Consider the following 57,671-nt stretch of genomic DNA (forward strand, 5'->3'; position numbering starts at 1 on the left):
GTATCGGCGCTGGGGCCGAGTTCCTCGGGCCAGTCCTGATCGGGCAGGATCGGGCCGATCGGGTATTTGCTCTTGGCCTGGCTGTCGATGATCATCCAGCACGGGAAATTGGGATGGGTCTGGTCCTTGCCGTCGATCACATCGATGGTGAGGTAGAACTGGCGATAGAAGGCCTCGTCGCCGAAGCGCTTGCCCGCGCGGTTGACGACGATGATGTGCGGCTGGCCGATGGCCTGCAGCGCACTGCCCCACAAGGGCGCGCCTTCCGCATCCTCGGCATTGGGCACGGGGAAGCCGAGCGAGGCAATGTCGGGGACGGCGGCGACCTGTGCGCCGAACGGTCCGGCCAAGCGGAAGTGCGCGCCGTCGACGGTGGAGAACACGATTGAGCCCAGATCGAGCTGCTGGCTCAGCGTCTTGTTGAAATGCTGGTTGCGCTCGTAGCTGCTGACCGCGAGCACGACGCCGCGCCTGCCCTTCACGTAGACGTCCTTGCCGTCCATCTGCGCCCGCACGCCCACGACCCGTGAGCCGTCCCCGATCAGTTCCACGACATTGGCGCCGGTATGCATGGGAATGCCGCGGTCGAGCGCGCCCTTGACGAAATAGGCCGCCAGCCCCGCGCCGAGGCAGCGCACGTCGTTGGTGAGACGTTCGCCCATGAGGGCGAAATCCCACTTCATCATATTGGCGACGCCGCCGTTCACGAAGATGTCGTGATGAGTGAGCGCATAGGGCATCGTCGGCGAAACGCGCGTGCGCTGCTGCCAGTCGCCCAGCGAGGAGGCCTCGAAGGGCTTGCACTCCAGCATCCGCCCCTCGGCCACGCAATCGTTGTTGAGGCCATAATAGTAATCCGGGCAATCGCGGATCACCTGCATCTCAAGCCCGATGGTATCCTCGAACCAGCGCAGCGCCTCGCGCGCATGCACCACCTTGTTCAGGATCGCCGCATCGGTGCCGTAGTCCATCGACAGGCGCTTGAGATAGCGAAAGCCGCTATCGACCGAATCGTCGATGCCCAGCTCTGTCGCGTGGTGGTTTCCGGCCACCCAGACCTCGCCCATCGACAGCGCCGTCACGCCGCCGACCTGATCGGCCCGTTCGAGCACAATGGCGCTCAGCCCCTGCTCATGCCCGGTAATCGCCGCCGACAGGCCGCCGATCCCCGACCCGATCGAGACCAGATCGACTTCAATATCCCACTTTTCGGGAAGATTCCGAAGCACCGCCTGTCCTCTCCAATCTTATGTTTTCTTCGCCGGACAACAGGCGTGACGCCGTTGTCCGGAAACCTTGACGAACAACCAAAGAAACCCGACTCGTTTCATACGAACCTACTGAACATCGCAAATCGGAGCCGGGTTCCGCAGCACGCCAACATTTGTTACCCAGACCGTTCTAAAGTCAAGAAGCGGTTCGGAACCGGGCTGGCGAAGGCCGTGATTGTGGCTCGGACCGGAGCCAGTCAGAGAACGAAAACAAGCAACAGGAGAGATGCATGCCGAAGCCTTCCGTGTTGATCGTCGGAGCCGGCGCGCTCGGCATCGTGACGGGGTATCACCTCAGCCTGGCCGGCGCCGGCGTGCATTTTCTTGTTCGCCCCAACCGTCTGCCTGCCTTGCAGGAACCGCAAGTGCTCTACTGCTACGACGATCACGAACTGAAACGGTTCTCCGAATTCAAGGCCCACGGGTCCATCGACGACGCTATGAGCCGCGGTTACGATTTCGTGCTGATCACGCTCGACGGCGCCACCTGCCGCGGCACGGAGGGGACCGCACTGCTGAAGGCCCTTGGCCGAGCCCTGCATGACACCCGCGCCATTGCGGTGATCAACGGCGTGGGCGTGCGCGAATATTGCCGAGACACCATGGGACTGCCCGACGAACGCGTGATCGAAGGCACGATGGGCCTGCTCAGCTACCAGACCGACCGCGTGACCCTGCCGCTCAATCCGCCGACCGATCCGGCTAGGCTTGCCCAGGCATCGATCGGCTACCGGCACATGGGCAAGAACCCCGGCTTCCTCGTGATCAAGCGCCTCGCCGCCCCGGCCCGGGCCTTCGCGAAGCTCTACAACCGCTCGGGCATTTCCAAGTGCCAGGAAATCAACGAGAAGCTCTTCGCCACGTTCTCCTCGTCAATCTTCGTGGTCATGGCGATGTTCGACATCGCCGGCTGGCCGCATGCCGACGGTCTGGCCCGGGACACGGAACTGATGAAGCTGGGCAGCGCGGCGATGAAGGAAGTCATGCGCCTTCCCGAACACGGCCTGCCGGGCAAGATCGGCAGCCTGTTCATGTCACCGCGCCAGATCGCCAAAACGAACGCCAAGATGGAGCGCGAATGCCTTCCGGTCGACTATACCGCGTTCAACAAGTTCCACCACGGCGGCAAGGTTCGCGAGCAGGACATGCAGGTCCTGCAGCGGTGCCTGCATTCGGGTCAGGCGCAGGACAAGGCCATGCCCGCGCTCACCGAACTGCTGCGCCGCTACGAGGCGGCCGCATAAGGTTCAGACGATCCCGTCGATGAACTGCGCCATCTCCACATCGCGCATGCTCAGCCCCCCGGCATCGTGCGTGGTGAGACGCAGGCGCACCTTGTTGTAGACATTGAACCATTCGGGATGATGGTCCGCCTTGTCGGCATGGATCGCGACGCGGGTCATGAAACCGAAAGCCTCGTTGAAATCACCGAATTCCAGATCGATTTCGATGGCCAGGCCATCGTCGCTCAGCGTCCAGCCGGGAAGGTCGTGGAGCGCTTGATCGCGTTCGGCGTCAGTCAGGCGGGGGATGGTCATCTCACTCTCCTTGGCAGTGCCCGCGCTTTCCCTTATCGCACGCCGTCATGCAAGGGGCCTCCATCGCCGTGACCGATCTCGCGTGCCGCCGCGGCGACAGGGTGCTGTTCCGGGGCCTGTCGCTGCGCCTGCAGGCCGGAGACGCGCTGCAAGTGACGGGCAGCAACGGCATCGGCAAATCGAGCCTGCTGCGCATCGTCGCAGGCCTTGCTCCCGCCTTTGCGGGAACAGCCGAAACCAGCGGCACCATCGGCCTCGTCGACGAGCGCCATGCCCTAGACCCGGCGCTGCCGCTGGGCCGCGCCCTGGGCTTCTGGCAGCGCATGGATGGGGCCGCCGACAACGAACTGGCGCGCCTCGGCCTGTCCGAGCTGCTCGACGTGCCGGTGCGCTACCTTTCGACCGGGCAAAAGAAACGCGCCGCGCTCGCCCGCCTCATCGGCCAGAAGGCCGCTGTCTGGCTGCTCGACGAGCCACTCAACGGGCTGGACGTCCATGCCGTGGAACTGACCGAGACGCTGGTGGCCGAACATTGCAGCGCGGGCGGCATTACCCTGATCGCCTCGCACCAGCCTTTCCGGCTGGGCCACATGCGCACGATCGCGCTGGCGGAGTACGCGGCATGAGCGGGCGGATCATCACGCTGCTGAAGCGCGATTTCACCCGCCTCACGCTGGGCGGGAGCGGCGGCGGGGCGGTGCTGCCGGTGCTGTTTTTCCTCTCGGTCGCCATGCTCTATCCCTTCGCGGTCGGCCCCGATGCGCCGCTGCTCGCCCGGACCGGCGGCGGGGTGATCTGGGTGGCCGCCCTGCTCGCCGCCATCCTCCCGCTCGACCGGCTGGTGGAGCCCGACATCGAAATGGGCATGTTCGACCAGTGGGCCCTGCGCGGCATTTCGGAGGAACTGGTGATCGCGGTGCGCGTGCTGGCCCATTGGCTGAGCTTCGGCCCGCCGCTGATGCTCGCCGCCCTGCCCGCCGCCGCGCTTCTCGGCCTCGACGGCGCGACATTGCAGATCGTCGAGATCGGGCTCCTCGCGGGCACGCCGGGTCTCGCGGCGCTGGGCGTAACGGTCGCGGCGCTGACGGCGGGACTGCGCGGGGGCGCCGCGCTTTCCGGGCTGCTGGTGATCCCGATGGCTGTTCCCATACTGATCTTCGGCGCCGGAAGCCTCGGCACCGGTGGCGAGAGCGGACTTGCCCTGACCGGCGCCGCCAGCCTCGTCCTGCTGGCCATCGCGCCTTTCGCCGGCGGGGCGGCCGTGCGCGCCGCGCGCAGCTGAGACGCGATCATCGCCGCAGCGGTTGGCGCACTGCCGCTTCCACAAGCATAGTGCACGCACAGATCCGGAGAACACCGGACGTCAGACCTGACCGGGAGAGTGCGAGCCCATGGAGGACTACAAGGACCTGATCGACATCGCCCGGCGCGATACGGGCCTGAACGATTTCGGCAGCGACAGTTTCCGCGAAGGGCTGGAACAGCTGGTCACCGCGCTCAACACCGAGGCAAAGCTGAACGCCACCGGCGAATATGCCCTGCGCGACCGCATCCTGCTCTATCTGCGCCAGCGCCTGATGGTCGAGGACTGGTATCGCCGCCATCCCGAGATCGAGAACGAGGAAATCCGCGATCCGCTGTTCGGCGTCAGCCTGCCGCGCACAGGGTCCACCGCGCTTTCGTTCCTGCTCTCCAGCGATCCGGACATCCGCTACCTGCGCGTCTGGGAAAGCTCGCAGCCCTGCCCTCCTCCCTCGACGGTCGAAGGCCCGGACCCGCGCCGCGGCGTGTCCGCCAGTGCCACCGAAGAGAGCCTCAAGGGCAGCAAGCGCACCCCTTCGGGGATCGACGGCGCGATGGAATGCCAGGACCTGATGGCGCTCGATTTCAAGAGCCAGATTTTCCAGGCCTTCGCGCAAGTGCCCAGCTATGCCGACTGGGAGATGGAAGCCGACCACACAGAGACCTATCTCTACGAAAAGCGCGTGCTCAAAATGCTGCAGTGGGGCGAACCGTCCAAGCCCTGGCGGCTCAAGGCGCCCTCGCATCTGCTGCACCTCGATGCGCTCGACGCCGCCTTCCCCAACGCGCGCTTCGTAATGACGCACCGCGATCCCACCGACGTGATGCTCTCGGTCGCGACGGTCTATGCCGACATCATCGAGAAGTTCACCGATCACGTCGATTACCACTACATTGGCGAACTCAACGTGCGGTGCTGGTCGGAAGGAATGCGCCGTGCCATCGCCTTCCGCGAGCGCGGCAACGACGACCGCTTCTACGACATCCACTTCCGCGCCATGCAGCAGGACCCGCTGGGGCAGGTCCGCGGGCTCTATGCCTGGCTGGGGCAGGACGTCTCGCCCGCCTTTGCCGAGGCCATGTCCGCATGGTGGGAAAGCAACCAGAGCGCCGAACGCATGACCAAGCCCGACCCTTCCAAGTTCGGGCTCGACTTCGACGCGGTGCGTGCGCAATTCGCCGACTATCTTAGGCACATGGAAACCTGGGCACCGTTCAGCGAAACGGCCGCCTGAACCTCACGACATCAAGCATCTTAGGAACAGGCACATGGGTGAACCCACAACCGGAAAATATGATTTCGACGCGGATGCCCGCATGGCCCAGGCAGTAGAGAACGGCCCGCGCTATGCCCCGCTGCGGCTGGACGAAGTCACGCCCGAGGGGCAGGAACAGGTCGATGCGATCCGCACCGCCTTCAACATCCCCGACGACCGCCCGTTCCCCGAAGTCAGCCTGATCACCCTGCGCCACCCCGGCATGTTCAGGGCGCAGATGGTGCTCGGCATCGAACTGGCCGCCAAGGGCACGATCCCCGCGCGCGAGCGCGAACTGGCGATCCTGCGCCTCGCCCTGCTCGCCCGCGCGCCGTTCGAATGGTGCGAGCATGTCGACATCGGCAAGGCCTTCGGCATCACGCCCGAGGAAATCGAGCGCGTAATCGAGGGCTCCTCCGCCCCCGGCTGGACCGAGCACGAGGCCGCGCTGCTGCGTGCGGTGGAAGAACTCATCGCCGATCACTGCATGTCCGATGCCACGTGGGACACGCTGGCCCAGACCTATGACGAAAAGCAGATGCTGGAAATGCCGATGCTGGTCGGCTCCTACCTGATGACGGCGCTGCAGCAGAACACCTTGAAAATTCAGCCCAAGGCCGGCTTCGACTACCGCTGATCGCGCGCAAATATGCGCGAGGTCAATTGCGAGGTCTCGCAGCCCGGCTATCATGTGCGAATGATTCGCAAGGAAAGGTTTGTATGATGAAGAAGGGGTTCGTCGACGATATTGAGAAGCTGACTGAGGAGAACGTCGACTTTCGGCGGGTTCTCTATACCGGCCAGAACCTTCAACTGGTGCTGATGTCGATCGAACCGGGCGACGAGATCGGCGAGGAAGTCCACGACGACATCGACCAGTTCTTCCGCATCGAAGGCGGCGAGGGCGAAATCCTGATTGATGGCGTGGTGCACAAGGTGAAGGCCGATGACGGCGTGATCGTGCCTGCCGGTGCGCGTCACAATGTCGTCAGCGTCGGCAAGGAGCCGCTCAAGCTCTACACCATCTACGGCCCGCCCGAGCACCTCGACGGCACCGTTCACAAGACCTGCGCCGATGCCAGTGCGGCGCACGAACACTTCGACGGCAAGACCACCGAATAGCATTCCGGACCTGCCGGCCTGGCCGGCAGCACCTCTGGAAAAGGCCCTGTGGAAAAGACTGGGGATAGCGCCGGGGCAAGCGGGGAAAAGCCGTTTCCGGCGCTATTCCTTTGTGCGGCTCCGTCAGCCGCTGGAACGTGATCGTCTTACCTTGAATCGTCATTGCGAGGCCCACAGGGCCGCGGCAATCCAGGGCAACGCTATGCCACTCTGGATTGCCCTTCGGCTGGCTGCTTGCAGCAGCCGTTCAGGACAGGCTTCGCTTCGCTCGCAACGACGAGTGCTTCTTTCAGAGGTAATCAAGCTCTAAGACGCGGCGTTAAATCGAAAACTCCGATCACTAATCAAAGATCAATCGAATTGTCCGAAATGTAGCGGCGCTGTAGCCTGCAACCTCCAGCCCCGATCAGAGTTTCTACCTCTCGGGACACAGTGGAGGATGCAGTCATGAATGAAATGTCGAAACAACCGGGCAAGTGCCCTGTAATGCACGGCGGCAACACGTCTTCGGGCATGTCCAACATGGACTGGTGGCCGAACGCGCTCAACCTCAACATTCTCCACCAGCACGACGCGAAGACCGACCCGATGGGCAAGGGCTTCAAGTATCGCGATGAAGTGAGGAAACTCGACTTCGAAGCGCTCAAGCAGGACATGCGCGACCTCATGACCGACAGCCAGGAATGGTGGCCGGCCGACTGGGGTCACTACGGCGGCCTGATGATCCGCATGTCCTGGCACGCCGCGGGCTCCTATCGCATTGCCGATGGTCGCGGCGGCGGCGGTACCGGCAACCAGCGCTTCGCCCCGCTCAATTCCTGGCCCGACAACGTCAGCCTGGACAAGGCGCGCCGCCTGTTGTGGCCGATCAAGAAGAAGTACGGCAACAAGGTGAGCTGGGCCGACCTCATCATCATGGCCGGCACCATGGCCTATGAAACGATGGGCCTGAAGACCTTCGGCTTCGGCTTCGGCCGCGAGGACATCTGGGCGCCGGAAGAGGACACCTACTGGGGCTCCGAAAAGGAATGGCTGGCCAAGGACCGCTACGACAGCGCGGACGAAAGCTCGCTGGAGAACCCGCTGGCAGCCGTCCAGATGGGCCTGATCTACGTCAACCCCGAAGGCGTGGACGGCAAGCCCGATCCGCTCAAGACGGCGGAAGCCGTGCGCGTGACCTTCGAGCGCATGGCGATGAACGACGAGGAGACCGTCGCCCTAACCGCCGGCGGCCACACCGTCGGCAAGTGCCATGGCAACGGCGATGCGAGCCTGCTGGGGCCCGATCCCGAAGGTGCGCCCGTCGAACAGCAAGGCTTTGGCTGGGCCAACCCGAACGGCAAGGGCATGGGCCGCGATACCATCACCAGTGGCATCGAAGGCGCATGGACGACCCACCCCACCCAGTTCGACAACGGATATTTCTATCTGCTGTTCCACTATGACTGGGAAGTCCGGAAGAGCCCCGCCGGTGCCAACCAGTGGGAACCGATCGGCATCGCCGAGGAAGACAAGCCCGTCGACGTCGAGGATCCCTCGATCCGGTACAATCCGATCATGACCGATGCCGACATGGCCATGAAGATGGACCCGATCTATCGGGAGATCTCGGAGCGCTTCTACAAGGACCCCGAATACTTCCGCGAAGTGTTCGCCCGGGCCTGGTTCAAGCTCACCCACCGCGACATGGGGCCCCGGGCGCGCTACATCGGTCCCGACGTGCCCGCCGAAGACCTGATCTGGCAGGACCCCGTCCCCGCCGGTAGCACCGGCTACGACGTCGATGCCGTCAAGGCGAAGATCGCCGCCAGCGGCCTCGCGGTCGCCGAAATGGTCGCGACCGCCTGGGACAGCGCCCGCACGTTCCGTGGCTCCGACATGCGCGGCGGCGCCAACGGCGCGCGCATCCGTCTGGCCCCGATGAAGGACTGGGAAGGCAACGAACCAGCCCGGCTCGCCAAGGTCCTGGCGGTCCTCGAACCGATTGCCGCGGAGACGGGTGCAAGCATCGCCGACGTGATCGTGCTCGCGGGCAATGTAGGCGTCGAACAGGCGGCAAAGGCAGCCGGTTTCGAGATCACCGTCCCCTTCGCAGCGGGTCGCGGCGATGCCACCGACGAGACGACGGACGGCGATTCCTTCGCGCCCCTGGAGCCCCTCCACGACGGGTACCGCAACTGGCTGAAAAAGGACTACGTCGTCACGCCAGCCGAACTGATGCTCGATCGCACGCAGCTCATGGGCCTGACAGCGCCTGAAATGACCGTTCTGGTCGGCGGGATGCGCGTACTCGGCACCAATCACGGCGGCACTGGACATGGCGTCTTCACCGATCGTCCGGGCGCCCTGACGACCGACTTCTTCACGAACCTGACTGACATGGGGAACGTCTGGAAGCCCGCCGGCAAGGGCCTCTACGAGATCCGCGACCGCAAGACGGGCGCGGTCAAGTGGACCGCGACGGAACTGGACCTCACCTTCGGGTCGAACTCGATCCTGCGTTCCTACGTCGAGGTCTATGCGCAGGACGATAATGCCGCGAAGTTCGTGAACGATTTCGTGGCCGCATGGACCAAGGTGATGAACGCCGACCGGTTCGACCTGGTCGACTGATACCGGCGTCGAACGCCTTGTAACCAGAGAATCGATCATTCCCTCTCCCGCCTCCGGTTCGCGCCGGGGGCGGGATTTCTGCATTCAGGAGGGCCCCTATTTGCGGCAGGCGGCCACTGCCATTCGAGCACACGCATGAAAAATGGGCCGGAACGGGCAAGGCAAGAAGCCGCTCCGGCCCAAGGTGCAGGAGTGAACCAGGCACCCCATGACAAGCGCCGGGTCCGGGAGGGCTTGACCGGAGAGCCAAGCCGCGTATCAATAGCTATTGATAATCATTCGCATTTGCAACCCTGGAGTCCCGGCATGTATCAATACGTCGACCGCCCCCTCGATACCCTCGACGAGGGCTGCCGCTTCCTCGTCTGGTCCATGCGCGCATGGGTCACCGCGATCGGGCACAAGCGCTGCCCGGCCCAGTTGCTTGCACCGGCCTTCGCGAAATGGCGGATGATCGGGGGCTTGCAGCCTTTCCACCACGCCATGTTGCTACTCAACCGCGATGCGCTGGAAACCTTCGCGTTCTGCCCGCTTGCCTGCCCCCACGTCTCCGAACACGAGGCCGTGGTTCTCGAACTCGTCACGAGCCTGCGCGATCGCGGGCCGCAGGCCACGCGCGAAACGCTGGAACTGCTCTTGGCCGGCGAAAGCGTGGGAGACATGCTCGAAGCCCTCTCCCGGCTGGGAGCGGTAATGTCGATCGCGGGCATATTTCCCGGCGAGGTGGCGACGGCGAAGAACGCACGGAACTGATTCTTCCGGCGCGATCAGTCGAGCGGTGCGACGTCCACCGAATAGTACATCTTCTGCTCGGACGATCCGCGGAACGTGCCGTCGAGCGGCGCGACATCGGAATAGTCACGGCCCATGCCGATCAGGATGTGATCGGTATCGGCCAGCGCGGCGTTGGTCGGGTCGAAGCCGACCCAGCCCAGTTCCTCGCCGCACCACAAGTTGACCCAGGCGTGCATGGCATCGGCGCCGACCAGCCGCTCCTTGCCCGCCGGCGGCAGCGTACGCAGATAGCCGCTGACATACGCTGCGGGGATGCCATAGGCGCGCGCGGCGATGATCATGATATGGCTGAAGTCCTGGCAGACGCCGTGGCGGTTGCGGAACGCCTCGATCGGCGGCGTATCGGTCCGCGTCGCCTTGGCATCGTAGGCGAACTCCTCGTGGATTGCGTGCATGAGCGCCCTGCCCGCTTCCATTACCGGCATGGTTTCCTCGATGAACGAGCCGGCCCACATCGCGATGTCGTGCTCCGGCATGGCGATCGGCGAACCGAATATGTACGAAGCGGGCGCCAGGGCCGAAAGATCCGGCGTCGTCATGGCGCGTTCGCGAAGCTCGGTCAGGCTGGGCCCCGACGCTTCGGACAGGAAGAAAGGCAGCGCCTCGCACTCGGCGGTGAAACGGCTTTCGATCTGTAACTTCGTTATCGGCTCGCGCAGCTCGAAGCGGGTTTCGTTGACGTAGTACCCGCCCTCGCCCTCCGTCACCTGCACGGGCTGCGGCTCGATGGTCAGGACATAGTCGCTGACGATCTGCCCCGGCCAGTTCGCCGGCCGCAAGCGGACGTTGAACTGCGCGAGCCGGACCGGTGCGGCATATTCCAGCGTGGTGATATGGCTGACCGAATAGAGCATCAGAGCAACCGCGTCCTCTTCTCCGCCTCGTCGCGATCGAAATGCAGGAAGTAGCGTGCCGAGATTTCATCCGACAGGTCGTGGAGCTGGCCCTCGATGGCCTTCAGGCGTTCGACCGTCATGTCCGGCGCCAGCGCAGCCTGCAGTTCGCCCAGCAGGGCGCGGGCCGCGCGCAGCGGCGGCTCGGGGATGTTGTCGTCGCGCAGGCTGGGCAAGGCGCAAAGGTGGTCGACGATTTCCGCCACCTGGAACTTGAGTGCGCGCGGATTGTCCGGATCGAGCAGGACGAGGTCGTGCACCGGATTCTTCATCGGACCGGTCAGGTAGCGGCTGCGATAGATGATCTGGCTATCGCACAGGTCCAGCAGCACGCCGAGCGCTTCGCCCGAGCGCCCGCCCTCGCCATTGCTCTCTGCCAGTCTTGCCGCGATCCGGCAGATTGCCTGCGCCCGCTCGATGCGTTGCCCGATCTCGATGAACCGCCAAGCTGCCGAACGCACCATGTTTTCCGAGATGAGCCCGGCCAGCGCGCTGAAATGCTCGGTAAGCCAGCGCGCGCTGCTGAGCATGCTCTGCGGCCGGCCGACGGCGATCGAGGGCATCGGACGGCTGACGATCCGCCAGAAATCGCGGGCAAGGCGTTCGCGCAGCGACAGGCCCACCTGCAACCGGCGCCGCATCAGCGCGGCCACCCCGCCGGGCAAGCGCGTCTCGGTAAGCGCCTTGGCGCTGATCGTTGCCGCTGGCTGGGATGCCGTCGCCTTGTCGATGGCGCCGAATTCCATCAGCAGATCGACAAGGCTGGACAGCCCCCCGTCCTCGGAATCGATCCCGCTGTCGCCCTCCATCGAGCTGCCGAGCAGGGCGCGCACGATCCGCACCACCGTTTCCGCACGCTCGTTGTACCGGCCGAACCAGTAGAGGTTGTCCGCCGCCTGGCTGGCGAGGATACCGCCCCCGCGCGAGATGGGCGGCTCCTCCACCGTGCGCAGGGGCGCGGGCAGTCCGGCCGGCTGCTCGTCCACGATCCAGACGTCGGCGGACAAGTCGCCCGCCCCCATCAGCGACGTGGGCAGCGCACTGCTCGACGAAAGACGGGCAAAGCCGCCGGGCATGACCGTCCAGCTGCCGTCGGCGGCGCGGGCGACGAAGGCACGCACGGTGAAGGGACGCGGCGCGATCTTTCCATCGATGATCGCGGGCGTCGTCGAAAGGTGCACGATCTCCTGCCCGCAAAAGTCCATGGGCCTGCGCCGCAAGGCATCGAGCAGCGCCTCGCGCTCGGCCTCGTCGAGATCGGCGCCCGCGACCGGCTCGCGGCTGGGCAGCCCCTCCACCGGGAGACCGAAGGCGGGGCGAAGCGCCAGTTCGTCGAGCCGTGCCGCCACTATCGAACTTTCCGCCGCCTGCCCGCACCACCAGGTCGCGATGTTGGGCAGGATCGGCGCTTCGTCCAGCAGCACCCGGCACAGGCGCGGCAGGAACGCCGCGAAAGCGGATGATTCCAGCACTTCGGCACCCGGCCAGTTGACCATCTCGACACCGCCCGCCGACCAGGCGTCGAACAGGTTGGAAACACCCAGCTGGGACTTGGCGTCGAACGAGAGCGGATCGAGCGATACCGTGTTGATCCAGCGCCAGACCGCATCGACCCGCTTGGGCCCGCCGATCGTGCCGACATAGAGACGGTCGTCGATCACCGAAAGGTCGCGCCCCTCCACCAGCGGCAGGCCGAGATAGCGCGCGAGGTGAGCCTGCTCGGCGTAAGTCTGGTTGAACCGGCCGGGCGTCAGCAGCGCTATGCGCGGCTGTTCGCGATTGCAGGCAGCAGCCATGCCATCGCGCATCCGGGCAAAGAAATCGGCAAGGCGGCGGGCATGGTTGTCGACCAGCAGGGGGCCGGCCGTGCGGCTCATGGCAAGACGGTTTTCGAGCGCGTAGCCGACACCGCTGGCTATACGCACGCGGTCCTGCAGCACCCGCCATTGCCCGCGCGACCCCCGCGCGAGGTCCACCGAATAGACGTGGATGAAATGGCCCCGCCTGGGTGTATGGCCGACCATCTGGCGCGCGAAGAACGGGCTGCCCGCGATCACCGCCGCAGGCAGATGCCCTTCCCTGACGACGCGTTGCGGGCCGTAGATGTCCGCAGCCAGTCGTTCGAGCAGAGTGGCGCGCTGGATCAGGCCCCGCTCCACTTCCGCCCATTCCGCCGCGCCGATGACCAGCGGCATGACCGTGAGCGGCCAGGCGCGTTCATCCTCGTCGCCGGTGACGCGGAAGGTCAGGCCCAGATCGGCGACATGGCGGGACGCCGCATCCTGCAGCGCCGAAGGGCCGCCCTCGGTAATCCCCGCCAGACCTTCGGCAACCGCCTTCCAGCGCGCCGCTACAGGGGCGGCGGCATCGCCGAACAGGTCTCCGCCCGCGATATCGACGGGATAACCGTCAAGCCATCCGGGCGGCCGATCCACGGTACTGACAGGCGGTTTCGAGGACATGCCTCACACTAGGCCAGCCGGACGCCGCAAGTCGAGCGTATAGGGAAACTCGCCCGGGAGTTCTTGCGAAGGCAGCGGTAGCGGTCCCGGCGAATGTCCGTGATCCTGGAACCGCGCCTTGCGCCGCGCCTCGGCCTCGTAGTCGTTGACCGGCAACGTGTCGTAGCTGCGCCCGCCCGGATGGGCGACCTGATAGACGCAGCCGCCGAGCGAACGGCCATTCCACAAGTCGTAGATGTCGAAGGTCAGCGGCGCGTGGGCCTGCATCATCGGGTGCAGGCACTCGGCCGGCGCCCATGCCTTGTACCGCACGCCGCCCACGCCCTCGTCCGATCCGACCATGGTCAGCGGCACCCGGCGACCATTGCAGGTGATCACGTGGCGGCCCTTCACGAGCCCCGTGGCCTTGACCTGCAAGCGCTCGGTCGAACTGTCGACATAGCGGACGGTGCCGCCGATCGCGCCAGTCTCGCCCAGCACGTTCCAGGGTTCGAGCGCATGGCTGATCTCGAGCGCAACGCCCCCGCCCTCCACTTCGCCGTGGACCGGGAAGCGGAACATGCGCTGCGCCTCGAACCATTTGGGATCGAATGCACATCCGGCCCCGCGCAAGTCATCGAGCACATCGAGGAAATCGGCCCAGACGTAGTGGCCGAGCATGAACTTGTCGTGCAGCTGAGTGCCCCAGCGCACCAGCGGCCCGTCCTGCGGCTCCTTCCAGAACCACGCGGTCAGCGCGCGCAGGAGGAGCTGCTGGGCGCAGCTCATCTTGCCATCCGGCGGCATCTCGAACCCGCGGAACTCGACGAGGCCGAGGCGTCCGGTGGGGCCATCGGGCGAGAACAGCTTGTCGATGCAGATCTCGGTGCGGTGCGTATTGCCGGTCACGTCGACGAGCAGGTTGCGGAACAGGCGGTCGACCACCCAGGGCGCGGGTTGATCCCGTTCGGGCCCCGGCACTTGCGCGAGCGCGATTTCCAGCTCGTAGAGCGCGTCGTGGCGTGCCTCGTCGATACGCGGCGCCTGACTGGTCGGGCCGATGAAGAGGCCCGAGAACAGGTAGCTGAGCGAAGGATGGCGCTGCCAGTAGGTGACGAAGCTCTTGAGCAGGTCCGGACGGCGGATGAACGGACTGTCGAGCAGGCTCGGTCCGCCCAGCACGATATGGTTGCCGCCGCCGGTGCCGATAGAGCGCCCGTCGATCATGAACTTGTCGGCGGTCAGGCCCACCTCGCGTGCGCAGTCATAGAGCGTCTCGGTGATCTCCACCGTCTCGCGCCAGCTTGCCGAGGGATGGATGTTCACCTCGATCACGCCCGGATCGGGTGTGACCTTGAGCACCTGCAGGCGCGGATCGGGCGGCGGCGGGTAGCCTTCGATACGGATCGGAACCCCCATCCGTTCGGCCACGACTTCCACGGCCGCCACCAGTTCCAGATAGTCTTCCAGCCATTCGGTCGGCGGGATGAAAACGCAAAGATGATCACCACGCGGTTCGACCGCGATGGCCGTGCGCACCGTGCTTTCGATCAGTTCCTGTTCGCCGAAGGCCTGCTCGGCGGTCTCGGGCGTCGCCACGCGTTCGCTGCGCTGCTCGGCTTGCGACAAGCGCTCCTCGCGCGCCTGGCTTGCCCGGGCGATCACCTGCTCTCGGAAATCGGCAAGCGGTTCGCGCGGTTCGGCGGTGTCGCGCGGATGGATATAGGGGTAGTTCGCGGCCGGCACCCACGGCAGCGAGCCCAGCGGCAGGCGATAGCCCAGCGAGGAATCGCCCGGCACGGCCGTCAGCATGCCCTTGCGCACGCGCCACATCTCGCTGCGCCAGCGCGGCACCGACTGGTCCTGCGAATTCCAGCGCTGCACCGGCAGCACATAACCGACCGGCCGGTCGAGCCCGCGCCGCCAGGTTCGTTTGAAACGCCGCGCCAGTTCCTCGTCGTCTATTTTCGGATCGAACGGCGTGACGTTGACCGGCAACTCCTTTTCCTTGTCGCTCCAGGCGCCCGCATCCTCGTAGACCGGCTGCACGAAGCCTGGCTCGATCTCCAGCCCCTTGGCCAGTTCGTGCAGCAACGCTTCGGCGCTGGCGGGATCGAGGCTGGGCACGGGATCGGGATCGCCGCCCTTTTCCAGCGGTTTCTCACCGGCCAGAAGGTTGTCGTCGCTCCAGATCGGCACGCCGTCCCTGCGCCAGTAGAGCGAATAGCCCCAGCGGGGCAGCGTCTCGCCCGGATACCACTTGCCCTGCCCGTGATGGAGCAGCGAGCCCGGCGCGAACTTCTGGCGCAGCAGGCGGATCAGCTTGTCGGCATAGGCGGCCTTGGTCGGCCCCACCGCCGCGCCGTTCCACTCGTCGGCCTCGAAGTCGCTGGCGGCAACGAATGTCGGTTCGCCGCCCATCGTCAGGTTGACACCGTCCGCGTTCAGGTCGCCATCGACCTTGTCCCCGAGATCGAGGAGCGCCTGCCAGCGCTCGGGAGTGAAAGGCTTGGTGATGCGCACCGCCTCTGCGATGCGCGAGACCTTCATCTCGAAACTGAAGTCGACCTCGGCCGGCTCCGCCATGCCCTCGATCGGGGTGGCCGAGCGGTAATGCGGCGTGGCGCAGAGCGGAATGTGCCCTTCGCCCGCGAACATGCCCGACGTGGCATCGAGCGCGATCCAGCCGGCGCCCGGCACATAGGCCTCGGCCCAGGCGTGAAGGTCGGTCACGTCCTCTTGCACGCCCTTGGGGCCTTCCTTGGGAATGACGTCGGCGACGAGCTGGATCGAGTAGCCGGACACGAACCGCGCCGCGAAGCCGAGGCGGCGCAGCAACTGCACCAGCAGCCAGGCGGAATCGCGGCATGATCCGATCCCGGCCTGCAGGGTCTCTTCCGGGGTCATCACCCCGGCTTCCATGCGGATCACATAGCCGATGCGCTGCTGCAGCTGCCGGTTGATCTCGACCAGGAAATCGACGGTGCGGCCCTCATAGCCGGCATGGCTGGCGACGAGTTCCTCGAACAGCGGCCCCTGTTCCTCGATGTCGAAATAGGCGGAAAGGTCCGCCTTCATCGCCTCGGAATAGGTGAAGGGGTATTCCTCCGCTTCCGGCTCCACGAAGAAGTCGAACGGGTTGATGACGGCCATCTCGGCCAGCAGGTCCACCTCGATCGAGAAATGATCGACCGGATCGGGGAACACGATACGCGCCAGCCAGTTGCCGTGGGGGTCCTGCTGCCAGTTCAGGAAATGCTCGGGCGGGCTGATCTTCAGCGAGTAGTTCGGCACTGCCGTGCGACTGTGCGGCGCCGGCCGGAGCCTGATCACCTGGGGGCCAAGCCTGATCCGCCTGGAGTAGCGGTAGCGAGTGAGATGGTGCAGTGCCGCTTTGATCATCGCGCCGACTTTGCGCTAATCCATGCTGCGCTGCAACGATGTTCACCTGGCTGCAGGAAGAATTCGGCAGATTCCCCCTGGCGCGGGGCAATTGTAGCACTAGCGTAATCGTTGCATGCGAGGGGCAGCCGTGTGAAAACGAAGGACATGCTGGACATTAGTGACGAATCGGATGGTGGGAACAGCTGCGAGACTTCGGAGCTCGGCAGCCTGCCCGTGCGCTATTTCAATCGCGAACTGAGCTGGCTCGCTTTCAACGAACGCGTGCTGGCGGAAGCTTCGAATCCCAACTACCCCCTGCTCGAGCGGCTTCGGTTCCTCTCGATTTCCGGCAGCAACATCGACGAATTCCTGATGGTGCGCGTGGCCGGCCTCGCCGGGCAGGTGCGGCGCCAGATCGAGGAAGTCTCGATCGACGGGATGACCCCCTCGCAGGCGCTTGCCGCCACGCACGAGAAAGTGCTGGAACTGCAGGCCATCCAGCAGAAGGTGTGGAGCGGCCTCAAGACCGAACTGGTCACCGCCGGGATCCGCGTCATCGGCGACGAAAAGCTCGATACTCCGCGCGAGCGCTGGCTGAAGGACTTCTTCCTCGAACACGTCATGCCGGTCATCACCCCGCAGGCGATCGACCCGGCGCATCCCTTCCCCTTCGTCGCCAACCAGGGCATCGGCGTTCTGTTTTCGCTGACCCGCACCGCGGACGAGGCGCAGGTGATGGAGATGGTCCTGATCCCCTCGCCGCTGCCGCGCTTCGTGCGCATTCCCGGCGAGCAGGCCGCGTGGATCAGCATCGAGGACCTGATCTGCCGCCACGCCGCGCAGATCTTCCCCGGTTTCCGCATCAATGGCCAGGGCGTGTTCCGCATCCTGCGCGACAGCGACATCGAGATCGAGGAAGATGCCGAGGATCTGGTGCGCTACTACCGTACCGCCATCCAGCGCCGCCGCCGCGGCCTCGTCATCGTGCTGCAGTTGCAGGGCAAGTTCGATCCGGCCGCGGAGGAACTGCTGCGCACCCAGCTGGGGCTCGACAAGGCCCTCATCATGAAGACCGAGGGCATCATCGGCTTCTCCGGGGTATCCGCCATCTGCGACGAGGACCGGCCCGAACTCAAGTTCGAACCCTATTCCCCGCGCTATCCCGAACGCATCCTCGAACACGACGGCGACATTTTCGCGGCGATCCGCGAGAAGGACATCGTCATCCAGCACCCCTACGAAAGTTTCGAGGTGGTGATCGATTTCCTGCGCCAGGCCGCGCGCGATCCGGACGTGATCGCGATCAAGCAGACGCTCTACCGCGCGGGCAAGCAGTCGGGGATCATCGCGGCCCTCATCGCGGCGGCCGAACAGGGCAAGTCGGTCACGGCCGTGGTCGAACTCAAGGCCCGCTTCGACGAGGAGCAGAACCTGCTCTGGGCCAGCCAGCTCGAACGCGCGGGCGTTCAGGTGATCTACGGTTTCGTCGACTGGAAGACCCACGCCAAGGTCTCGATGGTGGTGCGCCGCGAAGGGGACAACGAAGACGGAGGCTACCGCACGTACTGCCACTTCGGCACCGGCAACTACCACCCGATCACCGCACGCATCTATACCGACCTGTCCTACTTCACCGCCGATCCGGCGGCCGGACGCGACGCGGGCCGGCTGTTCAACTTCATCACCGGCTATGTCGAGCCCAAGCGCACCGAACTGCTCTCGATCTCGCCGATGTCGCTGCGCTCCGATCTCTACGACCTGATCGATGCCGAGATCGCCCATGCCCAGGCCGGCAAGCCCGCGGCCATCTGGGCCAAGATGAATTCGCTGACCGACGCGGACCTCATCGACAAGCTCTACGCCGCCAGCCAGGCGGGAGTGGACATCGACCTTGTCGTACGCGGCATCTGCTGCCTGAGGCCCGGCATCACGGGCCTTTCGGAGAACATCGCAGTCAAGTCGGTGATCGGCCGCTTCCTCGAACACTGCCGCATCTGGGCCTTCGCCAACGGCGCCCACCTGCCCAACCGCCGGGCCAAGGTCTTCATCACCTCGGCAGACGCGATGAGCCGCAACCTCGATCGCCGCGTCGAGATCATGATCCCGATGCGCAACAAGACGGTGCACGACCAGGTGCTGGAACAGGTCATGCTGGCGAACCTGCTCGACACCGAGCAGAGCTGGATCCTCAATCCCGATGGCACCTACGATCGCGTTGGTAACGTGGACAAACCCTTCAATATTCACCGTTACTTCATGACCAACCCATCGCTTTCCGGTCGCGGCGCATCACTTGCCAGTGGACGAAAAGTGCCAAAGCTCTCGCTTAGGCGCGGCAATATCTGACATAGGGACGCCATGCCGCCCGGAATGCCGGGCCCAGTGATTCGTCCAGACTGAATGATCGGTATCAGCCACTCGAGCGAGAAACGCGCCATCATCGACATCGGGTCGAACACGGTGCGTCTTGTAATCTACAACGGCCCGCCGCGCGCGCCGGTGGTCGTCCTCAATGAAAAGGTCAACGCGCGCCTGGGCAAGGACCTGGGCAAGACCGGCGCGATTTCCGACAAGTCCATGCGCACCGCGCTCTATGCCCTCGAACGCTTCGCGACGGTGCTGCGGTTGCAGGGCGTCGAGAACGTGCAGTGCGTCGCCACTGCCGCCGCGCGCGATGCCAGCAACGGCCAGGAATTCCTCGAGGCCGTGCGCGGCTACGGTCTCTCGCCGCAATTGCTTTCCGGAGAGGAAGAGGCACGCGCCAGTGCCAGCGGCGTGATCGCGGCCTTCCCCGGCGCGCACGGCGTCGTCGCCGATCTCGGCGGCGGCAGCCTCGAACTGGTCGAAGTCGATCGCGGTACCAGCGGCAGCGGCATCACCCTGCCCTTCGGCACGCTGCGGCTGAGCGATCTGCGCGCGAACGGCCCCGAGGCGTTCGCCAGAACGGTGCGCGAAGGCCTTGAACGCGTCGCCTGGGACAAGGGCGGCGACCAGCCTCTCTACATCGTCGGCGGCGCCTGGCGCGCGCTTGGCCTTCAGGCCATGCGCGAACTGAACTGGCCGGTCGACGACCCGCACGGGTTCGAACTACCCGCCGCCGAAGTGCTGCGGCTGACCCGCCAGTTCTCCAGAGGCCGGATCGAGAATCCCGATCCGCGCATCTCCAACGCGCGCCTCGGCACGCTGCCCGATGCCGCGGCGCTGATGACCGAGGTCGTGACCCAGCTTCGCCCCTCCCATCTGGTCTTTTCGTCCTGGGGGCTGCGCGAGGGACTGCTGCATACGCAACTGACGCCCGATGTGCAGGTTCAGGACCCGATGCTGGCCAGCATCGCCGGATTTGCCTTGGGCGAACGCGTGACCGCGCAGGACGCCCGCTCCGTCTACGACTGGACCGCCGGGGCCTGCGACGAGGATCCCGCCGAGGGCAAGTTGCGGCTGGCCGCCACACTGCTGGCACTCGCGGCGATGCGCACCGAACCCAATCTGCGCACCGAGGAAGCCATGACCTGGGCCTTGCGTAAACGCTGGATCGGTCTCGACATGCACGGGCGCGGGATGCTGGCGATGACCGTCTTCGCCAACTCGGGGCTGACCGAGATTCCCGAGCAGTTCTCGCGCCTGGCACAGCAGAGCCATCTCGACCGGGCGATCGCCTGGGGGCTTGCCGTGCGCCTGTGCCGGCGCCTCCACGGCGGCAGCGCGAAAGCCCTGACCTGGACCGCGCTGGCACGGGACGCGGAGCGCCTGACGCTGACCCTTTCGGAACCGGCCCTGCCGCTGTTCGCCAACAGCACCACCAAGGATCTCAGGATGCTGGCCGAATGGCTTGGCCTCGACTGGTGCGTCCTCGGGCCCGACGGCGCACCGATCCCGAACTGATCCTCAGCCGACAAGCGTTCGGCTTTCCGCTATCGCGCTGATCCCGCGCTTGCCCGCCTGCCGGTCAAGCTGGACGACGATGTCGATCACCGATGCGGCATATTCGAGCGTTTCCGCGCGTGTCAGCCCGATGCCGGTCTGCATGGCCATCAGCCCGATCTGCTCCAGTGCGCCGCGCGGACTGTTGGCATGCACGGTCGAGAAGGACCCCGGGTGACCGGTGTTGATGGCGCGCAGGAAGCTCACCGTCTCGTTGCCGCGCAGCTCGCCCAGCACGATACGATCGGGCCGCAGGCGCAGTGCTGCCTGCAGCAGGTCGTTGGCCGAAACCTTGGCCTCGCCCAGTTCCCCCTTCACCGCGATCAGACCCACGCCATTGGCGCCGGGCAGCCGCAGTTCGGCGGTATCCTCCACCAGCACCACGCGCTCGTGCCCGGGAATTTCCGAAAGCATCGCGTTGAGGAAGGTGGTCTTGCCGGTGGACGTACCGCCGGAAATCAGGATCGTGCGGCGACGACGGATGGCATCGCGCAGGAAGGCGATCGGCTGGGCCATCGGATCGGGCACGGGCTCTTCGGCGGGCAAGGTGATCGGTCCGCGATCATAGGCGTCGAGCGGCAGTTCGAGCAGGCGATGGCGGCGGATCGCCATGGCCCAGTTGGCACGCGTCGCCGGCGGGCCCACCAGCTGGATACGCGCCCCGCTCTGCCCGCCATAGGCTGGCAGCGTCGCGGAAAGCAGCGGATGCTCGCGGTTGATGCCCTGGTGGCTGATCCGCGCGACCTGCTCGGCCAGACGCTGGAGCAGGCGATTGTCCATTTCCGGCAGGTCGATGCGCTGCATGCCGGGATGCGCGGCATCCTCGACCCAGACTTCTCCGGGCCGATTGACGAGAATTTCCGTCACACTCTCACGCTCGAGCCACGGCCGCAAGGGCGCCAGATAAGCATCGAGATAGACGCTGCGCGGCGTCTGGGAGCCAGGCCCCGCGTCAGACACGCCAGCCGTTCCCGAAGAATGCTCCGTCTGCAAGGAAAGGACTTCTGCCATGATACGTCACTGGACCTGGCTGAAATCGAGATCCTTGGCGGTAAAGACGCGGATCGGCTGGCCCTGGCGGACACGGATCGTCGGGCCGACCGTCGAGCTGTTCTGAACCGCCGCCGCCGCCGCCGACTGACCGCCGCCGATCACGACATTGGCGCCGCTCGATGCCAGCGTGGAAAGACCGCCGACAACCGAGAGCAGCATGGCCGAACCGAAGCGTTCGAAGAAGTGACTGTTGACCTTGCCCGCCAGCCCGGTTTCACCGCCGAAGGAAATCGCCGGGGAGCCGAGGTTCACCGACACGCCGTCGGGACGGATCAGGCGCGTCCAGATCACGTAGGCGCGCTTCTGGCCGGCGGACAGGCCGCTCTTGTACTGGCCGATCAGGCGCGACGAGCGCGGGACCAGCACGTTCTTGCCGTCGAAGCTGCGCACGTCGGTGGACACGATGGCGCGGACGTAGCCGGGCACGTCGGTATCGATCGCGGTTTCCAGCACGGCCGGGATCAGCGTGCCCTGCGTCACCGTGGTCGCCGGATCGAAGGACGTGGCCGCAGTCGCCGTCGTCCCCGTTCCGGCGAGGCGTGCGGCGAAGTCCTCGTTGGCATTGCCGCCGCTCTTGAATTCGGCCGCCGGACCGGCCGCCGCCGCACCCTCGCGCGCACCAATGTCGAAAACGACAGTGGGGCTGGCATAGGGATTCGACTGAGGCTGGCCCGCCGGATTGCTCGCCGGCGGTGCCGCCAGCACCGGAGCCGGCGGCGGGGCCGCCAAAGGCTGCGTGGAAGGCCTGGGTTCAGGCTGGGCCACGGCCGGAGCAGGCGCCGGGACAGGCTGCTGCGCGGCGCCATCCTTCTTGGCCGAAGCATCGCCGGCCGGGCCATTGCGAACCGAGTCCATCGACCACAAGGTCAACCCGCCCAGCGCCGCGACGATCAGGACGCCGGCGGCAAGGCCCAGCCCGTCGCCGCGCTTGCGCTGGGTGACTTGCGGCAGGACGTTGCGGGTAGCAAGGTCGATGACCTGGGCGCCGTCGCCTTCACGCGGATCGGTGCCGGCTTCGGGCGTCATGCGCTCACGCAGGGACGAATTGGGCGCCATGTGTCAGTTCCCCTTCGCAGTCACGGGATTGGGCGTGTTCGCGGCCATGGCCGCGCTTGGTCGGGCAGTCTCCGGCAGGGTATTTTCCAGTTCCGCGCTGGCCTTGCCCGAACGCAGTATGATCTTTTCGGGCACTTCGGAAATCACGATCGTCGAGCCGCGCACGGCGTAGTTGACCGGTCCTTCCTCGCCCTTCTCGTTGAGCACCAGAATTGCGGGAACCGCTGCCTTTTCCGGCCAGAGCAGGTACGTGGCGCTGCCGTCGTCATAGACCCGCGAGGGCAGCAGCTTGTCGGAGCCCGAACGCTTCCACGCGAAGTTCAGGCTCGCCGCGTCGGCCGGAGCGGCAAGAGGATCGCCCGAGGCAAGCGCCTGCTCCATCGGGTTGAGGCTGGCCATGGCCGCGCCTGCCGCCGGCTGTTCGACCGGCTCGTCCTTGTAGGTGAAGCGCAGCATGTAGAGCGGCTTGGACCTGGGCGAAGCAACCAGATCGAAGAAATAGGTGTGGCGGTTGGTCACCACCGTCATGTTGGTGCGCGCGGCAGTTTCCAGCGGCTTCACGAAAAGCAGGTCGGCCCGCTTGTTGGGCGTGATCTGCCAGGCCTGCGAATCCCCGACCGCGACGTTTTCGATCGACTCGCCGTCCCCGAACGCAATGGCGGCCTGAATGCCGGCCTTGCCATCTATGCGAACGACTTCCTTCTCGTCATAGGCATGCTCGACGAGGCGGTCGTCGGCATGTGCCGGCATGGCCAGTCCAAGCAGCACCGGCGCCAGCAGCGCAGTGCTCGATGCCAGGGCGCGCACCCTGCTGGGCGTGGTCCCGCGAATCATTGTATCTTCTCCTTGGCCGGCATCCTGCCGGTATCGTTCGATGCGCTGCGGAAGCGGCTGCCGATCCCGCGCGTGCGCGCCGCATTGTCGCCGGAGCGCAAGGGTTCGAGCCCGCCCCCGGACACTTGCGTGACAACCGTCCTGCGCTCGCTCACGCGCGTGCCCGAATGGCTGTCCTGCGACGATGTCTCGACCATAGCCGTTGCCCCGGCACTGGCGACACCCGAAGCACGGCTCTGCTGCGCCGCCGGAGCGGGCGCGGGAGCTGCGGCATATCCTGTCGGCGCGAAAGCACCCTGCCCGCCGCGCGAAGCACTGTCGCGCTCCTCACCGGCAAGGCCGAACACGCGCCAGCCCCCCGCCATCGTCGAGGCGACCTTGACCACCATGATCATGAGCGCGACATGCACGGCAGCGACGAGGAAAAACGCCATGGCAGCGCGTCCGTCGATCTCGCCCATGTTGGCGCTCTGCACCAGGCCGGAAATGATCGGCACCAGCAGTTCCAGCGTGATCCCGCCGCCCAGCACCACGAACAGGGGCGTGATCGCCGTCAGCGCCACGCCGCGCAGCCACCCCGCGGTAAGACCGCGCGTGCCGTTGAACAGTGCCAGAACCACGAAAATCGGCCCCACCGCGAGCAGCACCGCAAGCGCGATGCGCGCGGTCAGAAGCACGCCGACAGTGCCGAGCAGCAACAGCAGCGCACCAAGCCACATGATCGTTTCGGGCGTAATCATGCCGGACGCACTCGCGGCATCCTTGGCACCGCCGCCGCTGCCTTGTGCGGCACCGTTGGTGGCAACATCGGCGATGGCGGCGAAGACGATGTCGATGCGATCGCCGAAGATCGTCGTGGCCGATCCCTTCACGCCCATGAGCTGGGCCGCGATCCAGTCCGGCCCGCCCAGCGCGAGGTTCCACACCACGCTCTGATAGGCGATCCAGCTCGTCGCGAACGTCAGCACCACGCCCAGCCGCAGCATGCGCGGCGTCAGCGCCGAAACGCCGAGCGTCGACCGTCCCGTCAGCAGCGAATAGGCAAAGAAGGCGATGTAGAGCGTGAGCAGGATGGTCAGCACCGGCGCCATTGCGCCACCCGCACCGAACAGGCGGCCGAAAGCGCTGGCCGCCATCTCGTTGGCGACGCAGTCTACCGCCCGCAGCGCCGGGGCGACCCCGGCCGAGGCGACTTGCGTAAGCTGATCGCAGGCGCTGGACATAGTGCCTACTCGGCCGCCTGGATCCAGAGTTCGCCGTCTTCGGCGTCGCCCGGCCACTGCATGCCGGTAAGCACCGGATACCAGGCCGAGGGCTCGTCGCCGTAGCGCTCGCGAAGCTGGTCGAGCTTGCGCACGGTGCTCTCGCGGCCGGACAGGACGGCGAGCACTTCGGGCATCCCCGAAAGGTCGAGACGGACCACCACCGAAGCGTCCGACTGGCGGATCAGGAAGCAGCGCGAATGCGCCGGCAGCGTGCGGATCACGTCGAGTTCGTGCTGCGTGAGGCCGAAGCCCTCGCAGTAGTCTTCGTAGCGTGCGCGGGCATTGGGCATGAACAGCATCGTCGCGGTCTGCTCGACAAGCGCCGTCGCGATCTTGCTGTCGAGCGCGTCGCGCGCCGACTGCGTCGCGAAGCCGACCAGCGCGTTGCGCTTGCGCAGCGTCTTGAGCCAATCGCGGATGCGCGCGGCGAAGACCTCGTCGTCGAGCGCCTTCCAGCCCTCGTCGATCAGGATCATCGTCGGTTCGCCGTCGAGACGTTCGTCGATCCGGTGGAACAGGTACATCATCACCGGCGTGCGCAGGCGGGGGCTTTCGAGCAGCGCGGTCATGTCGAACCCGAGCACGCGCGCGGAAAGATCGAGCCGGTCCTGCCGGTTGTCGAACAGCCAGCCATGCTCGCCGCCTTCGATCCACGCATCGAGGCGCGAGGCCAGATCGCCGGGTTCCGGACGGCGGGCGCCGGCCAGCAGTTCGCGGAAGTGCGACAGACGGCGCAGCGACGGATCGTTGTGATAGGCCGCGTCGACCGCATGCGCGATCGTCGCCAGTTCCTCCGGGCCCTTCGCCTCGAGCAGCACGCCCAGCCAGTCGCGCAGGAAGGCGCGGTTGGTGGCCGTGTCCGGCAGCGAGAGCGGGTTGAACCCGGTCGGATGGCCGGCAGCAACGCGGCTGTAGGTGCCGCCGATGCCGCGCAGGAACACCTCGGCGCCGCGATCCTTATCGAACAGGATCGTACGCGGCGCGAACTTCTGCGCCTGCGCAGCGAGAAAGTTCATGACCACGGTCTTACCGGAACCCGACGGACCGATGACGGTGAAATTACCAAGGTCGCCCTGGTGGAAGTTGAAGAAGAACGGCGTCGAGCTGGTGGTGGACAGCAGCGTGACCGCATCCCCCCAGTGATTCCCGCTCGCCTGCCCCATGGCGAAGCCGTGCAGGCTGCCGAAACAGGCCATGTTGGCGCTGGAAATCAGCGCGCGGCGCACGATGAAGCTCTCGTTCCCGGGCATCTGCCCCCAGAACGCGGGCTCCAGATTGACGTCCTCGCGCACCGCGACCGCGCCCGCATCGGCAAGCGCGGCGGCGCAGGAAGCAGTGACTTCGTCGAGCGCATCGAGCGTTTCGGCGCGCACCAGAACCGAAAGGTGATGATCGCCGAAGCCAACCGCACCGGTTCCCAGCGAATCGCGCGCGGAGGTCATTTCCCGCCGTTCGGCCATTGCTTCTTCGTCCGCCGAGCGCAGGCGGCGGATGGCGAGGTCGATTCGTTCACGCGCGATCTGGCGGTCGCTCGGCGCATAAGTTTCGGTCAGCACCAGTTCGCACGGCAGGCGCAGCAATGCGTCGGTCAGGCCCGGCGCCGTCGAATCGGGATAGTCCTTGAGCGACACGATCGAACCGAAGCTGTTGCCGTTGGCCCCGCGCAGTTCCAGCGCATCCATGCCGAAGTTGACGCGACGATAGGGCAGCATGTGGCCGATGTCGGTCCCCTCGGCGGGACGGCGAACCGGGCGCATCTCGCCATTGTAGAGCGCGCTGAGCAGTTCGAGCACTTCCGAGCATTCACCGGCAGCGCCCTCATAGTCGCCCAGCATTCGCGCGCCATAGGCACCGAGCGAGGCGACCATCGCCGACGCGGCCGCGCGCAGGGCGCGCACATCGCCGGGATCGGCTTCGACCGGGGCCGAGCCCTTGTTCTTCATCAGGCGCGAAAGCTTGTCCGCCCAGCCCGCCTTGCCGCGCGCGGGACGCCGCACCAGAGTGATGAACTGGTCATTGACGAATAGTGCGCCGGAGCTTGTCCGGGCCCGCCAGCGCGCATCGATGTGCGCGGCCAGCGGATCCTCGAAATGCCCTTCCATCTCGATCTCCACGCGGCGGCGGATGACGTGATGATAGAGGACAAACCGCGCATCGAGCGTCGAGCGCAGCAGCACCTCGCGCGTGGCGACATGGGCATTGAGTTCGTCGGTGTCGGCAGTCTCGAAGGCGAGACCCGGCACCATCAGCGAGAGCATCACCGACCCGTCGCGCAGCAACAGGACGTTATCGTCGACCAGCGCGGCATAAGGCAGCCGGTCGCCGACAAGGACTTCCTTCGCCCCCCAGCCCTTCAACGGCGATTTCTTGCTCTTGGCCATGGTTATCCTTCCCGCCCTCCCCTCAGGGCGCGTAGCTGTTGCAGCCCCAGCGCTGCCAGTTGGCAACGCGCGGGCACTTGCTGACCTTGGCAATCCACAGGTCGAAGACCCGGGGTTCGCGCAGGCATGCGAGGTATCCCACCCCGTGGATCGCAACCGCTGCCGGCAACGCCCAGAAGCTCTTGGTGATAAGGAAGATTTCCGTCGTCACCGCAGCGTTGATGATGAAGAAGCTGTAGGTCACCCCCGCGAACATCTGCGGGCGCGTGAGCGCGCGATGGACGGGGTATCGCACCAGCGCCATCAGCCGGTCGCCGCCTGCTGGATGCCCGAAACGATCGCGCCGGCGCCGAACAGGATGAAGACGCCGATGATCACGGTGGCGCCGAAGCGCCAGTTCATGCGGCCCGTGAGCATCATGAAGCCGACAGCAGCCACGGCCATGACCGCCACGGCGGTCGCGACATTACCCAGCAGCGTGCCCTGCAGCCAGCCGAGCGCCGCAACGATCGGACCGCTGCCGGCCGGATCGCTGACAACCGCCTGGGCCTGTGCCAGCGACGGAAAAAGAGCCGCGGAAACGGCTGCAAAACCACTGAAAAAGCCGCGAAGCTTGCGGCGTGAAATCTGAACGTATCGAATCACCATGCCCTCCGTATGAGCGCCCATTGCGCCATACTAATGACAAGTATGTGACGACGACACGGCGAAATGTTGCGCGCACGTTGCCGCAAGAATTGCCGTACACCCTCCCTCTGCACGGCGAGAAGGCGCCGGACAGAGCCGACACCTTCTACCACGAAGACTCATTTATATATAGTATATGCGACCGGAAGGGGCTCATCCGCCCTTGCGGCAAGCCTCAGCGGGATGCCTGGGCGATCGTGCCAAGCAACCTCTTGAGAGCGGTACGCGCCGCGACGCGCGAATCCATCCATGTTCCGTCGGCCAGCTCCAGATCGTAACGGTCCGAACTGGCAATCGCGGCGCGGTACGAGGCAATGGCCTTGTCGGCCTGGCCCGCACCGGCATAGGCGGTCCCGAGATTGATCAGCGTCGCGGGATCCTGCGATTTCGCGGCATCGCTGGCTTCCAGCTTGCGCAAGGCGGCATCCGCGCGACCCGTGGCAAGTTCCTCGTAAGCGACATCTGGCACCTTTTCAGCTCCAGGCGTTTCGATGCCGAGCGAAAAAGCCGACTGCCCCAGCAGCGCGGCGGTCATCAGGGCGGTAAGCGACACAGCGGTTCTCCCGTTTGCGATTATCGATTGAAGGCATGATCTGCCCGCATTCGCAGTTTCGCAACAAAATGACGTAAGTGTCATAAAAGTGCAATGTTAACGTGAATCCCGCAGTGAAACGCGAGTCGCAACGATCACTTTCAGCGCTGTCGGCCGATTGTCATATTACGGTCGTATAAGTGAAGATTACTGTCACCGTAGCGCCAACAAACTGTCACCCCCCACGCCTAGACGGCCAGCAACGAAGGCGGAGTCGTCGCCTCGTTCGACCAGAACACGGGGGAATCAACGTGAAGAAAATTTCCGGTCTGCTGCTCGTTGGCTGCAGCGCTCTCGCACTCGCCGGCTGTGGCGCCGATGACATCTCCTCGCCCGGCGCCGGCAGCATCACCATCAACAATCCGACACCGACACCCACTCCGACGCCGACCCCGACTTCGGGTGTTGTAACGCCAGCCGCAGGCTGCCCCACGTTCAACGCCACCGGTGGCTTGACCGACAGCGGCACCATCACCGGCCCCGAAGGCGAATGGCGCGTCTGCACGCTGCCCGCACTGGTCGACGTGACTTCGAGCCTGCCCAAAATTCCGGGCCTTCTTTATCGCCTGAACGGCCGTGTCGACGTGGGTTGCGACGGTGGCTTCTCGGCACCGACTGCCGGCACGCCCTTCACCACCACGACCGCAAGCTGCGGCGGCCGTTCGCTGACTGCCGACACCGACGTAACCCTGACCATTGATCCGGGCGTGATCATCTACGGTGAAAACGGTTCGGAGCCGGCATGGCTTGCGGTCAACCGCGGTAACAAGATCAACGCTATTGGTGCTCCCAGTGCGCCGATCATCTTCACCAGCCGCCAGAACGTTGTCGGCACCGCAACCGACGCCGACCAGGGTCAGTGGGGCGGCGTCGTGCTGATGGGCCGCGGCATCACCACGGACTGCACTGCGGGCGGTTCGGCCGCGACCAGCGCCGCCGCGGTGGGCACCGGCACGTGCGAACGCGATACAGAAGGTTCGGTCAACCCGGCCGTCTTCGGCGGCAATGACAACACCTACGATGCCGGTACCATGAAGTACTTCCAGATCCGGTATTCTGGCTATGTCCTGGGTTCGAACACCGAACTCCAGTCGCTCACGGCTGAAGCGGTCGGCACCGGCACGAAGCTGGAATACTTCCAGAGCGTGAACAGCTCGGATGACGGCGCGGAGTTCTTCGGTGGTGAAGTCAACTTCAAGCACTACATCGCCGTCAACGCCGACGACGACAGCCTCGACACCGACACCGGCGTGCAGGGCAACTTCCAGTATCTGCTTCTGCTCCAGCGCGCAGGCGACGGCGACGCTCTCATGGAAATCGACTCGAACAACCTGGAAGAGCAGTTCCCGCGCCAGAAGCTCAACGTCGCGAACTTCACCGGCGTCCAGCCGCTGGACAACTCGAACAGCGACCAGGCCGCCGTACTTGTACGCGGCAACGCGGATGTGACGTGGGCCAACGGCATTCTCAACGTGCCGAACAACGAGTGCGTCCGCCTCAACGGTTCCGGCACGGTTCCCGCCACGCTGACGGCCTACTCGACCGCACTGACCTGCAACGCGACCAAGTACCTCGCCACCGGCTCGTACACGGACGTGAATGCCATCGCGGCGATCTTCAGCGGCAACAACAACGACGACTCGCTGACCTCGACCCTGACGGACACCTTCGTCAACGGCACCAACGAGAGCGCTGTCGTCGCTTACGCCGACATCGCCAACATCTCGAGCACCTTCGACGCCGTCAGCTACATCGGCGCTGTCAAGGACGCTGCGGACACCTGGTACCGCGGCTGGACCTGCGACAACGCCACCGCAGACTTCGGCTCGGGCGAAGCTTGTACGGCGCTCCCGGTCACCTGATCGAGGCCGCCCATTGACCAACGAGGGGGGCGGTCCATTTCGGCCGCCCCCTTTCGTACTTTCCCATAAGTTCCAGGGGGATAACTCATGATGAAGCCGCGGCTTGTATCGCTGCTGCTGCTTTCCACCGCGCTGGCCACCCCGGCCGCGGCGTGGGCGCAGGAGAGCACTGAACCCGAAGCCGAAACCGCAGCGCAGCCCGCGGGCGAGGACGAGACGGCGCAAGACGAAGCGCCGGACATCTCGCTGCCAGGCGGCGCGATCGTCGTCACCGGCCAGCGCCAGCGCAATATCCAGCAGTATGCGCCGCAAGTTCTAAGCGTTCTTTCCACGCAGGAAATCGCGCGAACCGGCGAAGGCGATATTGCCGGTGCCCTCGGCCGTGTGACCGGCCTGTCGGTCGTCGACAATGGCTACGTCTTCGTGCGTGGTCTGGGCGACCGTTACTCGCTGGCGCTGCTCAACGGCTCGCCGCTTCCCAGCCCCGAACCGCTCAAGCGCGTCGTTCCGCTCGACCTGTTCCCCACCAGCATCGTGGCCTCGTCGCTCGTCCAGAAAAGCTATTCGGTGAACTTTCCTGGCGAATTCGGTGGCGGCGTCATCAATCTCACCACCAAGGCGATCCCGAACGAACCGTTCATCAAGATCGGTGGCGGTGCCACCTGGGACACCGAGACGACCAATAAGCTCGGTTACACCTATTACGGCAGCAAGACCGACTGGACGGGCTATGACAACGGCAACCGCGACAAGTCGGTCGAACTGAAGAATTATCTGTCAAGCGGCACGCTCCTGCTCGACGGTGCCAGCGACGAGGCACGCGCCATAGGCTCCACGCTGATCACCGGACGTAATGCCGTTGTCCAGCGCGATGACAACCTGCCGATCAACTTCTCCGGCAGCATCTCGGCCGGCACTTATGCCGACATCGGCGATGCCCGGCTGGGCGTGATTGCCACTGCTGGCTATTCGAACACCTGGACCACCAAGGACATCACCAACCAGCGGCCGCTCAGCAACTCCGCCTCGCAGCTGGAATCCGCGTTCCGGAACGTCGTCACCGACAACCGCATCGTTGCCAACGGCCTGCTCGGCCTCGGTCTGGAATGGGGCGACAACCAGGTGCGCTGGACGAACGTCTACATCCACGACACTGTCAAGCGCGCGGGCCTGTCCCTGGGCTACCAGGACAACAACGACGCGATCGACTATATGTACCAGAAGACGGGCTGGTACGAACGTCAGCTGATCGACACCCAGCTCGTGGGCGAATTCAAGCTCGGCGGGGATACCGAACTCGACGTGCGTGGCGGCTACGCGAACTCGAAGCGCAAGGCTCCCTACGAGATCGACCTGCAATACGTCCACCTCAATTCCGGCGAGTTCGGCGACTATTTCGTCAACCGGCTCGATGGCGGCAACCAGGGTAATGCGACCGTCGCCTTCTCGAACCTCGACGAGGACGTCTGGTCTGCAGGCATGGACCTTTCCCACACCTTTTCGCCGGGATGGACCGGGTCGGTGGGCTACGCCTATCAGCTCAACGACCGCATGACTTCGCGCAGAGCCTTCCAGTTCCGCGCACAGGGCGACGGTGAACTGGTGAGCGCGTTCGGCCTGCTGCGTCCCGACGTTCTGTTCCAGCCCGGCACGTTCTACATCAGCTCGGTTTCGGATACGAACTACACGATCCTGACCAACGAAATCGACTACGCAGGCGCCGTTTTCACGGCCAAGCTCAACAACCACGCCTGGTACGCCAAGCTCACCGGTCAGTTGACCGACGCGCTCTCGTTCGACCTCGGCGTTCGCTGGGAATATGCGACCCAGACGGCAGCGGTCGTACCCGTCGCCGATATCGTAAACGCCATTCCAGACACGAACCTCCAAGGCGAATACTGGCTGCCGGCCCTCACGCTCACCTACGAGATCGAAACGGGCATGCAGGTCCGCTTCAACGCCTCGAAGACGCTGGCTCGCCCGCAGTTCCGCGAGCTTCTCTACCAATCGTTCTTCGATCCAGAGAGCAACCGCGCCTACCGCGGCAACCCGCTGCTGACGGACAGCCAGCTCTACAACGCGGAAGGTCGTTTCGAGTGGTATTTCGCGCCCGAGCAACGCGTCTCGATCGGTGCATTTTTCAAGCGCCTCGACAACCCGATCGAAACGTTCCTGGTCCGCCCGGGCAACGACTACATCACGACTTACGCCAATGCACCCAAGGCCGACCTTTACGGTGCCGAAATCGAAGTGCAGAAATACTTCGATCTCTTCGCGGACCGGCGCCTTCTGATATCTGCCAACTACACCTACACGAAGTCCAAGCTGAAGGTGAAGGAAGGCGACACAACGGCGGTTTACGGTTCGTCCTCGAACAACGCTCTGGACTATTTCCGGAACGGCGCGCCGCTCACCGGTCAGTCCGAGCACATCGCGAACGTCCAGATCGGCCTGGAACAGCAAGGTGGCCTGTCCCAACAAACCTTCCTGATCAACTACGCCAGCAAGCGCGCGACAAGCCGCGGCCTCAACCAGTCGGGCCAGCCGGACATCTTCCAGGATCCCGGCCTGACCATCGACTTTGTCGCCCGCCAGGGTATCACGCTGGCCGGTACCGATGTCGAAATCAAGTTCGAGGCCCGCAACCTGACCGGTCGTCGGCATCTTGAATACCAGGATTTCAGCGACGGTCGCGTTCAGATCAACAGCTACGACGTGGGCCGCACGATCTCGCTCTCGGCCTCGCTCGAATTCTGATCCGTTTCTCACCGGGAGGTCCCTGTCCTCCCAACGGCACCTTAGACAGCCCGGTCGCAGCAATGCGGCCGGGCTCTTTTTTCTTTGCGCGCCAGCGTGTTCACACTTATGCGCTGCGGCCGGAGAATTCGCTTGGAAGCCCTGCTCACTTCAACCGCCGTCGTCGCCCTCGCCGAGATCGGCGACAAGACCCAACTGCTCGCCATCGTGCTCGCCACGCGCTTCAAGCGCCCTTGGCCGATCATCTGCGGCATTCTGGTCGCGACGCTCGCCAACCACTTCCTGGCGGCGCTGGTGGGCGAGCAGGCCGCGTCCTTCCTCGACGGGCTGTGGTTTCGCTATCTCGTCGCCGCCAGCTTCCTCCTCATGGCGGGCTGGACACTCGTTCCCGACAAGTTCGACGACGATGAAGACCCCAGGCCAAGCCGGTTCGGCCCTTTCATCGCCACGACCATCGCCTTTTTCCTCGTGGAGATGGGCGACAAGACGCAAGTCGCCACAATCGCCCTGGGCGCGCGTTTCCAGACCGTGGTCCCGGTTACGACCGGCACTACGCTGGGCATGCTGATCGCCAACGTACCCGCCGTGTTCCTCGGTCACGAAATCATCAAGCGCGTGCCGCTTGGCACCGTGCGCGTGATCGCGGCACTGCTTTTCCTGGCGATCGGGCTATGGCTGCTGACGCAAACGGCAGGCTGGATGCCCTCGTGAGGCCCTGAGCTTCCTGCCTGCCCTGCCTGTTACACGGTATCGAAGACGTACCCCAGCGAGCGTACGGTACGCAGCGGATTGCCCGCACCGGCACCCTTGAGCGCACGGCGCAGCCGGCCGATCCATACATCGACGGTGCGTTCGTCCACCGGCGGTTCCTGCTTGCCGAGCGCGGCGATGAGCTGGCCGCGGCTGAAAACGCGGCCGGGATGCTCGATGAAATAACGCAGGAGACGAAGCTCGTTGGGCATAAGCGGGATCGGCTTGCCCTGCCAGCGCGCCTGGAACGCGCTGACATCCACGGTCAGTTCACCCTGCGCGACAACCCGGATGCCCGCGCTGTCCTGATCGCCGAGGTTGGCACCAAGCACGCGGTCGAGCAGCGCCGTGCGGGCAAGCGGACCGACCATGTAATCGTCCGCCCCCATGCGCAGCGCGCGCTTGCGATCCTCGAGGTTGTCCTCCTCGAGCACCATGGTCACGTGCGCATGAGCCGTGAGCGGATCGGCCCGCAGGCGCCGGCACAGTTCCAGACCCGACATTTCGGGCAGGACCCAGTCGATGAAGACCCACAGCGCGCCCTCGATGAGCGGCAGCTCGGCGAAGTCCGTCCACCGATGCAGAACGACATCGAAGTCGTCATGCCGAAAGGCCGCCAGCCCTCCGGAAAGCTCGCTCGCCAGCAATATATCGATCCGCCGCATTGCCCCTGCCCGATTGGTACGGCGGGCTGTCTGCCCTCGGAGTGTGACGAACGGGTGACATATCGGTGACGGGACCATGAAAACTATTCGGCGGTCGCGCGTCCATGTGGATTGTCACGGAACTGACCCGCAACCGTCACGGCCGCGCAACGGCGCAATGCAATAGGGAAGCTCGCTGGCAACGGGGGCAACCGAGCGATGCGAACCGACGTGGATACTCTTCTCGAACAGCACACGGGCAACGGCAGCCGGATTCCGGCATGGCTCGATCTGCCCGATCCCAAGGGCTTCAAACCCAAGCGCAAGTACCGCACGATCTGGATTTCCGACGTGCATCTGGGCACGCGCGGCTGCAACGCCGCGCTCTTGGTCGACTTCCTGCGGTCGGTACAGTGCGACACGCTCTATCTCGTCGGCGACATCGTCGACGGCTGGCGCCTGCGCAAGGGCTGGTACTGGCCCGATGCCCACAACGAAGTGGTGCGGCGCATCCTCAAGATGGCCCATCGCGGCACCCGCGTGGTCTTCATCGCCGGCAATCACGACGAAATGCTGCGCGACTATGCCGGGCTCACGTTCGGCGGCGTCGAACTCGCGCTCGAAGCGGTCCATGAAACGGTCGACGGGCGGCGCCTGCTGGTGACCCACGGCGATGCCTTCGACGGCGTCGTGCTCTACCACAAGTGGCTCGCGTTCCTGGGCGACAAGGCCTACTCGATGCTGCTGCGCATGAACATCGCCTTCAATGCCGTGCGGCGGCGCCTGCGGATGCCGTACTGGTCGCTCTCCGCCTACATGAAGAAGAAGGTCAAGAACGCGGTCCAGTACGTGTGCAGCTACGAGGAAGCCGTGGCTTCCGAAGCGATCAGCCGCGGTTTCGATGGCGTCGTGTGCGGCCACATCCACTGCGCCGAAATCCGCCAGTTCGGCGGCATTACCTACTACAACGACGGCGACTGGGTGGAAAGCTGCACCGCCCTTGCAGAGGATGCCAGCGGCCAGATCGAAATCATCGACTGGGTCGCCGAAACCGGTGGCCACGCCAGCGACACCGTGGTTACCGAACTGGGCGCCGCGATACCGGCCGAGGCCGGCGCGTGAAGCTGGCGCTGGCGACCGACGCCTGGCTGCCTCAGGTCAACGGCGTCGTCCGCTCGCTTTCGGCGACGCTCGAAGAACTCACGCAGCGCGGCCACAGCGTCGAGACGATCACGCCCGACCGTTTCCTGACGGTGCCGATGCCCGGCTATGCCTCGATCCGACTGGCCATGGCACCCCGCTTCGGCATACGCCGGATGCTCGACAGGTCGGCCCCCGAAATCGTCCACATCGCCACCGAAGGCCCGATCGGCTGGGCGGCGCGCGGCTGGTGCCTTTCGCGCGGCGTGCCGTTCACTTCGGCCTTCCACACCCGCTTTCCCGAATATGCCGCCGTGCGGACGGGCCTCTCCGCCGAATACTTCTGGCCGATCCTGCAGCGCTTCCATGCGCCGAGCAGCGCGGTGCTCGTTTCCACCCGCAGCCTTGCGGACGAACTTGCCGGGCGCGGCATCGAGCATACGCGCCCATGGAGCCGCGGCATCGATCATTCGCTGTTCCGTCCCGAGGGTCCGCGCCATCCGGCGATGACTGCCCTTCCCGGCCCGGTCCTGCTCAACGTCGGGCGGGTCGCACCGGAAAAGAACCTCGAAGCCTTCCTCTCGGCCGACGTTCCCGGCAGCAAGGTCGTGGTCGGCGATGGCCCGGCGCTCGATAGCCTTAAGCGCCGCTATCCCGAAGTGCTGTTCCTCGGTTCGCTGGCCGGAGAAGAACTCGCCTCGGCTTACCGTGCCGCCGACTGCTTCGTGTTCCCCAGCCTGACCGACACTTTCGGCCTCGTCGTGATCGAGGCGCTGGCCTGCGGCACGCCGGTCGCGGCCTATCCGGTTACCGGCCCGATCGACATTCTCGGCCGCGACGGCTGCGGCGTGGACACGCGGGTGCCATTCCCTGGCGGTGCCGTCGACGAGGATCTGGAACAGGCGATCGCGGCTGCGCTGCGTATCGAACGCGGGGATGCCGCGGCGCTTGGCGGGCTCTATTCGTGGCGGCGCGCCACCGACCAGTTCCTGCGGGCCATCGCCTCGGCGCTCAATGACCAGGATCGCAGGATGAGAAACGCCGCCTGAGGCTTATACGCCCCACAGCCGTTTGACCTGCCAACGCGATTGCTGTTCCCTCTTCCGAAAGAAGTATCCGGGAGAGGGAATTTCATGGAACCGCAAGGCGCGCTGCATTCGCCAAGGCCCGTAGCCCTGGCATTCCTCCTGCTCGCGCTTGCCCTGCTCCTTCCCGGCCACCTTTCCGCCGTGGACAACACGCCCGGCGTTCAGCCCGCCCAGGAGAAATTTCCCGAAGGTGCCCGCACCTATCGCGAGCATTGCGCCGCGTGCCACGAGACCGGCGCGGGACGGGCCCCGGCACGCGTCATCCTGAGCTACATGACGCCACATGCCATCATCGCCGCCCTGACCGGCGGCGCGATGCAGGCACAGGGTGCGGCGCTCGAACAGCAGCAGAAGGAACAGGTCGCGCAATACCTTTCCGGCCAGACGCTGGGCAATGCCAGCACAGCCTTGCCCGAACCGCCGCCCTGCACGCCCGATCACGCGCTGTTCGACCGCAAGCGGGTCCCCGCCTTCGCCGGCGCCGGGATCGACCTTGCAGCGACCCATTCGGTCGGCACCGGACAGGCCGGGATCGACAGGACCAGCGTGGGCCGGCTCAAGCTCAAGTGGGCCTTCGGCTTCCCGCTCGCCAACCGCGCACGCTCCCAGCCCGCGCTGGGCGGCGGCGCGATCTTCGTCGGCAGCCATGGCGGCAAGGTCTATGCGCTCGACCGGGAAACCGGCTGCACCCGCTGGACTTTCGACGCCGGATCGGAAGTGCGCACCGGCATCGTCCTCTCCCTGTGGAAAGCGGATGACGCCAATGCCGTACCGCTCGCCTATTTCGGGGACTGGGCCGGCAATGCCTATGCTGTGGAGGCCTTTACCGGCAAGCTGGCGTGGAAGGTCCATGCCGACGCGCATCCCGCCGCGGTCATCACCGCCAGCCCCGCGCTCTATGGCGATACGCTCTACGTTCCCGTGTCCTCGCTGGAGGAAGCCTCGGCGGCAACGCCGGGCTACCTCTGCTGCTCGTTCCGCGGCTCGGTGCTGGCGCTCGATTCCCGTACGGGAGCGGCGAAATGGCGCACATGGCTGGTGGACGAGCCTGTGCCTCAGGACGGCGGCAAGTCCCTCGGCCCGTCGGGCGTGCCTGTCTGGGCCGGCATCGCCATCGACGCAAAGCGCGCCAGCCTGATCGTGGCGACCGGCGACAACTACACCCATCCGACAACGGACCTGTCCGACGCACTGGTGGCCATGGACCTGCGGACGGGGGCCATAAAATGGCACTTCCAGGCCCTGGAAGGTGACGCCTGGAATGTCGACTGCGTCACTCCCGATCCCGACAATTGCCCCGAAGATGCCGGTCCGGATTACGATTTCGGCGCGATCCCGATCCTGGCCGCCGACGAGGAAGGACGCGACTACGTGCTGGCCGGCCAGAAGTCCGGCATCGCCTGGGCCGTCGATGCGCAAACCGGCGGGCTGATCTGGAAGCGGCAGGTGGGCCGGGGCGGCATGGCGGGGGGCGTGCACTTCGGCTTGGCCGAGGACAACGGACGCGTCTACGTCGCCATCAGCGACATGCCCGACGGCGTCGAGCGCCCCTTCCCGGCCGCACCCGGGATCCACGCGCTCGATCTGAAGACCGGCGAGACCTTGTGGGACGCGCCGCCGCCCGAGCAGGTCTGCGAAGGCCGCCCGCTCTGCCTTCCGGGCAACAGCGGCGCGATCACCGTCACGCCCGATCTGGTGCTGGCCGGCGGGGACGATGGCTATCTGCGCATTCTCGATGCGGCCACGGGCGAGGAACTCTGGCAGTTCGACACCGCGCAGGATTTCAGCACGGTCAACGGCGTTCCGGCAAAGGGCGGCGCGATGAGCGGCGGGGCGGCACCGATCGTCGACAACGGTCAGCTTATCATGTCCTCGGGCTATGGCTTCGTCTCGAAGATGCCGGGTAACGTGCTGATGGTGTTCGAAGTCGAATGAACGCCCATGCCATCGGTGATGCGACCGGTATTGCCATGCCCGCAAGCGTTGCAGCACTGCGCGAGGCACCCGAGGCGTTCCTGACCCGGGCCATGCAGGCCTATGGCGCGCTGCCGACGGACAACCGGGTTGTATCGGTCGATCGACTGGAAGTGTTCGCCGGCGGCAATTCCGGCCAGAAGGCGCTGCTGGACGTCTCCTATGCGAAGGGCGGCGAAGCGCTGCCGCGCCGCCTCTTCGCCAAGTTCTCGCGCGATTTTACCGACCCTTTCCGCGACCGGCGCCGAGCCGAACTCGATGGCGAAGTGCGCCTGGCCACCCTCTCCCGCCTGCCTGCCTTTCCGCTCTCGGTCCCCCGCCCGGTCTTCGCCGACTTCGAGGCGGCGAGCGGCACCGGCCTGCTGATTACGGAGCGGATTGCCTTTGGCGAAGGAAATATCGAGCCCCTGCACGAGAAATGCATGGACCACCTGCTGCCCGATCCGCTCGAATACTATCGCGTACTGATCTCCGCCCAGGCGCGGTTCACAGGTGCGCAGCATCGGGGCGTGCTGTCCCCGGCGCTGGAAAGGCTGTTTCCGTATGACCGGATCGAGGCCGAAGCCGACCTGCCGATCGCCTGCGGCCCGGACGAATTGCGCACGAAAGTGGCGGCGCTCGGCGTATTTCTGGCGGAACATCGCCAGCTCTTCCCCGCCCCTTTGACCGATCCCGCCTTCCCGGCAAGGCTCGAGACCGAAGCGCTCGCCGTCCTCGAAAACGAAATGACCGTGCGCCGCTTCCTGCAGGCAGACCCGCGGCTCGTGGCCGTCTGCCACTGGAATACCAACATCGACAACGCATGGTTCTGGCGCGAGGCCGACGGCTCGCTGCATTGCGGGCTGCTCGACTGGGGCATGGTACGGCCCATGAACGTGGCGACCGGGCTCTGGGGCGGGCTATCCGTGGCGCCGGGCGCGTTCCTGCAGACCGAACTCGCCGGTCTTCTCGACCATTACCGCGCCGAACTGTCCGCCGCCGGCGGCCCGGACCTGCCCGCCGATCTGCTGGACCTGCACTTCGACCTGTCGCTGGCGCTTACCGGCCTTGCCCTGATGATGGACCTGCCCGCACTCGTGACGGCCCGCATGCCCGACATCGGCCGGGCCAGCGGTCCGCTCGACCCGTTGATCCGGCGCGACAGGGTCGTCGAAGGCTTCCTCTGCGCAACACGCAACTTTCTCAACCTTTGGGCCTGCCGCGATTTCGGGCGAAGCCTGCGACGGTTGGCAAAGTCCTAGCGAAAGCCCAGGCTGCGCGAAATCGACGCCGCTTCTTCCAGGGTCAGCCGCGCCAGTTCGTCGAGCCGGCCCTGCGCGCGTTCGGTCGGTGCCGCGACCACCAGCGCGCCGACGACTCCCCCGGCCGCATCGCGGATGACACTGGCAGTGCCGGTCACGCCGTCCGCCGCCTGATCCACCGTCTGCGCATAGCCATCGGCGCGGGCCTGCTCGATGGACTGCGTCAACGTGGCCAGATCGATTTCGGTCGTGGAAGCGAGCCGTCTGGGTGCGACACGCTTGAGGTAGGAAGCGATCGCTTCCGGCGAACAGGTCGCCAGCAGCGCCCGGCCTCCGGCCGTCGCATAGAACGGCCTGCGGTCCCCGATCGAGACCGAATAGCGCACCACATTGCGGCTTTCGACGAGATCGACGTAAGTCACCATATCGCCTTCGTGGTCGCCCACCGCGAGCAGCACGGTCTCGCCGGTCCTTTCGCACAGGCGGCGCATACCTTCGCGGATCAGGTCGGAACTGTGGAGCCGGCGGCGGGCCTCGGTCAACGCGCTGCCGAGCCCGAAAGCACCGGGGCCAAGCCGCCATGCGCCATCGGCGGAGACCACCAGATCCTCGTCCGCCAGCCCGCGCAGCAAGGCGGCGAGGCTGCTCTTGGGCGTGGAAAGGCGGCGACTGAGATCGGCCAGCGAGACGGGATCGTTGCTCGCGCACAAGGCTTCGAGCAGACGGATAACGCGCGTCACCGACTGCGGACTGCCCCCGCGCCGGTCTTCCCCCGTCACCTTGTCTTCCGCCCCGTCTGCCAATTCGTCCTCACCGGAATGCCGGGATCACTTCCCTTGCGAATGTCTGCGCATAGGCGAGGAAGCGCTCCGCCGGAAGCCCGGGGGGCATCATCATGGTGAAATGCTCCACCGGCGCCTTTTCCAGCAAGCCGTTGAAATAGGCGATCGCCTCTTCGGGCGTCAGGATCTGGAGGATACCGCTGGCCTTGAAGGCATCGAGGTCCATCGGCTTGAGCCCGGCATCGTCGACGCCGATGGCCTTGTCCTCGTTCATCCATTCGCCGTAGGTATTGTTGACGTGGTGATAGTAGGGCGCGAGCTCTTCGAGCGCGGCCTGCTTGTCATGCGCGACGACCATCATCAGGCCCTGGATCCAGATCTTCGCCTGCGCCGGGTCCTTGCCCTGTTCCTCCAGCTTCTGCTTGTAGAGCGGCCAGATATCGGCATTGCCGAAGTAGCCGTCACCGTATTTCGCCACGCGCTCCATCGCCTTGGGCGCGAAACCGCCGATGTACAGCGGGATCTGGCCTCGGCCGGACAGCGGGCGGACCTGGGCCCCTTTCAGGTTGAAGAACTTGCCCTCGAAATCGACCGTTTCGCCATCCCACAGGCGCCGCACGATGTGCAGGAACTCGTCGAAACGCGCGCCGCGCTTTTTGAACTCAAGGCCGTGGGCGGCATATTCGCGGGCGCGGTAGCCGATCGCCAGCCCCATCGCGAGGCGCCCGCCGGACAGGGCATCGAGCACCGCGCAGTCCTCGGCAAAGCGCAACGGTTCGTAGAGCGGGCCCAGGGCAATGCCGGAGCCGAGCCGCATGCGGCTGGTGCGCGCGGCAATGGCGCTCAGCGCGACCATCGGCGAAGGCATGTAGCCATCGGCGGCGAGGTGATGTTCGGGCACCCAGGCGCCGTCGAAGCCCAGCGATTCGGTCTCCACCACGGTATCGAGGATGCCGCGATAGAGCTCTTCCGGCGCACGGAGCCACGGCTCCGGATTGCGAAAATCATAGAGGTAGCCGAAGCCGAGCTTGCCAGTCATGCGCCTGTCCCACTTTGTGCGTGGGCGACATTAATGCGCCGGGTCAGCCCGGCAAGGCGCTGGGGCGATAACAAAACAGGGCCTGCATACCGCCCCTCTCCCGCTCGTCCTGAGCTTGTCGAAAGGCGTGAACCGCAACGCAGCGCCAACGTCCTTCGACAAGCTCAGGACAAGCGGACACAGGATAAATGGAGGTGCGTGCGCGCCTCAGCTCACGTCCATGGCATAGCCGGCGGCGCGGACGGTGCGGATCGGGTCGGTGTCGCCGGGCCGGTTGATCGCCTTGCGCAGGCGGCGGATGTGCACGTCCACGGTGCGCTCGTCGATGTCCGAATCCATGCCCCATACCCCGTCGAGGATCTGCTGGCGCGAGACCACGCGGTTGGGCCGTTCCATGAAATAGCGCAGGAGACGGAATTCCGTCGGCCCCAGATGAAGCGGTTCGCCGCCACGACGCACGCGGTGGCTGGTGGCGTCGAGCTCGATGTCGCCCCACTGCAGCACGCTTCCCGTCAGCGACGGACGCGCGCGGCGCAGCAGCGCCTCCACGCGAACGAGCAGTTCGCGCGGGGAGAACGGCTTGGTGACATAGTCGTCGGCGCCGGTCTTGAAGCCGCGGATCATGTCCTCTTCCTCACCGCGCGCGGTGAGCATGAGGATGGGAACCTGCGCGGTTTCCTTGTCCTTGCGCAGCTGGCGGCAGACCTCGATGCCGGGAACCTGCTCGATCATCCAGTCGAGGATGATGGCGTCGGGCATCTGTTCGCGCACCATCAGCAGCGCTTCCTCGCCGTCGCCGGTGGCGCGAACCTCATAGCCCTCGGCGCTGAGGTTCCAGGTCAGCAGCTCGCAAAGCGCGGTGTCGTCCTCGACGACGAGAACCGTCCCATTCATGCCGTGAATCCCGTATCATCCGTCTGCGTATCGCGTTCGGTGCAGTACTCGCCGGTCGCGGCGTAATAGACCATCTCCGCGACGTTCGTGGCGTGATCGCCGATGCGCTCGAGGTTGCGGGCGATGAACAGCAACTGCGCAGCGCTGGTGATGGTCGCGGGGTTTTCCATCATGTGCGTGAGCAGCGAGCGGAACAGCGTGTTGTAGAACTGGTCCAGTTTCTGGTCGCGGCGGATCACCTCGACCGACAGCGTCGCATCGCGCGAGCCGTAGGCATTGAGCACATCGCGCACCATGCTCTCGGCGATCTCCGCCATCATCGGGATCAGCGTGACCGGCTCGATATTGTTGCGCCCTTCAAGCGCATTGACGCGCTTGGCGATGTTCTTGGCATAGTCTCCGATGCGTTCGATGACGCCCGAGATCTTGAGCGCGGCGATGACATCGCGCAAGTCGTCGGCCATCGGCGCCCGGAGCGCGATGGTGCGCACGGCGAGGCGGTCGACCTCGGCCTCGAGCGCATCGAGCTTGGCGTCGGCGGCAACGACCTGTTCGGCCAGGTCCTCGTCATGCTGCACGAGCGCGGTGATCGCATCGCGAATGGCGACTTCGGCAAGCCCGCCCATCTCGGCCACAAGGCCGCGAAGCTGGCCGATCTCCGAATCGAATGCCTTTACGGTATGGTCTACCATGGCGTGTTCCCTCTCAGCCGTAACGGCCGGTAATATAGTCCTTGGTCTTCTCTTCGCGCGGATTGGTGAAGATTTCGCTGGTCTCACCATACTCCACGAGGTTGCCAAGGTGGAAAAAAGCCGTGCGCTGCGAGACGCGGGCGGCCTGTTGCATCGAGTGCGTCACGATGACGATCGCGTAGTTTTCCTTCAGCTCGTCGATCAGTTCCTCGATCTTGGCGGTCGCGATGGGGTCTAGCGCCGAACAGGGCTCGTCCATCAGGATCACCTCGGGGCTGACGGCAATCGCGCGGGCAATGCACAGGCGCTGCTGCTGGCCACCCGAAAGCGCGGTGCCGGCATCCATCAGGCGGTCCTTCACCTCGTCCCACAGGCCGGCCTTGGTCAGCGACTGCTCGATGATGACATCGAGGTCCGCCTTGTTCCCGGCAAGGCCGTGAATGCGCGGGCCGTAGGCAATGTTCTCGTAGATCGACTTGGGAAACGGGTTGGGCTTCTGGAACACCATGCCGACCCGCGCGCGCAGGGCGACGGGGTCCATCGTGGGCGCGTAGATGTCCTCACCGTCGAGCAGGATCTCGCCGGTGACGCGGGCCCCCGCGATGGTGTCGTTCATGCGGTTCAACGAACGCAGGAACGTCGACTTGCCGCAGCCCGAAGGCCCGATGAATGCAGTGACGATACCGTTGTCGATATCGATCGAAACGTTGTCGATGGCCTTCTTGGGGCCGTAGAAAACGTCGACGTTGCGGGCTGTAAGCTTGGTTTCGGTCATGTCCCTACCAGCGGACCTCGAATTTGTTTCGAAGGTAGATCGCAAGGCCGTTCATCGCCAGCAGGAAGGCCAGCAGGACGATGATGGCGGCGGAAGTGTTCTGGACGAAAGCCTTGTCGATTTCGTCAGACCACAGGAAAATCTGCATCGGCAGCACGCTGGAAGGATCGGTGACCCCGCCCGGCGGTGTGACGATGAATGCGCGCATGCCGATCATCAGCAGCGGCGCGGTTTCGCCCAGTGCGCGGGCCATGCCGATGATGGTGCCGGTCATGATGCCGGGCAGCGCGAGCGGCAGAACGTGGTGGAACACCGCCTGCACCTTGCTGGCGCCTACCGCCAGCGCCGCGTCGCGGATCGACGGCGGCACTGCCTTGATCGCGTTGCGCCCGGAAATGACGATCACCGGCATGGTCATCAGGGCCAGCGTGAGGCCGCCGACCAGCGGCGAGGAACGCGGCAGGTCCATCGTGTTGAGGAACACGGCCAGACCGAGCAGGCCGAAAATGATCGAAGGCACCGCGGCCAGGTTGTTGATCGAGACCTCGACCCATTCGATCCAGCGGCTGCGCGGGGCGAATTCCTCGAGGTAGATCGCCGCCAGCACGCCCATCGGGAACGAGAGCACGAGCGTCACCAGCATCGTCAGGATGGAACCCTTGGTCGCGCTCCAGATGCCGGCGACATGCGGGTCGGTGGAATCCGAGCCCGACAGGAAGCCCCAGCTGAGCCCGCCCAGACCGCTGTGCATCATGATGAACAGCAGCAGCGCGAGGAACGCGAGGCTGAGCAGGATCGCACCGAGGCCGATCAGCTTGAAGCGCCGCTCGGCGGCATGGCGCCGCGCCAGCCGCTTGGCGGCCGCGGGCGAGTTCCAGTCGGGACTATTCATAAGCTTCACGGAACCGTTTGACGACGCGCAGGGCGATGATGTTGAGGATCAGGGTCACCACGAAGAGCACGAGACCCAGCGCAAAGGCCGAGAGCGTCTTGGGGCTGTTGAACTCCTGGTCACCCGTCAGCATCTGCACGATCTGGTAGGTGACAGTGGTCATCGAATCGAAGGGATTGGCCGAAAGCCGCGCGGACGCGCCCGCAGCCATGACCACGATCATGGTCTCGCCGATGGCGCGGCTGATCGCCAGCATCACGCCCGCGACGATGCCGGGCAGCGCGGCGGGCAGCAGCACTTTCTTGATCGTCTCGGAGCGCGTCGCACCGAGCGCCAGCGAACCGTCGCTCATCGCGCGCGGCACGGCGGCCAGGGCATCGTCGGCCATCGAGGACACGAAGGGAATGATCATCACGCCCATGACGAGGCCCGCGGCCAGCGCGCTTTCGGTCGACGGGTTCGCCATGCCCAGGCTTCCCGCGAAATCACGGATGATCGGCGCCACGGTCAGTGCGGCGAAATAGCCGTAGACCACGGTGGGAATGCCGGCCAGAATCTCGAGCGTCGGCTTGATCCACTTGCGCACCGTGGAGGATGCGTATTGCGTGAGGTAGATCGCGCTCATCAGGCCGAGCGGAATGGCGACCAGCATCGCGATGATCGCGCCGATGTAGATCGTGCCCCAGAACAGCGGCACGGCACCGAAGTTTCCATCAATATCGACGCCGCGCGCGTTGCCGGGGGCCCAGTGCGTACCGGTGAGGAACGCAATCGGCGAAACGTCCTTGAAGAACAGCCCGGCCTCGAACAGCAGCGAAGCGACGATGCCGAACGTCGTCAGAATCGCCATGAGCGAGGCGGCAAGCAGCAAGGCCAACACCGCGCGTTCGACATGCGTGCGGGCCGGAAATCTGGCGCGAACGCGGGTAAAACCATAGCCGCCGCCGGCCAGTGCGGCGATCAGGATAAGCGCCGCGCCCATGAAACCGAACCGCGTCTGCGCCGCGCGCATCGGCTCGGCCAGCGCCTGCGATTTTGCATCGAAAGCCACTGCATCGGGATTGGCCGCGAGCGTCTGGGCCTCGGCGAGGATGGCCGCGCGGTGCATTTCCTCGGCGGGAAGCTGGGCCGCGGCCGGATCGGCCATGACAGCGCCGTTGACGAGCCCGGGCATGATCCCGGACCAGACCGCCCAGGTCAGGAGGCCCGGGACCAGAATCCACAGCGCCATGTGCCAGCCGTGGTAGCCGGGCATCGAATGCATCGATCCCCGGCCGGTATAGAGCAGCCGGGCCCGGGCCCGGGCGGCAAACCAGCCGACAAGGCCCAGGCCGATCACGGCCAGGAGAACTCCGGTAAGAATCATGACTGGCCGTAATTTTCCTTAGTGCAGCTCGCTGGGGTCGAGCGGCGTCATGTTGGCAATGATGTCGGCGTTCTTCTTGCGCACCTCTTCGGTGGCAATGATCATGCCCTTCGGCTTGAGGTAGCCATCGGGGCCCCAGGCCTTGGTCCATGCCTCGGCATAGGCCTTCAGGTCCTTGATCGGGCCGAGGTGCTGCTTCTTGATGTAGATGTAGAGCGGGCGCGCGCCGGGATAGCTGAAATCGGCAATCGCATCGTAGGTCGGCGTGATACCCGACAGCGAGATGCCGTTGAGCACGCCGGCATTCTCTTCGAGGTAGGAATAGCCGAAGATGCCGATCGCCTTGGGATTCTTGGAAAGCTTCTGAACGATCAGGTTGTCGTTCTCGCCGGCGTCGACATAGGGACCATCCTCGCGGATGTCGTGGCAGATCGCCTCGTACTTGTCCTTGTCGGTATCCTTGAGCGCGACGGTTTCCGGATCGGTCTTGCACCCGGCTTCGAGGATCAGTTCCTTGAGCGCATCACGCGTACCGGAGGTCGACGGCGGACCGTAAACGAGGATCGGCTCATCGGGCAGCGACGGGTTCACGTCCTTCCAGGTCTTGGACGTGTTCGGCTTGCCGAACGGATCGGCGGCCAGCGCCTTGTAGATGTCGGCCGGGGTCAGCTGCATGCCCGGGCCGTTCTTGGCCTCGGCGAAAGCGATACCGTCGATACCGACCTGAACTTCGACCACTTCGGTCACGCCGTTCTTCTGGCACTGCTCGTACTCGGACTTCTTCATCCGGCGCGAGGCATCCTCGATATCGGGATGCTGGGCACCGATGCCCGCACAGAACAGCTTCATGCCCGCGCCCGTACCGGTCGATTCGATCACCGGGGACTTGTGGCCTTCCTTGGCGAACTCCTCAGCCACGGCGGTGGCGAAGGGATAGACGGTCGAGGAACCGACTGCGGTCACGTAATCGCGGGCTCCGGAAGCTCCACCGCCCGAACCGCCGCACGCACTGAGCGCGAGCGCCGAAGCGGCAACAACGAAGAATGTCTTGGTCGAATGCATGGACTTAACCCCCTTGGGCTTAACTGTGGGACGCCCCTATTGGGATACAATGACACTTCTATGACGAAAGAATGACATTGCGGGTTTGTCCCTGAAATTGTTGAGAAACCTTTGGTTTTCTGCCAATTCCCGTTTTACCTTCCGAGACAAGGGCCTCGCCGGTGTCTGCCGGCAAGGTCCATCGCCTCTAGGTGCCGGGCCGGCATGTTGCAAGCGCGCACGGCACAATCGCCGCGCGCACCTGCCCCGGATCAGAAATCGAACTGCGCGCGCATGCCCATGGCATCGACGCCATAGCTTGCATCACCATTGGCGGTCACAGGCGAATCCTTGACCCAGATATGGCCGTAGTCGACGATGAAACGCACGTAGTCGATCGGAATCCAGATCGCCGAGATGCCGGCCGTCTGCTGGCGGCCGCCGACGATTCCGGCATCGGTGAGATCGAGCCATTCGTAACGGCCATTGATCTGGATGGCCCCGATGCCGCCCTTGTCGAAGCCGTTCTTCGGCTTGATGCGATCATATGTGCCGCGCTTGTACGTGCTCACGTCGTCGGTCAGCAGATAGCCCACTTCGGCATAGCCGCCATTGAAGGTGGGGTCCTTGAAACCGCTGCGGCGAACCGTCTGCCAGAAGCTTTCCGCGGTGGCGTGAAAGCGGCCCTTCACATAAGCCGCCTCAAGGCCGAAACCGCGTTCCTGCGTGGCGTCGCCGATGCCGGCCTTGACGAAACGCAGGTCGGTCGTGTGGACGAACGGACGCGCCTGATAGGTCACCGACGGAATCGAATCGTTGAGGGTGCGCACGTGCACAGACCCGCCCAGGTGCAACGTACCGCCGGCAACCTTGGGCATGGCGACCAGGCGGCCGTCGACGCTCCACGACTTGTTGGTGTCGCCACCCATCGACTTGGGATCGTCGACGAAGACACCCAGCTGGGCCACCACGGTCTTGCCCGCATACTGCGCATTGAGGCCGATCCGGCGTTCGAAACCGAAGGCCTGCGAGTAGCTGGCGCGCTCCTGGAAGCTGGTGAACAGGTCGGAGGTCATCTCTTCCAGACCCCAGTTCGGCTTCTGGTTGCCCAGCGTCAGCGTCACATGCCTGCCCGCCTTGTAGGTCAGGTACATGTCGTTGATCGCCACGTCGGAATTGGCAACGTTGATCTCGGTGCGATAGCCGAAACCGCCGGGCATGGTGCCATCGAAGGCAAGGTAGATGCGGCGGAATTCGACGCTCGTGCCCAGATGGGCCTGATTGGCGGATGCCAGGCCGGACGGGCCGTCGACGCTACCCACATCGACCTGCATGCGGCCGCGCGGTTTGAAGCTCCAGCCATCGTCGGTGCTGAATTCGGGTGCGCCCTTCCAGGCGACCTTGACTGGCGGAGCCTTGTCGGCGGCATCGGCGGCAACCTTGGCCTGCGTCGCCGTTTCGGCAGCAGCCTCGGCCACGGTATTGGCCGAATCGGCACGCGCCTGGGCGACGGCCAGTTCAGCTTCCAGCGAGTCGATCCGCTCCGCCATCGCCTTCATCTGAGCACGCATGGCTGCGAGCTCTTCCTGCACCGATGCCGTATCTGCGGCACTCGCCTGAGATGGCAACGCCCAACCGAGCGAAACCGCCACGGCCAGCGCGGACAGCCCCAAATTTCTTTTCACCCCACAGTCCTTCCGTGAACAAACGGTTACAAAACGACGACGCCCATATGACTGGCGAGTTACATTTTTGTGACGCAATGTTTCTGTGCTTCAAGACCGGCGGAAATCAGCCACTTCTCCCTCCCAAAATGTAACCCATGATGTCCAAAAAGTAACCTACTATGTCTGTTGTAGTGCGTTACGCCAACAAGCGGGGTCCTCTCTGGACAGTCCGATGCGACTTCTGGCATCAGGTCGCGCCGACCTCGTCGGATTGATGTCATTTTTTCGTCATTTAACGGCAATATTCGCCGCGCCGCTTAAGGCCACATCTCCCCTTGCGGATATGGCCACCTGCGGAGTCGCCTTACATGTATCGATGCTTTTCCGGGACAGCCCTTGCCGCGGCGATAGCCCTTCCCATGCCTGCTCTCGGGCAAAGCGTCTCTGACGCCGAAGCGGAGGCGATGCGCACCGAGATTCGCGCGCTGCGCGAACGGCTGGAACGCCTGGAAAGCGCTCTCGGCATGGCATCCGCACCGCCTCCTCCCAGCACTGCCGCCGCGCCTGCGAACGCTGGCGTCACGCCTTCGCCGATGGCGGCAAGCACGGCCGTAACCGCACCCGCTGCCCCCAAGGCTGCGACGAAAATCGATTGGAAAGGCAGCCCCCGCCTGTCCGAAGGCGACAAGGCCTTCAAAGTCAAAGGCCGGATTCAGGCGGACGCGAACTACATTTCGGCCCCCGGCGGCCTCGACGACAACGGCCTCGGGTTCTCCAGCGAAATGCGGCGCATCCGCCTCGGTGGCGAAGGCAGCCTGGGGGCCGGCTTCGGCTACAAGCTGGAACTCGAGCTGTCGGACAATGCCGTCGACCTCGTGGATTCCTTCGTCACCTACAAAAACGGGTCCTGGCTGGTAACACTGGGCAATCACAACCCGTTCCAGGCGCTCGACGAACTGACCGGGGACACCTCGGGCAGCTTCATGGAGCGGGCCGCCTTCACCGACGCTTTCGGATTCGAACGCCGGCTGGGCCTTTCCGCGCAGTACCAGCGCGGAGACCTGCTGGCCCAGCTCGGCATCTTCACCGACGACATCGGCTCGCTCGCCAACAGCAGCGACGGTGTATCGGGCGGCGACGAGAACAACAGCTACAGCATCGACGGACGGCTGGTATTCGCCCCGAAGGCGGACGACATCCAGCTGCACTTCGGCGCTTCCGCACACCAGCGGCGGCTGGGGCGCCTGTCCGACGGCACTACCCGGTACCGCCAGCGCCCCTACGCGCATTCCACCAGCACGCGCCTGATCGGCACCCCGACCATGCAGGTCGATCACGAGACGAGCTACGGTCTCGAACTGGCGGGAATCGCCGGGCGCTGGCATGGCGCGGTCGAAGTCCACGCCCTGCGCGCCGATCGCGCCGGCCTGCCGTCCGTCACCTTCCGTGGCGGTTACGCAGAAGTCGGCTACTTCCTCACAAGGGGGGACAGCCGCGGCTACAAATCAGGCATTTTCACCAGCAAGGCACCGGCCACGCCATTGGGCGATGGCGGCATCGGTTCGATCCAGGTCAATCTGCGCTACGACTATCTCGACCTCGACAGCAAGGATATACGGGGCGGCACCCAGAACGGCTACATCGCCGCGCTGATCTGGTCGCCGATCCAGTACCTGCGCTTCAACTTCAACTATGCCCTGCTGCAATACGACGGCGCCAGGGTGCTGCCCTCGGGCCGCTACGAATACGACGCCCACGTGGTCGGCACCCGGTTCGAACTGGACTTCTGACCGGGCGCGCCCCTGCGAGCCTTCAGCTTTCGTCGCGCAGCGGCAGCATGAGCGATGCCGTCGTGCCCGCGCCAAGGCGGCTTTCGATGTCGAAGCGGCCGCGGTGACGCTCGACGATGTGCTTGACGATGGACAGCCCCAGCCCCGTCCCGCCGGCGGCGCGGCTGCGGCTGGTATCGGCGCGATAGAAACGCTCGGTAATCCGGGGAAGGTGCTCCGGGGGAATCCCCTCCCCCTCGTCGCGAACGGTGATCAGCACCCAGCCGGTGCGCGCCGCCTCGACCGACACCTCCACCGGACCGCCGGGCTTGCCGTATTTCAGGGCATTGTCGATCAGGTTGCGCAGGACCTGCGAAAGCTGGCCGCGATCCCCCGCGATCACCGCCCTGGTGCAGTTCGCAGTCACGGCAACCTGTGCGCTGCGGCGAAACTCGCCGGCGACATCGTGCACCAGGGCCACGAGCTCGACATTGTCCAGCGGCACTTCGTGCTTGATCGCCTCGATCCGCGAGAGCGACATGAGGTCGGAAATCAGCGCCTGCATGCGCTGCGCCTCGTGGCGGATGGTTTCGAGGAAACGGTTGCGCACCGTCTCGTCGCCGCCCGCCTTCGGATTCATCAGCGTCTCGACATAGCCCAGCACATTGGCCAGCGGCGTGCGCAGTTCATGGCTGGCATTGGCCACGAAATCGGCATGGGACTTGGCCACGCTGACTCTCTCGGAGAGGTCGTAGAGACTAACCAGCCGATCGTTCGGCCCCAGCACCCGGCAGTCCACTTCCCAGACCGAGCCTCCGGTCGAAAGCCCCGAAACTTGGGCCAGACCGCCGCTGTCGCTGAGAATCGCGGCCACGGCCTTGGGGTCGCGAATGGCAATGCGCACATCCTGCCCCACGATGTGGGCCCCCAGCAGCGTCTTGGCCGCGCTGTTCGCAAAACGCACCTGCCCACGCGACACCATCAGTGCCGGGGTCTGCAGTTGCTCGAGGAGATGAACGCCCTCGACGGTCATTCGCAATCCACCTTTCCGCTTTTCTTCGTCATGATACGCTTTCGCCGCACGGGATAGAGCCCACTAGCGTTATTCGGGGACAAACCCGTGGCAATCGCCATCCTGCATCCGGCCTCATAACTTCCCGCCTGCCCCTTTTCCCGAAATACAGAACCCAAACGCAGCCTTTGCGCCGCTTTTGGACGCTGGCGTTCTCCCTGTACACTCGTTATGCTGCACTTGCGTAGACTGCGAAGTCTCGGTTACGCTCCGAGGGCCGTGAAGAGGAGCGCGGCTTTCATCATTGGAAAGGTTTTCGTGACGAAATTCACTTCCGATCGTCTGCTCCTCTTCGGCGCCACCGGCGATCTTTCACGCAGGATGCTGTTGCCATCGCTCTGCGCGCTCGACGCGGAAGGACTGCTGGATCCGCAGATCGAGATCATCGGTACGGCCCGTTCGGATCTGGACGACCTCTCTTTCCGCAACTTCGCGCGCGAATCGCTGGAACAGTTCCTTCCCGCCAACCGCCGGGGCGGCATGGCCACGTTCCTCAACCGGCTGAGCTATCAGCCGCTCGATGCGAACGAGGCCGAAGGGTTCAAGGCGCTGGCGCAGAAAGTGGGCTCCCCGAAGGAAGGGCTCTCGATCTTCCTGTCGACGGCCCCCAGCCTGTTCGAGCCGACCATTCGCGGCCTCGAACAGAGCGGTCTTGCCGGCAAGCGGGTGCGAATCGGCCTCGAAAAGCCGCTGGGCATCGATCTCGCGTCGAGCAAGGTCATCAACGATGCCGTCTCCGCGGCCTTTCCCGAGGAGCGGATCTACCGGATCGACCATTATCTGGGCAAGGAGACGGTCCAGAACCTGCTGGCGCTGCGCTTCGCCAACATCATGTTCGAACCGCTGTGGAACGCCGCCCATATCGACCATGTGCAGATCACCGTGGCCGAAACCGTCGGCCTGGAATCGCGCGTGGCCTATTACAACGATTCCGGTGCCCTGCGCGACATGGTGCAGAACCACATGCTGCAGCTGCTGGCGCTGCTCGCGATGGAACCGCCCGTTTCCTACGATGCCACCAACGTGCGGGACGAGAAGGTCAAGGTTCTGCGCAGCCTGCGCAAGGTCGACGTCAGGGAAACGGTCACCGGGCAGTACCGCGCAGGTGCCATCGGCGGCGCGGCGGTTCCCGGATACGATGACGAACTCGGCAAGGATTCGGACACCGAGACTTTCGTCGCGATCAAGGCGCATATCGACAACTGGCGCTGGCAGGGCGTGCCCTTCTATCTGCGCACGGGCAAGCGGCTGCCCCGCCGAACGACGGAAATCGTCGTCCAGTTCCGCAGCGTACCGCATTCGATCTTCAGCGGTCGTGCCGCCAAGATGGTGCCGAACCGGCTCGTCATCGGCATCCAGCCCAGCGAGAACATCACTCTCTCGCTGATGGCCAAGGTGCCCGGGCTCGATCGTGAGGGCATTGCCCTGCGCTCGATCCCGCTCGAGATTTCCCTGCCCGATGCTTTCGCCGGCCCGCAGCGCCGCATCGCCTACGAACGCCTGCTGCTCGACCTCATCGAGGGCGACCAGACGCTCTTCGTCCGCCGCGATGAAGTGGAGGCGCAATGGGAATGGATCGACGCGATCCGCGCCGGCTGGGAGGAACAACAGCTCGAACCCAAGACTTATACTGCCGGAAGCTGGGGGCCCTCCGCCGCCATCGCGCTCGCCGAACGCGACGGGGTGACCTGGCACGAGTAAGCGCCGGCATGGCGCAGGAATTGGAGTGATACCGGTCGCCCGATGCCCGCACGCGGCATTGCCCGTGTGGGGTCCCAACGTCCGGACAATAGATCAGGAGTAGGCCATGAGCACCCTCAATACGGTGGTCGCACATGTCACCGATCGCATCATCGAGCGTTCGAAACAAAGCCGCGCGCGCTATCTGGACCTCGTGGCGCGCGAGCGGGATCGCCATTCCGACCGCAGCTTCCTGTCCTGCTCGAACCTTGCCCACGGCTTTGCCGCATCGGGCGAGGACAAGGCCGCCATCGCCACCGGCGGCGCGCTGAACCTGGGCATCGTCACCGCCTACAATGACATGCTCAGCGCCCATCAGCCCTATGGCCGCTACCCCGAGCAGATGAAGCTCTTCGCCCGCGAAGTGGGCGCCACGGCCCAGGTCGCGGGCGGCGTGCCCGCCATGTGCGACGGCGTGACGCAGGGCTTCGACGGCATGGAACTCTCGCTGTTCAGCCGCGACACCATCGCGCTTTCCTCGGCCGTCGCGCTCAGCCACGCGATGTTCGACGGCGTGGCGCTGCTGGGGATCTGCGACAAGATCGTGCCCGGCCTCGTCATGGGCGCGCTACGCTTTGGCCATCTGCCGGCGATTTTCATCCCCTCCGGGCCGATGCCCAGCGGCATCACCAACAAGGAAAAACAGAAGACGCGCCAGCTCTATGCAGAGGGCAAGGTCGGTCGCGAGGAACTGCTCGCCAGTGAAAGCGCCAGCTACCATTCGCCCGGCACCTGCACGTTCTATGGCACCGCCAACTCCAACCAGATGATGATGGAGATGATGGGGCTGCACGTGCCCGGCGCGGCTTTCGTGCCGCCGAACACGCCGCTGCGCCAGGCCCTGACCCGTGCCGCCGTCCACCGGCTGGCGGGGATGACAAGGAAGGGCAACGATTACCGCCCCATGGCCGAAGTCGTGGACGAGAAGGCGATCGTCAATGCCGTGGTCGGCCTGCTTGCCACCGGGGGCTCGACCAACCATGCGATCCACCTGCCGGCCATGGCTCGTGCCGCGGGCGTGATCATCGACTGGGAGGATTTCGACGAACTGTCCTCCGCCGTCCCCCTCATTACCCGCGTCTATCCCAACGGATCGGGCGACGTGAACCACTTCCACGCGGCGGGCGGCATGGCATGGGTCGTGCGCGAACTGCTGGGTGCGGGGCTGGCCCATGCCGACGTACTCACCGTCGCCGAAGGCGGCATGAGCGACTACGCCTGCGAGCCGGTGCTGATGGACGACGCTCTGGGGTGGTCGCCCGTTCCCGCGACCAGCGGCGACGACACCATGCTGCGCCCCGTCTCCGATCCCTTCCAGCCCGATGGCGGCATGCGCCTCGTTTCGGGCAACCTCGGGCGCGGAACCTTCAAGACCAGCGCCGTCGACAAGGAACGCTGGGCCATCGAGGCGCCCTGCCGCGTGTTCGACACGCAGGAAGCCGTGGCGCAGGCCTTCAAGGCGGGCGAGCTGGACAAGGACGTGGTCGTCGTCGTGCGCTTCCAGGGGCCCCGCGCCAACGGCATGCCCGAACTGCACAAGCTGACGCCGCCGCTCGGCGTGCTGCAGGATCGCGGCTTCAAGGTCGCGCTCGTCACCGACGGGCGCATGTCGGGCGCGAGCGGCAAGGTTCCCGCCGCCATTCACGTCACGCCCGAAGCGCTGGCCAAGGACGGCAAGCCCGGCCCGCTCGCCTTCCTGCGCGACGGCGACGTGGTGCGCCTTTCGGCCGAGGACGGATCGCTTTCGACCAGCGCGGACCTTTCCGCCCGCGAACCCGCGCCCGCCCCGGCCGCCGAAATGGGCATGGGCCGCGAACTCTTCGCGATGTTCCGCATGAGCGCGGGCGGCGCCGAACAGGGCGGCTCGGCCATGCTGGAGATGGCCGGACTGTGAGCCAGTCGCAAACCCTGGAGAAGACCGGACGAATCCGGCAACCGGAGAGCCCGATGCCGAAAAGCATGATGACCGAACTTGTGACCATAGACGTCGGCGGCACCCACGCGCGCTTCGCTCTGGCCACGATAGCCCCCGATGGCACGATCACACTGGGCGATCCGGCAACGCTGCACACCAGCGACCACGCCAGTTTCGAAACCGCCTGGCAGGCGTTCGAGGAAATGAACGGCGGCACCTTGCCCCCCGCCGTCGCCATGTCGGTCGCCGGGCCCGTCGGCGGCGACATCATCCGTTTCACCAACAATCCCTGGATCATCCGCCCGGCCCTGATCGCGGAGAAGCTGGGCGCGACCCGCCAGACCATCGTCAACGACTTCGCCGCCGTCGCCCATGCCGTGGCCCGCGCGGACGCCGCGCAGTTCGTCGATCTTGCGGGGCCTACGGGCGCCCCCCTGCCCGAAAGTGGCACGATCAGCGTGATCGGTCCGGGCACCGGCCTTGGCGTCGCGCACCTCTGGCGCAGCGGCACCGGCAGCTACCACGTGCAGGCGACCGAGGGCGGCCACATCGATTTCGCCCCGCTCGACCAGATCGAGGACGCCATCCTCGCACGGCTGCGCAAGCGGCATACCCGCGTCTCGGTGGAGCGCGTCGTCTCCGGCCCAGCCATCGTCGACATCTACGCCACGCTGGCCGCGATGGAGCACCGCGCCGTCCTCGAACGCAGTGACGTCGAAATCTGGACCGCCGCCGCTTCGGGCGAGGACAGCCTTGCCGCCGCCGCGGTGGACCGCTTTTGCCTCTCGCTGGGCGCGGCCGCGGGCGATTATGCCCTGGCCCATGGCGCCGGCGGCGTCGTGATCGCCGGCGGGCTGGGCTACCGCATCCGCGAGACCATCCTGCAATCCGGCTTTGCCGAAAGGTTCTGCGCCAAGGGCCGCTTCGCCGGCATGATGGCCAGCCTTCCCGTCAAGCTCATCACTCATCCGCAGCCCGGCCTGTTCGGCGCCGCTGCCGCCTTCGCAAGGGAGCACTTGCAGCAATGACCACCTCATCCGCCGCCGTCGAAAAGGTCATGCTCCTGGCACCGGTCATTCCGGTGCTGGTGATCGAGGACATCGAACACGCCCTGCCGATCGCCGAAGCGCTCGTCGCGGGCGGCCTTCCCGCGCTGGAAGTGACGTTGCGTACCGAATGCGCGATCGAGGCGATCAAGGTGATGAAGCAGGTTCCCGGCGCGGTGGTGGGCGCGGGCACAGTGCTGACGCCCGACGATCTGACCAAGGCGATCGATGCCGGGTCCGAATTCATCGTCTCGCCCGGCCTGACCCCGAAACTCGCCGAAGCGGCGGCTAAATCCGGCATCCCCTTCCTGCCCGGCACCGCCAATGCCAGCGACGTGATGTTCGCGCTCGAATTCGGCTTTGACCGGCTGAAGTTCTTCCCGGCCATGGCGGCGGGCGGTCCTTCCGCCCTCAAGGCCATTTCCGCCCCGCTGGCGGCGGCCAAGTTCTGCCCGACTGGCGGCGTCACCATCGACAATGCGCCCGACTGGCTCGCGCTCGATGCCGTCCTGTGCGTCGGCGGCAGCTGGATGGTCCCCAAGCATGTCCTGAGCGGAGCCGAAGGGGGTGCGCCCGACACGGCGAAGATCGAAGCCACCGCACGCGCGGCCGCGGAGCTGGCACGATGAGCGGCCCCGTCCTCTCCACCGTCGCCGGCCTTATCGACCGCCTGCAGGAACTGCACAAGCTGACCGTGCAGACCCCGCTCTACAACCCGGTCTTCCAGCTCGGCCACGAACTCTCGCGCCAGCTCGAAAACGGCGAGATGAGCCTTGATGACATCGAAGCGCTTGTCGCCGAGATGGACTGCGAAGGCCTGCGCGCCCGCGCTGCCCGGCTCGACCGCGTGCTCGAAACGATCCCGCTGGGCGAGAACGACGCCCGGCTCGACGCAGCGGCCGACGAGGAAGACTTCACTGCCTTCGCCGCACGCTGGCAGCGCCCCGCGGCGCACGTCGTCTTCACCGCGCACCCCACGTTCCTGCTGACTTCGGCGCAGACCGAAGCGGTCGCGCAATCCGCATCGAGCGGCGATCACAGCAGGGCCACCGTCTGCGTGGCCTCGCCCGAGCGCGACACCATCACGCTCGACTACGAACACGAGAAGGCCATGGCCGCGA

At 65.2% G+C, this 57,671-nt stretch carries 47 protein-coding genes (2 of these 47 only partly in view); 23 read left to right on the forward strand and 24 right to left on the reverse strand.

Features of this window, described 5'->3' with window-relative positions:
* Nucleotides 1-1,229, reverse strand: partial view of an FAD-binding protein gene (locus NZK81_RS11810; RefSeq protein WP_260046287.1) — the 5' portion only. The gene continues 469 nt to the left of window position 1, outside the view; the window shows 1,229 of its 1,698 coding nt (coding positions 1-1,229); it begins with the start codon at nucleotides 1,227-1,229; its stop codon lies off the left edge, out of view.
* A gap of 272 nt (nucleotides 1,230-1,501) precedes the next feature.
* On the opposite strand from NZK81_RS11810, the gene NZK81_RS11815 reads away from it, so the two are divergent.
* Nucleotides 1,502-2,515 carry a ketopantoate reductase family protein gene (locus NZK81_RS11815; RefSeq protein ID WP_260046288.1) on the forward strand — a complete coding sequence of 338 codons (1,014 nt, stop codon included), beginning with the start codon at nucleotides 1,502-1,504 and terminating at the stop codon, nucleotides 2,513-2,515.
* Nucleotides 2,516-2,518: 3 nt separating this feature from the next.
* Here the strand turns inward: NZK81_RS11815 and NZK81_RS11820 are convergent, their stop codons facing one another.
* Nucleotides 2,519-2,809, reverse strand: a complete 291-nt coding sequence (locus NZK81_RS11820) for a 4a-hydroxytetrahydrobiopterin dehydratase (RefSeq protein WP_260046289.1) — start codon at nucleotides 2,807-2,809, stop codon at nucleotides 2,519-2,521.
* A gap of 47 nt (nucleotides 2,810-2,856) precedes the next feature.
* On the opposite strand from NZK81_RS11820, the gene ccmA reads away from it, so the two are divergent.
* From ccmA to NZK81_RS11855, 7 genes are all read left to right on the forward strand, one after another.
* Nucleotides 2,857-3,435, forward strand: coding sequence for a heme ABC exporter ATP-binding protein CcmA (ccmA, locus tag NZK81_RS11825; protein WP_260046290.1), 579 nt, complete (start codon nucleotides 2,857-2,859; stop codon nucleotides 3,433-3,435).
* Nucleotides 3,432-4,091 carry a heme exporter protein CcmB gene (locus NZK81_RS11830; protein WP_260046291.1) on the forward strand — a complete coding sequence of 220 codons (660 nt, stop codon included), beginning with the start codon at nucleotides 3,432-3,434 and terminating at the stop codon, nucleotides 4,089-4,091. The genes ccmA and NZK81_RS11830 overlap by 4 nt, the downstream gene beginning before the upstream one ends.
* 109 nt (nucleotides 4,092-4,200) lie before the next feature.
* Nucleotides 4,201-5,346, forward strand: coding sequence for a sulfotransferase family protein (locus NZK81_RS11835; RefSeq protein WP_260046292.1), 1,146 nt, complete (start codon nucleotides 4,201-4,203; stop codon nucleotides 5,344-5,346).
* 34 nt (nucleotides 5,347-5,380) lie between these two features.
* Nucleotides 5,381-6,004, forward strand: a complete 624-nt coding sequence (locus NZK81_RS11840; RefSeq protein WP_260046293.1) for a carboxymuconolactone decarboxylase family protein — start codon at nucleotides 5,381-5,383, stop codon at nucleotides 6,002-6,004.
* 83 nt (nucleotides 6,005-6,087) lie between these two features.
* Complete coding sequence (locus NZK81_RS11845; RefSeq protein WP_260046294.1) at nucleotides 6,088-6,489, forward strand: cupin domain-containing protein; 402 nt, start codon at nucleotides 6,088-6,090, stop codon at nucleotides 6,487-6,489.
* 447 nt (nucleotides 6,490-6,936) lie between these two features.
* Nucleotides 6,937-9,102, forward strand: a complete 2,166-nt coding sequence (gene katG / locus NZK81_RS11850) for a catalase/peroxidase HPI (RefSeq protein ID WP_311202090.1) — start codon at nucleotides 6,937-6,939, stop codon at nucleotides 9,100-9,102.
* A gap of 306 nt (nucleotides 9,103-9,408) precedes the next feature.
* Nucleotides 9,409-9,855: a hypothetical protein gene (locus NZK81_RS11855; protein WP_260046295.1), complete on the forward strand. Its 447-nt coding sequence runs from the start codon at nucleotides 9,409-9,411 to the stop codon at nucleotides 9,853-9,855.
* Nucleotides 9,856-9,869: 14 nt separating this feature from the next.
* Here the strand turns inward: NZK81_RS11855 and NZK81_RS11860 are convergent, their stop codons facing one another.
* The 3 genes from NZK81_RS11860 to NZK81_RS11870 are packed head-to-tail and all read right to left on the reverse strand — an operon-like array spanning nucleotide 9,870 to nucleotide 16,633.
* A complete protein-coding gene (locus NZK81_RS11860; RefSeq protein ID WP_260046296.1) occupies nucleotides 9,870-10,751 on the reverse strand; it encodes a transglutaminase family protein in 882 nt (293 codons plus the stop codon).
* Nucleotides 10,751-13,252 (reverse strand): circularly permuted type 2 ATP-grasp protein, encoded by a 2,502-nt coding sequence (locus NZK81_RS11865; RefSeq protein WP_260046297.1) that lies wholly within the window; start codon nucleotides 13,250-13,252, stop codon nucleotides 10,751-10,753. The genes NZK81_RS11860 and NZK81_RS11865 overlap by 1 nt, the downstream gene beginning before the upstream one ends.
* A gap of 3 nt (nucleotides 13,253-13,255) precedes the next feature.
* The gene (locus NZK81_RS11870; RefSeq protein WP_260046298.1) at nucleotides 13,256-16,633 is read right to left on the reverse strand and encodes a transglutaminase family protein; all 3,378 of its coding nucleotides are present in this window, start codon (nucleotides 16,631-16,633) and stop codon (nucleotides 13,256-13,258) included.
* 147 nt (nucleotides 16,634-16,780) lie between these two features.
* On the opposite strand from NZK81_RS11870, the gene NZK81_RS11875 reads away from it, so the two are divergent.
* Nucleotides 16,781-18,961, forward strand: coding sequence for an RNA degradosome polyphosphate kinase (locus tag NZK81_RS11875; RefSeq protein WP_260046299.1), 2,181 nt, complete (start codon nucleotides 16,781-16,783; stop codon nucleotides 18,959-18,961).
* Nucleotides 18,962-19,015: 54 nt separating this feature from the next.
* On the forward strand, nucleotides 19,016-20,497 hold the full coding sequence (locus NZK81_RS11880; RefSeq protein ID WP_260046300.1) for a Ppx/GppA family phosphatase: 1,482 nt from the start codon (nucleotides 19,016-19,018) through the stop codon (nucleotides 20,495-20,497).
* A gap of 3 nt (nucleotides 20,498-20,500) precedes the next feature.
* Here NZK81_RS11880 and virB11 read toward each other — a convergent pair whose 3' ends face one another.
* The 8 genes from virB11 to NZK81_RS11920 all read right to left on the reverse strand — a co-directional run bounded on the left by virB11 (nucleotide 20,501) and on the right by NZK81_RS11920 (nucleotide 28,365).
* Nucleotides 20,501-21,547 (reverse strand): P-type DNA transfer ATPase VirB11, encoded by a 1,047-nt coding sequence (gene virB11, locus NZK81_RS11885; RefSeq protein ID WP_260046301.1) that lies wholly within the window; start codon nucleotides 21,545-21,547, stop codon nucleotides 20,501-20,503.
* 6 nt (nucleotides 21,548-21,553) lie between these two features.
* Entirely contained in the window at nucleotides 21,554-22,645 is a 1,092-nt protein-coding gene (locus NZK81_RS11890; RefSeq protein WP_260046302.1) for a TrbI/VirB10 family protein, read from the reverse strand.
* A 3-nt stretch (nucleotides 22,646-22,648) separates the two neighbouring features.
* A complete protein-coding gene (locus NZK81_RS11895; RefSeq protein ID WP_260046303.1) occupies nucleotides 22,649-23,479 on the reverse strand; it encodes a TrbG/VirB9 family P-type conjugative transfer protein in 831 nt (276 codons plus the stop codon).
* Nucleotides 23,476-24,702, reverse strand: coding sequence for a TrbL/VirB6 family protein (locus tag NZK81_RS11900; protein WP_260046304.1), 1,227 nt, complete (start codon nucleotides 24,700-24,702; stop codon nucleotides 23,476-23,478). Before NZK81_RS11900 ends, NZK81_RS11895 begins: the two co-directional genes overlap by 4 nt.
* A gap of 5 nt (nucleotides 24,703-24,707) precedes the next feature.
* Complete coding sequence (locus tag NZK81_RS11905; RefSeq protein ID WP_260046305.1) at nucleotides 24,708-27,125, reverse strand: VirB4 family type IV secretion/conjugal transfer ATPase; 2,418 nt, start codon at nucleotides 27,123-27,125, stop codon at nucleotides 24,708-24,710.
* Nucleotides 27,126-27,147: 22 nt separating this feature from the next.
* Entirely contained in the window at nucleotides 27,148-27,429 is a 282-nt protein-coding gene (locus NZK81_RS11910; RefSeq protein WP_260046306.1) for a VirB3 family type IV secretion system protein, read from the reverse strand.
* A complete protein-coding gene (locus tag NZK81_RS11915; protein WP_260046307.1) occupies nucleotides 27,429-27,773 on the reverse strand; it encodes a TrbC/VirB2 family type IV secretion system protein in 345 nt (114 codons plus the stop codon). Before NZK81_RS11915 ends, NZK81_RS11910 begins: the two co-directional genes overlap by 1 nt.
* 214 nt (nucleotides 27,774-27,987) lie before the next feature.
* Nucleotides 27,988-28,365, reverse strand: a complete 378-nt coding sequence (locus tag NZK81_RS11920) for a hypothetical protein (protein ID WP_260046308.1) — start codon at nucleotides 28,363-28,365, stop codon at nucleotides 27,988-27,990.
* Between the two features lie 290 nt (nucleotides 28,366-28,655).
* Here NZK81_RS11920 and NZK81_RS11925 point away from each other — a divergent pair, with 290 nt between their 5' ends.
* From NZK81_RS11925 to NZK81_RS11935, 3 genes are all read left to right on the forward strand, one after another.
* Complete coding sequence (locus tag NZK81_RS11925) at nucleotides 28,656-30,266, forward strand: hypothetical protein (RefSeq protein WP_260046309.1); 1,611 nt, start codon at nucleotides 28,656-28,658, stop codon at nucleotides 30,264-30,266.
* 87 nt (nucleotides 30,267-30,353) lie between these two features.
* Nucleotides 30,354-33,023, forward strand: a complete 2,670-nt coding sequence (locus tag NZK81_RS11930) for a TonB-dependent receptor domain-containing protein (RefSeq protein WP_260046310.1) — start codon at nucleotides 30,354-30,356, stop codon at nucleotides 33,021-33,023.
* A 132-nt stretch (nucleotides 33,024-33,155) separates the two neighbouring features.
* Entirely contained in the window at nucleotides 33,156-33,734 is a 579-nt protein-coding gene (locus NZK81_RS11935; RefSeq protein WP_260046311.1) for a TMEM165/GDT1 family protein, read from the forward strand.
* A 29-nt stretch (nucleotides 33,735-33,763) separates the two neighbouring features.
* On the opposite strand, the gene NZK81_RS11940 is transcribed toward NZK81_RS11935, so the two are convergent.
* Nucleotides 33,764-34,438, reverse strand: a complete 675-nt coding sequence (locus NZK81_RS11940; RefSeq protein WP_260046312.1) for a response regulator transcription factor — start codon at nucleotides 34,436-34,438, stop codon at nucleotides 33,764-33,766.
* Between the two features lie 198 nt (nucleotides 34,439-34,636).
* On the opposite strand from NZK81_RS11940, the gene NZK81_RS11945 reads away from it, so the two are divergent.
* The 4 genes from NZK81_RS11945 to NZK81_RS11960 all read left to right on the forward strand — a co-directional run bounded on the left by NZK81_RS11945 (nucleotide 34,637) and on the right by NZK81_RS11960 (nucleotide 39,860).
* A complete protein-coding gene (locus tag NZK81_RS11945; RefSeq protein ID WP_260046313.1) occupies nucleotides 34,637-35,539 on the forward strand; it encodes a UDP-2,3-diacylglucosamine diphosphatase in 903 nt (300 codons plus the stop codon).
* Nucleotides 35,536-36,606, forward strand: a complete 1,071-nt coding sequence (locus NZK81_RS11950) for a glycosyltransferase family 4 protein (RefSeq protein ID WP_260046314.1) — start codon at nucleotides 35,536-35,538, stop codon at nucleotides 36,604-36,606. Before NZK81_RS11945 ends, NZK81_RS11950 begins: the two co-directional genes overlap by 4 nt.
* A gap of 84 nt (nucleotides 36,607-36,690) precedes the next feature.
* The gene (locus NZK81_RS11955) at nucleotides 36,691-38,580 is read left to right on the forward strand and encodes an outer membrane protein assembly factor BamB family protein (RefSeq protein WP_260046315.1); all 1,890 of its coding nucleotides are present in this window, start codon (nucleotides 36,691-36,693) and stop codon (nucleotides 38,578-38,580) included.
* Complete coding sequence (locus NZK81_RS11960; RefSeq protein ID WP_260046316.1) at nucleotides 38,577-39,860, forward strand: hypothetical protein; 1,284 nt, start codon at nucleotides 38,577-38,579, stop codon at nucleotides 39,858-39,860. The genes NZK81_RS11955 and NZK81_RS11960 overlap by 4 nt, the downstream gene beginning before the upstream one ends.
* Here NZK81_RS11960 and NZK81_RS11965 read toward each other — a convergent pair.
* The 9 genes from NZK81_RS11965 to NZK81_RS12005 form a co-directional block, all read right to left on the reverse strand.
* Nucleotides 39,857-40,663, reverse strand: coding sequence for an IclR family transcriptional regulator (locus NZK81_RS11965; protein ID WP_260046317.1), 807 nt, complete (start codon nucleotides 40,661-40,663; stop codon nucleotides 39,857-39,859). The genes NZK81_RS11960 and NZK81_RS11965 overlap by 4 nt on opposite strands.
* 7 nt (nucleotides 40,664-40,670) lie before the next feature.
* Nucleotides 40,671-41,681 (reverse strand): LLM class flavin-dependent oxidoreductase, encoded by a 1,011-nt coding sequence (locus NZK81_RS11970; RefSeq protein WP_260046318.1) that lies wholly within the window; start codon nucleotides 41,679-41,681, stop codon nucleotides 40,671-40,673.
* 207 nt (nucleotides 41,682-41,888) lie between these two features.
* Nucleotides 41,889-42,575, reverse strand: coding sequence for a phosphate regulon transcriptional regulator PhoB (gene phoB, locus NZK81_RS11975; protein ID WP_260046319.1), 687 nt, complete (start codon nucleotides 42,573-42,575; stop codon nucleotides 41,889-41,891).
* Complete coding sequence (gene phoU / locus NZK81_RS11980; protein ID WP_260046320.1) at nucleotides 42,572-43,267, reverse strand: phosphate signaling complex protein PhoU; 696 nt, start codon at nucleotides 43,265-43,267, stop codon at nucleotides 42,572-42,574. Before phoU ends, phoB begins: the two co-directional genes overlap by 4 nt.
* Nucleotides 43,268-43,280: 13 nt before the next feature.
* Nucleotides 43,281-44,042 carry a phosphate ABC transporter ATP-binding protein PstB gene (gene pstB / locus NZK81_RS11985; protein ID WP_260046321.1) on the reverse strand — a complete coding sequence of 254 codons (762 nt, stop codon included), beginning with the start codon at nucleotides 44,040-44,042 and terminating at the stop codon, nucleotides 43,281-43,283.
* Between the two features lie 4 nt (nucleotides 44,043-44,046).
* Entirely contained in the window at nucleotides 44,047-44,934 is an 888-nt protein-coding gene (pstA, locus tag NZK81_RS11990; RefSeq protein WP_260046404.1) for a phosphate ABC transporter permease PstA, read from the reverse strand.
* On the reverse strand, nucleotides 44,927-46,300 hold the full coding sequence (gene pstC, locus NZK81_RS11995; RefSeq protein ID WP_260046322.1) for a phosphate ABC transporter permease subunit PstC: 1,374 nt from the start codon (nucleotides 46,298-46,300) through the stop codon (nucleotides 44,927-44,929). Before pstC ends, pstA begins: the two co-directional genes overlap by 8 nt.
* Before the next feature lie 18 nt (nucleotides 46,301-46,318).
* A complete protein-coding gene (locus tag NZK81_RS12000; protein ID WP_260046323.1) occupies nucleotides 46,319-47,362 on the reverse strand; it encodes a substrate-binding domain-containing protein in 1,044 nt (347 codons plus the stop codon).
* Nucleotides 47,363-47,613: 251 nt separating this feature from the next.
* A complete protein-coding gene (locus tag NZK81_RS12005; RefSeq protein ID WP_260046324.1) occupies nucleotides 47,614-49,026 on the reverse strand; it encodes an OprO/OprP family phosphate-selective porin in 1,413 nt (470 codons plus the stop codon).
* 446 nt (nucleotides 49,027-49,472) lie between these two features.
* Between NZK81_RS12005 and NZK81_RS12010 the strand changes: the two genes are divergently transcribed.
* A complete protein-coding gene (locus tag NZK81_RS12010) occupies nucleotides 49,473-50,798 on the forward strand; it encodes an OprO/OprP family phosphate-selective porin (protein ID WP_260046325.1) in 1,326 nt (441 codons plus the stop codon).
* A gap of 22 nt (nucleotides 50,799-50,820) precedes the next feature.
* Here the strand turns inward: NZK81_RS12010 and NZK81_RS12015 are convergent, their stop codons facing one another.
* Nucleotides 50,821-51,810, reverse strand: a complete 990-nt coding sequence (locus NZK81_RS12015) for a sensor histidine kinase (RefSeq protein ID WP_260046326.1) — start codon at nucleotides 51,808-51,810, stop codon at nucleotides 50,821-50,823.
* Between the two features lie 297 nt (nucleotides 51,811-52,107).
* Between NZK81_RS12015 and zwf the strand changes: the two genes are divergently transcribed.
* The 5 genes from zwf to NZK81_RS12040 form a co-directional block, all read left to right on the forward strand.
* Complete coding sequence (gene zwf, locus NZK81_RS12020; RefSeq protein WP_260046327.1) at nucleotides 52,108-53,550, forward strand: glucose-6-phosphate dehydrogenase; 1,443 nt, start codon at nucleotides 52,108-52,110, stop codon at nucleotides 53,548-53,550.
* Nucleotides 53,551-53,656: 106 nt separating this feature from the next.
* Nucleotides 53,657-55,483 (forward strand): phosphogluconate dehydratase, encoded by a 1,827-nt coding sequence (gene edd / locus NZK81_RS12025; RefSeq protein ID WP_260046328.1) that lies wholly within the window; start codon nucleotides 53,657-53,659, stop codon nucleotides 55,481-55,483.
* Between the two features lie 53 nt (nucleotides 55,484-55,536).
* Nucleotides 55,537-56,532 carry a glucokinase gene (locus NZK81_RS12030; protein ID WP_419181676.1) on the forward strand — a complete coding sequence of 332 codons (996 nt, stop codon included), beginning with the start codon at nucleotides 55,537-55,539 and terminating at the stop codon, nucleotides 56,530-56,532.
* Entirely contained in the window at nucleotides 56,529-57,179 is a 651-nt protein-coding gene (gene eda, locus NZK81_RS12035; protein WP_260046329.1) for a bifunctional 4-hydroxy-2-oxoglutarate aldolase/2-dehydro-3-deoxy-phosphogluconate aldolase, read from the forward strand. The genes NZK81_RS12030 and eda overlap by 4 nt, the downstream gene beginning before the upstream one ends.
* A protein-coding gene (locus NZK81_RS12040) for a phosphoenolpyruvate carboxylase (RefSeq protein WP_260046330.1) crosses the window boundary here: on the forward strand, nucleotides 57,176-57,671 show its 5' portion. 2,291 nt of this gene lie beyond the right edge of the window; the window shows 496 of its 2,787 coding nt (coding positions 1-496); its start codon is at nucleotides 57,176-57,178; its stop codon lies off the right edge, out of view. The genes eda and NZK81_RS12040 overlap by 4 nt, the downstream gene beginning before the upstream one ends.

Source organism: Novosphingobium mangrovisedimenti (assembly GCF_025153475.1).
GTDB classification, from domain to species: domain Bacteria; phylum Pseudomonadota; class Alphaproteobacteria; order Sphingomonadales; family Sphingomonadaceae; genus Novosphingobium; species Novosphingobium mangrovi_A.

Excerpts from the sequence above, each read along its gene's own strand:
- phoB (WP_260046319.1), bottom strand. The coding sequence starts at position 42,575 with ATGAATGGGACGGTTCTCGTCGTCGAGGACGACACCGCGCTTTGCGAG.
- NZK81_RS11870 (WP_260046298.1), bottom strand. The coding sequence starts at position 16,633 with ATGATCAAAGCGGCACTGCACCATCTCACTCGCTACCGCTACTCCAGG.
- edd (WP_260046328.1), top strand. The coding sequence starts at position 53,657 with ATGAGCACCCTCAATACGGTGGTCGCACATGTCACCGATCGCATCATC.
- NZK81_RS12010 (WP_260046325.1), top strand. The coding sequence starts at position 49,473 with ATGCGCACCGAGATTCGCGCGCTGCGCGAACGGCTGGAACGCCTGGAA.
- NZK81_RS11960 (WP_260046316.1), top strand. The coding sequence starts at position 38,577 with ATGAACGCCCATGCCATCGGTGATGCGACCGGTATTGCCATGCCCGCA.
- virB11 (WP_260046301.1), bottom strand. The coding sequence starts at position 21,547 with ATGGCAGAAGTCCTTTCCTTGCAGACGGAGCATTCTTCGGGAACGGCT.
- ccmA (WP_260046290.1), top strand. The coding sequence starts at position 2,857 with ATGCAAGGGGCCTCCATCGCCGTGACCGATCTCGCGTGCCGCCGCGGC.
- NZK81_RS11830 (WP_260046291.1), top strand. The coding sequence starts at position 3,432 with ATGAGCGGGCGGATCATCACGCTGCTGAAGCGCGATTTCACCCGCCTC.
- eda (WP_260046329.1), top strand. The coding sequence starts at position 56,529 with ATGACCACCTCATCCGCCGCCGTCGAAAAGGTCATGCTCCTGGCACCG.
- NZK81_RS11890 (WP_260046302.1), bottom strand. The coding sequence starts at position 22,645 with ATGGCGCCCAATTCGTCCCTGCGTGAGCGCATGACGCCCGAAGCCGGC.
- NZK81_RS11945 (WP_260046313.1), top strand. The coding sequence starts at position 34,637 with ATGCGAACCGACGTGGATACTCTTCTCGAACAGCACACGGGCAACGGC.
- NZK81_RS11915 (WP_260046307.1), bottom strand. The coding sequence starts at position 27,773 with ATGGTGATTCGATACGTTCAGATTTCACGCCGCAAGCTTCGCGGCTTT.
- NZK81_RS11910 (WP_260046306.1), bottom strand. The coding sequence starts at position 27,429 with ATGGCGCTGGTGCGATACCCCGTCCATCGCGCGCTCACGCGCCCGCAG.
- NZK81_RS11820 (WP_260046289.1), bottom strand. The coding sequence starts at position 2,809 with ATGACCATCCCCCGCCTGACTGACGCCGAACGCGATCAAGCGCTCCAC.
- NZK81_RS11955 (WP_260046315.1), top strand. The coding sequence starts at position 36,691 with ATGGAACCGCAAGGCGCGCTGCATTCGCCAAGGCCCGTAGCCCTGGCA.
- NZK81_RS11865 (WP_260046297.1), bottom strand. The coding sequence starts at position 13,252 with ATGTCCTCGAAACCGCCTGTCAGTACCGTGGATCGGCCGCCCGGATGG.
- pstC (WP_260046322.1), bottom strand. The coding sequence starts at position 46,300 with ATGATTCTTACCGGAGTTCTCCTGGCCGTGATCGGCCTGGGCCTTGTC.
- pstA (WP_260046404.1), bottom strand. The coding sequence starts at position 44,934 with ATGAATAGTCCCGACTGGAACTCGCCCGCGGCCGCCAAGCGGCTGGCG.
- NZK81_RS11855 (WP_260046295.1), top strand. The coding sequence starts at position 9,409 with ATGTATCAATACGTCGACCGCCCCCTCGATACCCTCGACGAGGGCTGC.
- NZK81_RS12030 (WP_419181676.1), top strand. The coding sequence starts at position 55,537 with ATGCCGAAAAGCATGATGACCGAACTTGTGACCATAGACGTCGGCGGC.
- NZK81_RS11835 (WP_260046292.1), top strand. The coding sequence starts at position 4,201 with ATGGAGGACTACAAGGACCTGATCGACATCGCCCGGCGCGATACGGGC.
- phoU (WP_260046320.1), bottom strand. The coding sequence starts at position 43,267 with ATGGTAGACCATACCGTAAAGGCATTCGATTCGGAGATCGGCCAGCTT.
- NZK81_RS11905 (WP_260046305.1), bottom strand. The coding sequence starts at position 27,125 with ATGGCCAAGAGCAAGAAATCGCCGTTGAAGGGCTGGGGGGCGAAGGAA.
- pstB (WP_260046321.1), bottom strand. The coding sequence starts at position 44,042 with ATGACCGAAACCAAGCTTACAGCCCGCAACGTCGACGTTTTCTACGGC.
- katG (WP_311202090.1), top strand. The coding sequence starts at position 6,937 with ATGAATGAAATGTCGAAACAACCGGGCAAGTGCCCTGTAATGCACGGC.
- NZK81_RS11875 (WP_260046299.1), top strand. The coding sequence starts at position 16,781 with ATGCTGGACATTAGTGACGAATCGGATGGTGGGAACAGCTGCGAGACT.
- NZK81_RS11900 (WP_260046304.1), bottom strand. The coding sequence starts at position 24,702 with ATGTCCAGCGCCTGCGATCAGCTTACGCAAGTCGCCTCGGCCGGGGTC.
- NZK81_RS11930 (WP_260046310.1), top strand. The coding sequence starts at position 30,354 with ATGATGAAGCCGCGGCTTGTATCGCTGCTGCTGCTTTCCACCGCGCTG.
- NZK81_RS11940 (WP_260046312.1), bottom strand. The coding sequence starts at position 34,438 with ATGCGGCGGATCGATATATTGCTGGCGAGCGAGCTTTCCGGAGGGCTG.
- NZK81_RS11880 (WP_260046300.1), top strand. The coding sequence starts at position 19,016 with ATGATCGGTATCAGCCACTCGAGCGAGAAACGCGCCATCATCGACATC.
- NZK81_RS11860 (WP_260046296.1), bottom strand. The coding sequence starts at position 10,751 with ATGCTCTATTCGGTCAGCCATATCACCACGCTGGAATATGCCGCACCG.
- NZK81_RS11840 (WP_260046293.1), top strand. The coding sequence starts at position 5,381 with ATGGGTGAACCCACAACCGGAAAATATGATTTCGACGCGGATGCCCGC.
- NZK81_RS12000 (WP_260046323.1), bottom strand. The coding sequence starts at position 47,362 with ATGCATTCGACCAAGACATTCTTCGTTGTTGCCGCTTCGGCGCTCGCG.
- NZK81_RS11895 (WP_260046303.1), bottom strand. The coding sequence starts at position 23,479 with ATGATTCGCGGGACCACGCCCAGCAGGGTGCGCGCCCTGGCATCGAGC.
- NZK81_RS12015 (WP_260046326.1), bottom strand. The coding sequence starts at position 51,810 with ATGACCGTCGAGGGCGTTCATCTCCTCGAGCAACTGCAGACCCCGGCA.
- NZK81_RS11815 (WP_260046288.1), top strand. The coding sequence starts at position 1,502 with ATGCCGAAGCCTTCCGTGTTGATCGTCGGAGCCGGCGCGCTCGGCATC.
- NZK81_RS11970 (WP_260046318.1), bottom strand. The coding sequence starts at position 41,681 with ATGACTGGCAAGCTCGGCTTCGGCTACCTCTATGATTTTCGCAATCCG.
- NZK81_RS11845 (WP_260046294.1), top strand. The coding sequence starts at position 6,088 with ATGATGAAGAAGGGGTTCGTCGACGATATTGAGAAGCTGACTGAGGAG.